Annotated in this window: 48 protein-coding genes, 1 tRNA gene and 5 pseudogenes (1 of these 54 cut by a window edge); 22 read left to right on the forward strand and 32 right to left on the reverse strand. The window is 68.2% G+C overall.

Going from position 1 to position 57,333, the window contains the following annotated elements:
* Positions 1–66: 66 nt before the first annotated feature.
* Positions 67–768: a transketolase gene (locus tag OHA98_RS14725; RefSeq protein WP_266925955.1), complete on the reverse strand. Its 702-nt coding sequence runs from the start codon at positions 766–768 to the stop codon at positions 67–69.
* Between the two features lie 127 nt (positions 769–895).
* On the opposite strand from OHA98_RS14725, the gene OHA98_RS14730 reads away from it, so the two are divergent.
* Positions 896–969 (forward strand) — tRNA-Pro (locus tag OHA98_RS14730).
* 111 nt (positions 970–1,080) lie between these two features.
* On the opposite strand, the gene OHA98_RS14735 is transcribed toward OHA98_RS14730, so the two are convergent.
* Positions 1,081–1,281, reverse strand: coding sequence for a hypothetical protein (locus OHA98_RS14735; RefSeq protein WP_266925956.1), 201 nt, complete (start codon positions 1,279–1,281; stop codon positions 1,081–1,083).
* 744 nt (positions 1,282–2,025) lie between these two features.
* Here OHA98_RS14735 and OHA98_RS14745 point away from each other — a divergent pair.
* Positions 2,026–9,009, forward strand: coding sequence for an RHS repeat-associated core domain-containing protein (locus OHA98_RS14745; protein WP_353962245.1), 6,984 nt, complete (start codon positions 2,026–2,028; stop codon positions 9,007–9,009).
* A 60-nt stretch (positions 9,010–9,069) separates the two neighbouring features.
* Here the strand turns inward: OHA98_RS14745 and OHA98_RS14760 are convergent, their stop codons facing one another.
* The 7 genes from OHA98_RS14760 to OHA98_RS14790 form a co-directional block, all read right to left on the reverse strand.
* The gene (locus tag OHA98_RS14760) at positions 9,070–9,756 is read right to left on the reverse strand and encodes a hypothetical protein (RefSeq protein WP_266925958.1); all 687 of its coding nucleotides are present in this window, start codon (positions 9,754–9,756) and stop codon (positions 9,070–9,072) included.
* A 122-nt stretch (positions 9,757–9,878) separates the two neighbouring features.
* Entirely contained in the window at positions 9,879–11,186 is a 1,308-nt protein-coding gene (locus tag OHA98_RS14765; RefSeq protein ID WP_266925959.1) for a site-specific integrase, read from the reverse strand.
* Positions 11,186–11,410 (reverse strand): helix-turn-helix domain-containing protein, encoded by a 225-nt coding sequence (locus OHA98_RS14770; RefSeq protein WP_266925961.1) that lies wholly within the window; start codon positions 11,408–11,410, stop codon positions 11,186–11,188. Before OHA98_RS14770 ends, OHA98_RS14765 begins: the two co-directional genes overlap by 1 nt.
* Positions 11,410–12,855, reverse strand: a complete 1,446-nt coding sequence (locus OHA98_RS14775; protein ID WP_266925963.1) for a replication initiator — start codon at positions 12,853–12,855, stop codon at positions 11,410–11,412. Before OHA98_RS14775 ends, OHA98_RS14770 begins: the two co-directional genes overlap by 1 nt.
* Positions 12,856–13,007: 152 nt before the next feature.
* On the reverse strand, positions 13,008–13,742 hold the full coding sequence (locus tag OHA98_RS14780) for a DUF2637 domain-containing protein (protein WP_266927920.1): 735 nt from the start codon (positions 13,740–13,742) through the stop codon (positions 13,008–13,010).
* A 36-nt stretch (positions 13,743–13,778) separates the two neighbouring features.
* A complete protein-coding gene (locus tag OHA98_RS14785) occupies positions 13,779–15,182 on the reverse strand; it encodes a cell division protein FtsK (protein WP_323179554.1) in 1,404 nt (467 codons plus the stop codon).
* On the reverse strand, positions 15,179–15,532 hold the full coding sequence (locus tag OHA98_RS14790; RefSeq protein ID WP_266925965.1) for a hypothetical protein: 354 nt from the start codon (positions 15,530–15,532) through the stop codon (positions 15,179–15,181). Before OHA98_RS14790 ends, OHA98_RS14785 begins: the two co-directional genes overlap by 4 nt.
* 191 nt (positions 15,533–15,723) lie before the next feature.
* Between OHA98_RS14790 and OHA98_RS14795 the strand changes: the two genes are divergently transcribed.
* Positions 15,724–16,581: a winged helix-turn-helix domain-containing protein gene (locus OHA98_RS14795; protein WP_266925966.1), complete on the forward strand. Its 858-nt coding sequence runs from the start codon at positions 15,724–15,726 to the stop codon at positions 16,579–16,581.
* Between the two features lie 591 nt (positions 16,582–17,172).
* On the opposite strand, the gene OHA98_RS14800 is transcribed toward OHA98_RS14795, so the two are convergent.
* Both OHA98_RS14800 and OHA98_RS14805 read right to left on the reverse strand, forming a co-directional pair.
* Positions 17,173–17,418, reverse strand: a complete 246-nt coding sequence (locus OHA98_RS14800) for a hypothetical protein (protein ID WP_189954358.1) — start codon at positions 17,416–17,418, stop codon at positions 17,173–17,175.
* Positions 17,406–17,657, reverse strand: a complete 252-nt coding sequence (locus tag OHA98_RS14805) for a hypothetical protein (protein ID WP_266927922.1) — start codon at positions 17,655–17,657, stop codon at positions 17,406–17,408. The genes OHA98_RS14800 and OHA98_RS14805 overlap by 13 nt, the downstream gene beginning before the upstream one ends.
* Positions 17,658–17,930: 273 nt before the next feature.
* On the opposite strand from OHA98_RS14805, the gene OHA98_RS14810 reads away from it, so the two are divergent.
* The 5 genes from OHA98_RS14810 to OHA98_RS14830 all read left to right on the forward strand — a co-directional run bounded on the left by OHA98_RS14810 (position 17,931) and on the right by OHA98_RS14830 (position 20,938).
* A complete protein-coding gene (locus OHA98_RS14810; RefSeq protein WP_266927923.1) occupies positions 17,931–18,650 on the forward strand; it encodes an XRE family transcriptional regulator in 720 nt (239 codons plus the stop codon).
* A 2-nt stretch (positions 18,651–18,652) separates the two neighbouring features.
* Positions 18,653–19,123, forward strand: a complete 471-nt coding sequence (locus tag OHA98_RS14815) for an NUDIX domain-containing protein (RefSeq protein ID WP_266925969.1) — start codon at positions 18,653–18,655, stop codon at positions 19,121–19,123.
* 432 nt (positions 19,124–19,555) lie between these two features.
* Positions 19,556–20,005, forward strand: coding sequence for a hypothetical protein (locus tag OHA98_RS14820; protein ID WP_266925971.1), 450 nt, complete (start codon positions 19,556–19,558; stop codon positions 20,003–20,005).
* Between the two features lie 468 nt (positions 20,006–20,473).
* On the forward strand, positions 20,474–20,668 hold the full coding sequence (locus OHA98_RS14825; protein WP_266925973.1) for a hypothetical protein: 195 nt from the start codon (positions 20,474–20,476) through the stop codon (positions 20,666–20,668).
* Positions 20,669–20,671: 3 nt separating this feature from the next.
* Positions 20,672–20,938: a hypothetical protein gene (locus OHA98_RS14830; protein WP_266925975.1), complete on the forward strand. Its 267-nt coding sequence runs from the start codon at positions 20,672–20,674 to the stop codon at positions 20,936–20,938.
* Between the two features lie 116 nt (positions 20,939–21,054).
* Here the strand turns inward: OHA98_RS14830 and OHA98_RS14835 are convergent.
* Positions 21,055–21,288, reverse strand: a pseudogene (locus OHA98_RS14835) (tyrosine-type recombinase/integrase); the annotation flags it as partial.
* A 5-nt stretch (positions 21,289–21,293) separates the two neighbouring features.
* On the opposite strand from OHA98_RS14835, the pseudogene OHA98_RS14840 reads away from it, so the two are divergent.
* Positions 21,294–21,623, forward strand: a pseudogene (locus OHA98_RS14840) (transposase); the annotation flags it as partial.
* 220 nt (positions 21,624–21,843) lie between these two features.
* On the opposite strand, the gene OHA98_RS14845 reads toward OHA98_RS14840, so the two are convergent.
* Positions 21,844–22,683 carry an IS5 family transposase gene (locus OHA98_RS14845; RefSeq protein WP_266925977.1) on the reverse strand — a complete coding sequence of 280 codons (840 nt, stop codon included), beginning with the start codon at positions 22,681–22,683 and terminating at the stop codon, positions 21,844–21,846.
* A gap of 225 nt (positions 22,684–22,908) precedes the next feature.
* Here OHA98_RS14845 and OHA98_RS14850 point away from each other — a divergent pair.
* Positions 22,909–23,093 (forward strand): annotated as a pseudogene (locus OHA98_RS14850) (transposase); the annotation flags it as partial.
* Between the two features lie 523 nt (positions 23,094–23,616).
* Here the strand turns inward: OHA98_RS14850 and OHA98_RS14855 are convergent.
* The 4 genes and pseudogenes from OHA98_RS14855 to OHA98_RS14865 all read right to left on the reverse strand — a co-directional run bounded on the left by OHA98_RS14855 (position 23,617) and on the right by OHA98_RS14865 (position 27,542).
* The gene (locus OHA98_RS14855; protein WP_266925979.1) at positions 23,617–24,522 is read right to left on the reverse strand and encodes a Dyp-type peroxidase; all 906 of its coding nucleotides are present in this window, start codon (positions 24,520–24,522) and stop codon (positions 23,617–23,619) included.
* Between the two features lie 1,199 nt (positions 24,523–25,721).
* A pseudogene (locus OHA98_RS42645) lies at positions 25,722–26,014 on the reverse strand (tyrosine-type recombinase/integrase); the annotation flags it as partial.
* A 57-nt stretch (positions 26,015–26,071) separates the two neighbouring features.
* Positions 26,072–26,758, reverse strand: coding sequence for a CBS domain-containing protein (locus OHA98_RS14860; RefSeq protein ID WP_266925981.1), 687 nt, complete (start codon positions 26,756–26,758; stop codon positions 26,072–26,074).
* 106 nt (positions 26,759–26,864) lie between these two features.
* Entirely contained in the window at positions 26,865–27,542 is a 678-nt protein-coding gene (locus tag OHA98_RS14865; protein WP_266925983.1) for a CBS domain-containing protein, read from the reverse strand.
* Between the two features lie 306 nt (positions 27,543–27,848).
* Here OHA98_RS14865 and OHA98_RS14870 point away from each other — a divergent pair, with 306 nt between their 5' ends.
* Positions 27,849–28,748, forward strand: a complete 900-nt coding sequence (locus tag OHA98_RS14870) for a universal stress protein (protein ID WP_266925985.1) — start codon at positions 27,849–27,851, stop codon at positions 28,746–28,748.
* Between the two features lie 119 nt (positions 28,749–28,867).
* On the opposite strand, the gene OHA98_RS14875 is transcribed toward OHA98_RS14870, so the two are convergent.
* Together OHA98_RS14875 and OHA98_RS14880 are read right to left on the reverse strand one after the other, a co-directional pair.
* Positions 28,868–29,521: a CBS domain-containing protein gene (locus OHA98_RS14875; protein ID WP_266925986.1), complete on the reverse strand. Its 654-nt coding sequence runs from the start codon at positions 29,519–29,521 to the stop codon at positions 28,868–28,870.
* Between the two features lie 125 nt (positions 29,522–29,646).
* Positions 29,647–31,074 (reverse strand): MBL fold metallo-hydrolase RNA specificity domain-containing protein, encoded by a 1,428-nt coding sequence (locus OHA98_RS14880; protein ID WP_266925988.1) that lies wholly within the window; start codon positions 31,072–31,074, stop codon positions 29,647–29,649.
* A 175-nt stretch (positions 31,075–31,249) separates the two neighbouring features.
* Here OHA98_RS14880 and OHA98_RS14885 point away from each other — a divergent pair, with 175 nt between their 5' ends.
* The 3 genes from OHA98_RS14885 to OHA98_RS14895 are packed head-to-tail and all read left to right on the forward strand — an operon-like array spanning position 31,250 to position 34,943.
* Positions 31,250–31,756: a zinc-binding dehydrogenase gene (locus OHA98_RS14885; RefSeq protein WP_266927924.1), complete on the forward strand. Its 507-nt coding sequence runs from the start codon at positions 31,250–31,252 to the stop codon at positions 31,754–31,756.
* Positions 31,757–31,803: 47 nt separating this feature from the next.
* Positions 31,804–32,556, forward strand: a complete 753-nt coding sequence (locus tag OHA98_RS14890) for an HAD family phosphatase (RefSeq protein ID WP_266925990.1) — start codon at positions 31,804–31,806, stop codon at positions 32,554–32,556.
* On the forward strand, positions 32,553–34,943 hold the full coding sequence (locus OHA98_RS14895) for a glycoside hydrolase family 65 protein (protein WP_266925992.1): 2,391 nt from the start codon (positions 32,553–32,555) through the stop codon (positions 34,941–34,943). Before OHA98_RS14890 ends, OHA98_RS14895 begins: the two co-directional genes overlap by 4 nt.
* Before the next feature lie 13 nt (positions 34,944–34,956).
* On the opposite strand, the gene OHA98_RS14900 is transcribed toward OHA98_RS14895, so the two are convergent.
* On the reverse strand, positions 34,957–35,943 hold the full coding sequence (locus tag OHA98_RS14900; protein ID WP_266927925.1) for a nitroreductase family protein: 987 nt from the start codon (positions 35,941–35,943) through the stop codon (positions 34,957–34,959).
* Positions 35,944–36,036: 93 nt separating this feature from the next.
* Positions 36,037–37,110, reverse strand: a pseudogene (locus OHA98_RS42650) (CBS domain-containing protein); the annotation flags it as partial.
* On the opposite strand from OHA98_RS42650, the gene OHA98_RS14910 reads away from it, so the two are divergent.
* Together OHA98_RS14910 and OHA98_RS14915 are read left to right on the forward strand one after the other, a co-directional pair.
* Positions 37,048–37,908: a universal stress protein gene (locus OHA98_RS14910; RefSeq protein WP_266925994.1), complete on the forward strand. Its 861-nt coding sequence runs from the start codon at positions 37,048–37,050 to the stop codon at positions 37,906–37,908. The pseudogene OHA98_RS42650 and the gene OHA98_RS14910 sit on opposite strands and share 63 nt — an antisense overlap.
* Positions 37,909–38,033: 125 nt before the next feature.
* Entirely contained in the window at positions 38,034–39,767 is a 1,734-nt protein-coding gene (locus tag OHA98_RS14915) for a GAF domain-containing sensor histidine kinase (RefSeq protein ID WP_266925996.1), read from the forward strand.
* A gap of 7 nt (positions 39,768–39,774) precedes the next feature.
* Here OHA98_RS14915 and OHA98_RS14920 read toward each other — a convergent pair whose 3' ends face one another.
* Together OHA98_RS14920 and OHA98_RS14925 are read right to left on the reverse strand one after the other, a co-directional pair.
* Positions 39,775–40,461, reverse strand: a complete 687-nt coding sequence (locus tag OHA98_RS14920) for a response regulator transcription factor (protein ID WP_266925998.1) — start codon at positions 40,459–40,461, stop codon at positions 39,775–39,777.
* An 80-nt stretch (positions 40,462–40,541) separates the two neighbouring features.
* Positions 40,542–41,000: a Crp/Fnr family transcriptional regulator gene (locus OHA98_RS14925; RefSeq protein WP_266926000.1), complete on the reverse strand. Its 459-nt coding sequence runs from the start codon at positions 40,998–41,000 to the stop codon at positions 40,542–40,544.
* 384 nt (positions 41,001–41,384) lie between these two features.
* On the opposite strand from OHA98_RS14925, the gene ppsA reads away from it, so the two are divergent.
* Both ppsA and OHA98_RS14935 read left to right on the forward strand, forming a co-directional pair.
* On the forward strand, positions 41,385–43,772 hold the full coding sequence (gene ppsA, locus OHA98_RS14930; RefSeq protein WP_266926002.1) for a phosphoenolpyruvate synthase: 2,388 nt from the start codon (positions 41,385–41,387) through the stop codon (positions 43,770–43,772).
* Positions 43,773–43,920: 148 nt separating this feature from the next.
* Positions 43,921–44,544 (forward strand): hypothetical protein, encoded by a 624-nt coding sequence (locus OHA98_RS14935; protein WP_266926004.1) that lies wholly within the window; start codon positions 43,921–43,923, stop codon positions 44,542–44,544.
* A gap of 192 nt (positions 44,545–44,736) precedes the next feature.
* Here OHA98_RS14935 and OHA98_RS14940 read toward each other — a convergent pair whose 3' ends face one another.
* Both OHA98_RS14940 and OHA98_RS14945 read right to left on the reverse strand, forming a co-directional pair.
* A complete protein-coding gene (locus OHA98_RS14940) occupies positions 44,737–44,964 on the reverse strand; it encodes a hypothetical protein (RefSeq protein ID WP_266926006.1) in 228 nt (75 codons plus the stop codon).
* 373 nt (positions 44,965–45,337) lie between these two features.
* A complete protein-coding gene (locus OHA98_RS14945) occupies positions 45,338–45,493 on the reverse strand; it encodes a hypothetical protein (protein WP_266926008.1) in 156 nt (51 codons plus the stop codon).
* Between the two features lie 533 nt (positions 45,494–46,026).
* Here OHA98_RS14945 and OHA98_RS14950 point away from each other — a divergent pair.
* A complete protein-coding gene (locus OHA98_RS14950) occupies positions 46,027–46,929 on the forward strand; it encodes a universal stress protein (protein ID WP_266926010.1) in 903 nt (300 codons plus the stop codon).
* 71 nt (positions 46,930–47,000) lie between these two features.
* On the opposite strand, the gene OHA98_RS14955 is transcribed toward OHA98_RS14950, so the two are convergent.
* From OHA98_RS14955 to OHA98_RS14975, 6 genes are all read right to left on the reverse strand, one after another.
* Entirely contained in the window at positions 47,001–47,465 is a 465-nt protein-coding gene (locus OHA98_RS14955) for a universal stress protein (protein ID WP_266926012.1), read from the reverse strand.
* A 358-nt stretch (positions 47,466–47,823) separates the two neighbouring features.
* On the reverse strand, positions 47,824–49,296 hold the full coding sequence (locus tag OHA98_RS14960; RefSeq protein WP_266927926.1) for a bifunctional aminoglycoside phosphotransferase/ATP-binding protein: 1,473 nt from the start codon (positions 49,294–49,296) through the stop codon (positions 47,824–47,826).
* A gap of 991 nt (positions 49,297–50,287) precedes the next feature.
* Entirely contained in the window at positions 50,288–50,956 is a 669-nt protein-coding gene (locus OHA98_RS14965; protein WP_266926014.1) for a pyridoxamine 5'-phosphate oxidase family protein, read from the reverse strand.
* Complete coding sequence (locus tag OHA98_RS42655) at positions 50,895–51,470, reverse strand: universal stress protein (protein ID WP_323179555.1); 576 nt, start codon at positions 51,468–51,470, stop codon at positions 50,895–50,897. Before OHA98_RS42655 ends, OHA98_RS14965 begins: the two co-directional genes overlap by 62 nt.
* A gap of 181 nt (positions 51,471–51,651) precedes the next feature.
* Positions 51,652–51,801, reverse strand: coding sequence for a hypothetical protein (locus OHA98_RS42660; RefSeq protein ID WP_323179556.1), 150 nt, complete (start codon positions 51,799–51,801; stop codon positions 51,652–51,654).
* 82 nt (positions 51,802–51,883) lie between these two features.
* Positions 51,884–52,915: a zinc-dependent alcohol dehydrogenase family protein gene (locus tag OHA98_RS14975; RefSeq protein ID WP_266926016.1), complete on the reverse strand. Its 1,032-nt coding sequence runs from the start codon at positions 52,913–52,915 to the stop codon at positions 51,884–51,886.
* A 388-nt stretch (positions 52,916–53,303) separates the two neighbouring features.
* Between OHA98_RS14975 and OHA98_RS14980 the strand changes: the two genes are divergently transcribed.
* Positions 53,304–53,588: a hypothetical protein gene (locus OHA98_RS14980; protein WP_266926018.1), complete on the forward strand. Its 285-nt coding sequence runs from the start codon at positions 53,304–53,306 to the stop codon at positions 53,586–53,588.
* Positions 53,589–53,927: 339 nt separating this feature from the next.
* Positions 53,928–55,226 carry a hypothetical protein gene (locus OHA98_RS14985; RefSeq protein WP_266926020.1) on the forward strand — a complete coding sequence of 433 codons (1,299 nt, stop codon included), beginning with the start codon at positions 53,928–53,930 and terminating at the stop codon, positions 55,224–55,226.
* Positions 55,227–55,283: 57 nt separating this feature from the next.
* Here OHA98_RS14985 and OHA98_RS14990 read toward each other — a convergent pair whose 3' ends face one another.
* On the reverse strand, positions 55,284–56,702 hold the full coding sequence (locus tag OHA98_RS14990) for a DUF2252 domain-containing protein (protein WP_266926022.1): 1,419 nt from the start codon (positions 56,700–56,702) through the stop codon (positions 55,284–55,286).
* A gap of 350 nt (positions 56,703–57,052) precedes the next feature.
* Here OHA98_RS14990 and OHA98_RS14995 point away from each other — a divergent pair, with 350 nt between their 5' ends.
* Positions 57,053–57,333 carry the beginning of a phosphocholine-specific phospholipase C gene (locus tag OHA98_RS14995; RefSeq protein WP_266926024.1) on the forward strand. The gene runs 1,783 nt beyond the window's last position, so 281 of the gene's 2,064 nt are visible here — the first part of the coding sequence; the start codon lies at positions 57,053–57,055; its stop codon lies off the right edge, out of view.

Genomic DNA, 57,333 nt, shown 5'->3' on the forward strand with positions numbered 1-57,333 from the left:
CGGGTCGTGTCGGCGGTCCGGGCGGGCCGGGGCCGGCTGGGCGTCGTGCCCGTGCTGCGCGCGGTGTCAGCGCTCGGGGGCCACCCGCGCGACCACGGCCAGGGGGCGGCCCGGGTGCGGTGCGGTGCAGGCCGCGTACAGCGCCTCGTGGTCCCGTCCGTCCACGGTCACCGTGGACCATCCGGCCGCCTCGAACCGGGCGGCGATGCCGCCGGGCAGGGCATGGCTCGCGGAGGCGTTGTCGATCACCATGGTGTGCAGCTGTTCCAGCCCCGCGGGACCGGCGTAGGCGATCGCCTCGTGGTTGCTGCCCTCGTCGAGCTCCGCGTCCCCCGTCAGCACCCACACCCGCGGACCGGTGAGCCCCTGCGCCCGCAGTCCCAGCACGGTTCCCACGGCCAGCGGGAGCCCGTGGCCCAGCGAGCCGCTGCCGATCTCGGCGCCCGGGACCAGTACCCGGTCCGGGTGGTGTCCCAGCGGCGAGTCGTACGACCCGAAGCCGGGCAGCAGCTCCTCGCCGAAGAATCCGCGTGCCGCCAGAACGGCGTAGTACGCCATCGGCCCGTGCCCCTTGGAGAGGAGGAAGCGGTCCCGTCCGGGGTCGGCGACGGTCCCGGGGGTGACCCGCAGTACCCGGTCGTACAGCACCCACAGGGCGTCCAGCGTGGAATGGGCGGCCGGGCCGTGCTTCTCGTCGCCCGTCATCAGGCCGATCAGACGGTCCAGGTCCTGGTAGCCGCGTACCGGTGCGGCGGTCGTGTTCGTCATGCACACAGTGTCTAACCTCAACCAAGGTTGAGGTCAAGGAACGAAAGCCGTTCGTGAGCACCCGTTCAAGTGCGGTATTGTTCTCATGCGCGTTCGGCCAGGGGAAAAGCCCAGGTCAGACAAGCAACGGGACGTGGCGCAGCTTGGTAGCGCACTTGACTGGGGGTCAAGGGGTCGCAGGTTCAAATCCTGTCGTCCCGACTGGAGACAGTCGCAGATCAGGGCCGGTTTCGGAGAAATCCGAAACCGGCCCTTGATCGTTTTGGGGACCAGTCGGGGGCCGGTGTCCTGGACGGGCGCCCTTGGCCGGCGTCAGCGGGTCATGACGATCGGGCTCGGCGGGGAGCGCGCTGCGTCGGCGGCTGTGATCTTGTGTATGCCCGGGTGGAGGTAGCGCTGGGTGGTGGCCAGGGAATCGCGGCCGGCGATCCTGCGGAGGGTGTGGGTGTGGGTGTGGGTGTGGGCGTGGACGTGCGCGCGGGTGCGGTCTGGCGCCGCACGGTCCAGATCCACTGGGTGATGTCGATGTCTCCGACGCGGCAGCCTGAGACCTCGCCGATCCGTGCGGCGGTGCATGCGGCGGTGCATGCGGCGCAGAGGACCACGTCGCCCCACGTGCCCATCGGCCCCGAACATGCCGCCAACGACGTGCTGGGCCGCACTGGTCTTCAGCCAGATCGCCGTGGCCGCTAATCGCCACGGCTAGCGGGCACGGCTATCGGCACGACGACGAACCCCGCCGACGGGCGCAGAGGACTTTGCACACTTCGCGCCTGCCTCAACTCGGACGAATCTGACCTGGAGATGGCGAAGGTGTACGGAGGCTGTCTATGGGGAGCAGTGAATCGGCGACGCCTGATCGAGCACTCTGAGCTGAGGTTTCTGGATAGTTGATCTCCATCACGAGTGGACAGTCAACACAGCTGTGAGTGTGTCGCGTTGGCGTGATCTTGTCTTCTTCCGTCCGACGGCGACAGTTTGTGTGTACCTTGTGATCGCTCGCCTGGGGAGTGTGGGTGTCGTGGGTCATTCGTGGCTCATGAGGGGGTTCTGGGGAGGGGCGGCGTGCGCATGCGCGGCGAACGGTTCGGAACAGGTGTGTCCGCACGCTGGCGGGCACTCACGGTCGGGGTGCTGGGGCTGGCTTTGTCGGTAGGGCTGGTCTCTGCCGAGGCGGCCCCATCCGCCCCCTCATCAGGAGTGTCCTCGCAGACTCGGGGCGGCACCCTCAGCGAGTCGACGCCAGTGGGCAGCCCCATGGGGCCGACTGCGCCTGCGGCCGCCGAGCCGACCACGAACAATGCGGTGTACGCCTACGATGCGGCATCCCGCCTCGTCGGTGTCACGGACCCGGACGGCGAGACCGCCCGCTACCGCTACGACGCGGCGGGCAACCGCCTCGGCGTGGACCGTTTCGCGTCGAGCGTCCTGTCGGTTCTCTCCCTGGTTCCTGTCCGCGCTGCATCCGGCGCGAGCGTCACTCTTTCCGGCACGGGGTTCTCGGCAACGGCGGCCTCCAACACGGTCTCGTTCGGAACGAAGACGGCCACGGTTACGTCGGCTTCGGCCACCCGACTGGTGGTGACCGTTCCCTCGGGCGCGGTCAAGGGGCCGGTGTCAGTAGCAGTCGGCGCTGCCAACGCAGCGTCGGTAGAGACCTTCACGCCCGCCTTGGGCAAGCCCAGCGTCACCTCGTATGCGCCGACCAGCGGGCCGCCAGGGACAGTAGTGGTGCTCTCCGGGTCTGGTTTCGCGTCTGCGAAGACGGACAACGTCGTGCGTTTCAACGGCGGCAGGATCGCGGAGGTCGTCGAACGCACTGACACGGCTCTGACGGTGAAGGTCCCCGCAGGTGCCAAGGCAGGGCGGATCACGGTCGAGACCCCTGACGGTCAGGAGGTGGCTCCCGACTACTTCGATGTTCCTCTGGAGGGAAACGAGTTCGAGACAACTGTCGGTACGTCGCCGACCGATGAGAATCCGCCTTCGGTCGCGATCTCTGCCTCCGACAAGAGAGCCCGAGTGCTGATCGACGCCGACGCGGGCGACTTGCTGAGCTTCCACCTCTCCGGCTCGACGTTCAAGGGCGACCTGCGGTTGCGGATGGTCTCTCCCCAGGATGTCGAGCTCGATGACGTCCGGGTGAGTCCCGGCAAACTCTTCGACTGGGATCTCACCGACCTGCCGGTCTCCGGAACGTACTCCCTTGTCATCGAGCCGGCCGACTCAAGCACGGGGCCGGGGACAGTCACGGTCACCGCGTCTCTGCCGTTGGAGGCGGGCCGACTCGCACCGACCGACGCAACGCCTACCCAGGTCAGTCTGAATAGGCCGGGGCAGCTGGCGCGCACCGTCTTCGAGGCCCAGCAAGGCGACGATCTCACGATCGGTGCGCTCGACAGCACCTTCACCGGCAGGGCCACTGTCACTGTGCAGGCGCCGTCCGGTGGGACTGTCGGCGTGGGAGGGCCCCACGCTTCCGGAGTCTCCGGGACAGTCGTGTTGGGGAACCTGCCGGAGACGGGAACCTACGTCGTCACTGTCAACCCCGACCCGGGGGTCACCGGAACACTGGGGCTTCTGCTGTCGGCAGACGTCAAGATCTCCCTTTCGCCGGACGCGGCCTCCGTATCGGTGGTGGCGCGACGCGGGCAACAGGTGCAAGCGGAGTTCACCGCACCGCCCGGCAGAATCGTGGGAATCGGCGTCACCGACGTGACCATCCCGACGAATTCCTCCCTCAACGCACGGGACGCCAACGGAAATCACGTTGGAGGGTACGGAGCCGTCATCGCGAACAGCGACGGCAGTCTGCACTTGAACGACCTGATTGCTGGAGACGACTACGCAGTGGTGCTCCAGCCGAGTTCGGCCGCCGCCGGGTCGATGAAGTTCTGGCTCTCGACTCCTGTAACAGCCACGCCCCTCACCACCAGCAGCCCCAGTACACAAGCAGAACTGACACGGCCGGGTCAGCAGCTCATCGTTCCCGTCCACGCCGCGGACAGCAGCGGGATCTCGGTCGTCCTGTCCGGACCGAACGTGATGAGGGGCGGCACCGTCGCACGAGTCACCCCCGCCGGCCAGGTCGTGAACGGCGCCGGATACATCAATGCGGCATCGGGAGATGGCGGAGTGGCTCTTCCCACGCCCCTGGCCGAGGGAACACATCTGCTTCTGGTCCAGCCCACTCGGATGTCTCCGGGCACGGTGACCGCATCGAGGGTGCCCGGGGTGAATGCCGGAACACTGACGCTGGGCGGTGCCAAACGGACGGCGGTGATCTCCCAGCCGCACGTGCACTCCTATTTCACCTTCACGGTCGAGGCGCAGAACGGAGCCAAACCCGATCTCGAGATCGAGGCCCCGTCGCCGTTTGACTGGTTCGCGACGCTGATCGGTTCAGCAGGGGAGGTCCGAGGCTCCACGTACATATCCAAGACGACCGTCTCGGCGTCCCTTGCTTCCCTCACCCCGGGCACCTACACCCTGGTGATTGCGCAGATAGGCTCGTCCACCGGTCAAGTGACTCTCGGTCTCAAGGACCGGTCCGCCACCGGAGCGAACAGTGGTGGCGGCACGAGCGGTGCGGCACGGATCGTTCCCGAGGGGGCGGACGCCTGGCAGCCGGGCAAGCAGCAGAAAGCCGGTCGGGACTGGGTCACAGGCCGCGGCCACGGCCCGGAAGCTCCCCGGAAACTCCGTTCGCCCTCCGGCAGAACGGCGCTGACCGGCCACGTGCTGAAGCTGGACGGCAAGCCCCTAGCGAAGGTCACCGTCTCCGTCGGCGACAAGACGGCCAGAACCGACTCCCGCGGCAGGTTCCTGCTGGCCGGCATCAGCCCTGACGCGAAGACCCTGGTGGTCGACGGCTCGACAGCGAACACGAGGAAGCGTCAGTACGGCCGCTTCGACATCCACATCAGCCCGAAGGACGGCCAGAGCGTCGATCTCGGGTTCCCGGTGTGGATGACGCCCCTCGACACCAAGAACACGGTGAGCTTCGCCGCCCCGGCGAAGACCGACGTCATTCTGAAGACCCCGAAGATTCCCGGGCTGGAAGTCCGTATTCCCAAGGGTTCGGTGGTCCGGGACGAGAACGGCAAGCCGGTCACGGAGCTGGGAATCACGGCCATACCCATCGACCGGCCACCGTTCCCACTGCCCGAGAACAGCGTCGTGCCGGTGTACTTCACCGTGCAGCCGGGCGGTACATACGTCTTTCCCAAGGGTGCGCAGGTCATCTATCCGAACTACACACGCGAAGCCCCCGGCACTCGTGTGGAGTTCATGGACTACGACCCGAAGAAGAAGGGCTGGTACGTCTACGGGCACGGGAAGGTGTCTGCCGACGGCCGCCAGGTCGTGCCCGATGCCAAGACACGGGTCTGGGCCTTTCACGGTGCGATGTTCAACATCCCCGACTGGCTGCCCTGGGACCTGCCGTGGGTGAAGGACGTTGTCGACTGGCTGTCCGGCGACCCTGTCGACCTGTCCACCGGAATGCTCACCGACTCGCGTACCGACCTGGCCGTTTCCGACTCCCGCGGCTCGGCAGAGATCACCCGGACCTACTGGCAGGGCGACACGCGAACCCGCGCCTTCGGTATCGGACGCGACCTCTCCTACAACGTCTTCCTGCACTCGAAGAAACAGTACGAACAGGTCGACCTGTACCTGCCCGGCGGCCAGTCGGTCCCCTTCGTACGCACCTCGCCCGGCACGGGCTACTCCGACGCGGTCTTCGAACCCTCCGGAACCCCGTCCGGATACCACGGCACGAAGATTGTGTGGGGCGGCGACAGAGCGTGGCACATGAAGTTCCGTGACGGCACCACCTGGATCTTCCCCCAGTACGCGCCACTCAAGGAAATCCGGGACCGGCACGGCAACGCCGTACAGCTGACGCGCGCCGGCAACAAGGGCGAGATCACGCAGATCTCCACCCCGGGTGGTCGCTGGATCTCCCTCGCCTACGACACCAAGAAGCGCGTCTCATCAGTCCGGGACAACGCGGGCCGCACGACCGAGTACACCTACGACACCACCGGACGTCTGGAAACCGTCAAGGATCCGGCAGGCAAGATCAGCCGCTACGCGTACGACGGCACGTCCAACCGCATCAAGACAGCAGTGGACGCCCGCGGCATCACCTACATGACCAATGTCTACGAGAGCGGGCGGGTCAAGGAGCAGACGCTCACCGAAGGCGCCAAGTACACCTTCGCGTACACGCTGACCGGTGCGGGCAAGGTCACCTCCACAACGGTCACCCAGCCCGGCGGGTCTCAGAGGCGGGTCGAATTCGACGCCGACGGCTACGGGGTCAAGGACACCCAGGCCCACGGCAGCACGCTCGCCCGCATCACCCAATACCACCGGGGGCCGCGCCACCGCGTGGACGCGGTCACCGACCCGTACGGCCGCCGCACCGAACTCACCTACGACACCAACGGATACATCACCCGCACCACCGAGCTCGCGGGAACGCCACAGGCCCGCCAGTCCGGCACCGCGGTCTACGACGGTCCGTACGACCAGCCCACCGCCCTCACCGACCCATTGGACAACACCACCGTCCTCGGCTACGACGCCGACGGCGACCTGCGGACCGTCACCGACCCCGCAAACCGGAAAACCGCTCTCACCTACACCCCCGACGGGCAGGTGAAGACGGTGACCGACGCCTCCCAAGCGGTGACCGAATACACCTACCTGAACGGTGAGTTGGTGTCGGTCAAGGACGCGGAGGGCCGCACCAGCAGCCAGTTCCTGGACGCGGCAGGGCGGCCGTCCGCTCTGACCGACGCGGCAGGATCCCTCACGACTCTCACCTACGACGCTCTCAACCAGACCCGCAAGGTCACCGATCCTCTCGGCCAGGCCACAGCCCTGGACTATGACGAGAACGGCAACCTGACCACCCTCACCGACGCCCGCAACAACGCCACTTCTTGGGCGTACGACAACGCGGACCGGGCCAAGTCGGCGAAGGATCCGCTGGGAGCGCAGGCGCTGTTCGCCTATGACCCCGCGGGCCATCTGGCGAAGGTGACCAGTCGCTCGGGCCAGGTCGCCACTGCCGAGTACGACCTGCTGGGACGGGCGAAGAACGCCAAGTACGGCGTGAACATAGCCGGTACGGCCGAGTCCACCGCCACCTACGCCTACGACGCTGTCGACCTGCCGAAGACGATCACGGACACCCAGGCGGGGACACAGACCTTCGGATACGACGTGTACGACCGGCCGAAGACGGTCACCGGGCCGACCGGCGAGGTCTCCTACGTTCACGACGCGGCGGACCGACGCACGGAGATGACCGCGGCCGGGAAGACCACGCTCTACGGCTACGACGCCTCCGGCATCCTCACCTCCGTCACCTCCGGCGACCAAGCGGTCACCTTCGGCCTGGACGCGGTGGGCCGTGAGAAGACCGCCGCACTGCCGGGCGGCATCACCCGCACCACCACCCTGGACACGACGGGAACCGTCAAGAACATCGGCTATGCCAAGGGTGCGGCCGGTATCGGTGACCTCACTTACACCAGGGACGTCCGCGGACTCCAGACCGGCCTGTCCGGCAGCCTCGCCTCGGTCGCGCTGCCGGCGGCGGAGACAGGGGCGGTGTTCGGGAAGGACAACCGGGTCACCACCTTCAACGGCCGCTCCTTCACCTACGACGCCGACGGTCGGCTCAAGGACGACGGAAAACGCACCTATACCTGGAACGCCCGCGGCCAGCTGTCCGGACTCACCGCGACCGGCGGAGCATCGAGCCTGTTCACGTACGACGCACTGGGCACCCGCACCGCGAAGACCCTCGGCACCACCACGAAGAAGTACCTGACCGACGGCTCCAACCCACTGGTGGAACAGGACGCCACAGGAGCCGCGACAGCCACCGTCGCGACGTCCGGCCTGGACGAGTACCTGACCCGGACCGAGAACAACGCCACGCAGATCTACCTCACCGACGCGCTGGGCACCGTCGTCGGCCTGGCCAACACCGACGGCACAGTCGCCACCCGCTACACCTACGACCCCAACGGCCAGCCCACCACCTCGGGCGCCGCATCGTCCAACCCCTACACCTTCACCGGACGCGAGTCCGACGGAACCGGACTCCTGTACTACCGCAACCGCTACTACGACCCGGAGTCCGGCCGCTTCATCTCCCAGGACCCGATCGGCCACGCCGGCGGCACCAACCTCTACCAGTACGCGCTCAGTTCACCCACCACCTACACCGACCCCTCCGGCAACAACCCACTGCTCGCCGGCTGCGTCATCGGCGGCCTCTCCGAAGCCGGCCTCGACTGGCTCGGCCAACGCCTGTCAGGCCGCAAGGTCAACTGGGGCCAGGTCGGCTCCTCCGCGGCCATGGGCTGCGCGACCGGCATGCTCGGTGCGGCGGGCGCGGCCAAGTGGGCGTCCCTCGGCAAGTGCTTCAAGGCCGGCAACAGCTTCACCTCGGACACCCCCGTACTCCTGGCGGACGGCACCCGCAAACCGATCAAGGACATCCGGATCGGCGACGAGGTCCTGGCCACCGACCCCGAAACAGGCGAAAGCGGCCCCCGCCCCGTCACCGCCCTGATCAAGGGCACAGGGGACAAACAACTGGTCGACATCACCCTCGGCACAGGCACATCCCACACCCTGACCGCCACGGACGGCCACCCCTTCTGGGTCCCCGCTCTGCACCGCTGGATCGAAGCCGACCAACTCACCGCCGGCCAATGGCTCCAGGCGAGCAACGGCACCTGGGTACAGATCACCGCAGTCACCCATCGCACCACATCCACCACGGTCCACAACCTCACCGTCGCAGACCTCCACACGTACTATGTGCTGGCGGGCGAGACGCCGGTCCTCGTTCACAACAGCAACTGCGGCCCGTCCCTGAAGGATTTGCAGAAGGACTACCCCCGGCGCACTGTGGGAATTCTTGATGTCGGGGGTGATCAACTGCCGATGATCAGTGGTCCAGGCGGTCAGTCTGGACTCCTCAAGAACCTCCCAGGTCGTACGAAGGCCAACGGGGAGCACGTGGAGACTCACGCAGCAGCGTTCTTGCGTATGAACCCGGGCGTCAGAAAGGCCGTGCTCTACATCGACTACCCGACGGGAACCTGCGGAACATGCAGAAGTACATTGCCTGACATGCTGCCCGAAGGTGCTCAGCTGTGGGTGATCTCACCGCGTAGGACTGAAAAATTCACGGGACTTCCTGACTGAGTTAGGAAAGGAATCGGCGGCCGATCCAGGTGGATCGGCCGCCGATTCGTGTTTCACTGCCTACCAGGGCAGTGGTTCATCGGTTGTATAGTCCTGAGCATCGGAGTATGAGCGCCACTTGACTCCTGGCGTATTCTCCGCCCAAGAGAGATCACCTGGCACTCTTGCTGCCAGGGTGATGTCATGACCTGCGCCGGGATCGTCGCTCGGGTGGACGAGAGCCAGCCAGCTCTCGCCGAGGAGGATGCGCGAATCGTTGGCCGGCCAGTTCCACGCAGGGAAGGGGAGCTCATGGCTTCCTTCCCGAGACCAGAGCCAATCTGCCGGGACTCCTTGCGCGACTTTCGTCGCAGGAGCCCCCAGGATTGCCTCCAGGATTGTGGCGTGAATCAAGAAATACGAGAGCTGCTCGCCCGTCCGTCGCCACGGGGTCGGTTCGTCGGACGGCTCTCGCTCGTACACGGAGCGATCTTCACTTTTCGGGTCGAATGCCCAAACCCGAGTTCCTTGGTTCTCAACCCAGAACGGAATCATTCCGTCTTCTGCTACGAGTTCCGCGAGGGGGATGGCGTAGTTGTGTGAAGTGATCTCCCCGCCCCACTGGGCAGAGATTTCATGCCACTCGACAAGCTCCCTGGGTGCATCGGGCGATTCCCCCAGTCTCACATTGGGTGATTTCGGGGCGCCGTACCACCTCCGCAGAAATCGCAGCAGGTCCGGGCTGTCCGTGAGGGCGAGAGAGTTCATGTGAGACATTATGCGCTACATGCCGGGCGTCGACGGGGACTGATCGGCAAATCGCTAAAGCGAAACGGGAGCCCCATTGGTGGGGCTCCCGTGGGTCATGACGGCAGTAGTTGACGGCAACGTCAGCGGACGAGTGAGGCGCAGGGCGGCCGTTCGTCGCTGTCGGAGCGTGCCGTCTCAGTGGTCTCCCGGCCGACGAGCGCGGTGCCGAGGGCCTCGATGGCGTCGCGCTGAAGGCGGAGCCTGACGTGGGCGTAGACGGTGGCGGTGATGCCGATGTGGGCGTGGCCGAGGAGTTCCTTGATCACGACGAGTTCGACTCCCTGTTCCAGGAGCAGGGTCGCAGTCGAGTGCCTGAGGTCGTGGAAGCGGATGCGACGGAGGCCGGCCTTGCGGAGGAGCGTGGTGAAGGCGCGGGTGATGTTGGTCGGGTCGATCGGTTTGCCCTGCACCGTAGTGAACACGTGCCCGTCGTGCTGCCAGGTGGTGCCTGCGGCCTCGCGTTCGCGCTGCTGCTGCTCGCGGTGAAGCTTCAGCGAGTGGAGGCAACGGCTGGGAAGGGCGATGCGGCGCTCGGAGGCCCGCGTTTTGGTGGGCAGCGTGGTGAGCCCGCCTGCGCTGGTGCGCTGGAGGGTGCGGCGGATGGCGGCGGTGCCGGCGTCGAGGTCGAGGTCTTCCCAGTGCAGGCCGAGGAGTTCGCCCTTGCGGAGTCCGGTGTGGAGGGCGAGTTCGAACAGTGCGTGCAGCCGGTGTCCGCGCGTGGTCGAGAGGAACTGGCGGGCTTCGTCGGCGGTGAGGGGTTCGAAGCGTCGGGGCCGTGGGGTGCCGGTGCGGACGTTGCGGGCGACGTTGCGGGGGATCTCTTCCTCCCGGACGGCGTGCTCCAGGGCGGACTTGAGGACGGAGTGGAGGTAGGTGAGCGTCAGCGGGGAGAGCAGCTTGTGGCAGCACTGGCCGGCGGCGCAGCAGCGGGGCTGGTCGCGCCGGGCGTCGATGCTGCGCGTGCAGCACTGGCAGGTGGTGCGGAGCTGGTTGAGCCAGGTGCGGATGTCCTTGGCGGTGAGCTTGGTGAGCTTCTTCTTGCCCAGGCCGGGGATGAGGTACCGGTGGACGCAAGTGGCGTAGCGGGTGTGGGTGTTCTCGCGGAGGTGGTGGACGGCGACGTTCGCCAGCCAGTAGGTCAGGTATGCGCCGACGGTGCCCTGTGCGGAGGGGACGGGGAGGCCGCGGTTGCTGTTGGCGATCCTCTCGGTGAGCTTGGCCAGGGCCTCCTTCCGGGTGGTGCCGTAGACGCGAACACGGCGACGGGTATTGCCGGGGGCGAGGACGTATCCGGCGGCTTCCCAGCGGCTGTCCTTGCGCTGGTAGACGGTTCCGTCACCGTTGGCGCGGGTACGGCGGGAGGGGCTGGTGTCGCGGGGCGTGGTCATCAGGCGGCTTCCTGGTCGAGGCGGGTGCGGATGAAGTCGGCGAGGGCCTGGGCGGGGATGCGGCGGGCGCGGCCGAGGGTGAACGAGGCGAGCTGGCGGGTGCGGAGCAGGTCGTAGACGGCGGAGCGGCCGAGTTGGAGGCGGGCCATGACCTGGGGCACCGTCAGCAGGTCCAGCGCTGGCTCTGTCTTCGGGTAGAGGACAGTGGGCGGGCGCGAGGCCATCAGCAGCCCCCTTCGGCGATGAACCGGCGTTCCAGCTCCCTGCGATGCCAGACAGCGGCAGCCAGGAGCGCGGCGCCGGGGCTATAGCCCGAGCCGAGGTAGGTCCAGTGGCCGACAACGAGCGTGGTTGTCGGGTGGGACTCGGGCAGGACGGCGTGGGCGCGGGCCTGTTCGGTGCGCCAGGCGCCGCGGGCGGCGCGCAGCGCGCCGAGGGTGGTGGAGTAGCGGCGGGACTTGGTGGAGAAGTGGCCCCGGAAGCCGAGCATGTGTGCCCACTTCCAGAGCTTGAGGTGGGCGAACTCGGGCAGCTTGCCGAGTTCCCAGCAGGTGCGGATCATCTGCCGCACGTGGCGGGCGACGGCGAGGCGGGGCAGGGGCCGTGCCTGTCCGGTGCCGTCGCACGTGGTGCAGGGGAGCGGGGTTCCGTGGGGCAGAAGGGTGGCGCCGCGTCCCTGGCAGGTGCGGCAGTACAGGGCGCGGTCGAGGGAGCCGGAGGCGTCGGCGGACTTGGTGGCGTACTTGGCCACGTAGGCGGCCACGGCCCGGTCGGTGAATTCGGCGTCAGCGCCGAAGGCGGCGATCTCGCGTACGTCGAGCTGTTCGCCCCAGCCGAGTTCGCGTTCCCCGACCGCGTCGGACTCGACCGTGACGCGGACCCGTGCAGCGGCGGCGCGTACAGCGTCGGTGAGCACTGCGACGGTGGCGTACGGCGGCGGGGGCTGACTGGTGCCGTCCGGGCCGTCGAGCCGGATCACGGCGTGGAAGTGGACCAGGCCGCGCTGCTGGTACTCGGCGACCTTGGCGAAGGAGACCCGCAGGACCGCGTGGGCGGCCTTCTGGGTCATGCCGAGTCGGGCGGCGAGCTCGCGGCGCAGGTAGGTGGTGAAGCGGGCCCACAGGGCGGAGGCGTGGGCGTTGAAGAGGACCGCGCCCGTGTAGTCGTACGTCGCCGGGTTCAGAGGCGTGCCCAGCAGGCTGTCCGTGGGTTCGTGGAGCTTGCGGCAGCGGCAGGGCCTGATGTCGCCGCTGGGGGTGGTGGGGCGGTTGTGGACGGGGCCGAAGGAGGGGGCAGTGAGGGTGGCGAAGACGCGAGGGTGGGTGCGGACGGTGTCGGACACGGTCTTGCCGCCGGAGAGGCCGGCGCGGATGAGGTGGTAGGTGTCGGCGGCGTAGAGGCGGGAGCAGGCCGGGCAGCGGGAGGCACGGCGGTTGCCGCACGTGGTGAGCAGGCTGCCCGTCGGTTCGGCGGAGGAGGTGTAGGAGCGCAGGATTTCGCCGGTCGTGGTGTCGACGGTGGTGGTGTGGCCGGTCAGGCGGACGGGTTCGGTGCAGCCGCCGAGGCGTTCTATCTGTTGCTGTGCGCGGTCGAAGTCGGGGTGGTTGACCAGGTGGAGCAGGTCCCGTACGGCGGGGCTTGCCACGTGGCGCAGGTCCAAGGTGACCATTCGGGGCGTGTCCCTTCTGTTCGGGTGGGTGGCCCCGAGCAGCAACCAGCCATGCGGGAGTGCGTGTTGGTGCTGCTCGGGGCATGACGAACCAGGCCCGTCGGGTGGGCGTGGGGTTCAGCGAGGGGGATGCGGCCAGCGCGGGTCGGGGCTCAGAGCTGAGCGAGTGCGGCGGTGGCCACCGGCAGGGCGACGCCCATGCGTGTGCCCAGGTGGGCGGCGGTGATCGGTGTTCCGTGCTCGGCGCGGTGGGTGTCCGCGATGCGCCGGGCCGCGTCCAGCAGGGGAGCAGGCAGGGCCGGGCTGGAGGTGGGCCGGGCCGTCTTGGCGACGGCGACGGGAGCAGGGGCGGTCGGCGGTTCCTCGGTCGGCGAGGCAACGGTGACAGGGATGGGGGCCGAGGGTGCCGATTCGTGTGCGGGTGCTTCGTCGGGCACCGGCTTGGAGACGGGAGTGACAGCGTCCTCCAGACGCGGGGTAGGGGCGGTGGGAGTGTGGAACTGAGCGAGGAAGGCAGGGCCGACGTGGCCCCAGCCGAGGAGCAGGAGCGGGGCGACGGTGTCCAGGCAGGCCCGTCCGTAGCGTCCGGCCAGCAGCGGTTCGGCGGTGTTCAGCGCGAGGGTGAGCAGCCCGCACAGGTGCAGCAGCCGGGTACCGGCCTTCAGCTCATGCTTGGGGACGCCGCGCAGGGTCAGGAACCGCAGAGCGACCAGGAGCCCGACGACGGACAGGTCCACCATGGGGGCGATCAGCGGCGCGATCGGGTGCGGAATACCGAGACGCAGGGCGAGCGCCCAGACGTTGCCGAAGGAGAAGACGAAGGCCAGGGCCGCGATGACCGCCATGACCACGGTCACGGTGCGCCGGGTGAACCGTTCCTCCGCGATGATCTCAACCTCCTTTCCGATATGGGCTGTTCGGGATCACTTGGTAAGCGTGGGCGCGGGCGTTGCCGTCCGGCCGGTCGAGTGCAGGAGGGCGTCCAGGCACAGGTCGGGGTCGGCGGTCAGGTGCGAGGTGGCTTCGGCGACGCGGGCCGCGTCGGCGTCGGAGACGTAGGGGGTGCGGATGCGGGTGTAGCCGGGGCGGCCCTGCATCGCCATCACCGCGACGCCGACGTAGGCGGGGTCCTGCAAGGTGACCGGGCTGGCGTCGGGCCAGTTGCGGATGTCGTCACCGAGCGCGGCCACCGCGGCTTCCACGGTCTTCTGCGCGAAGGACAGCCCGATGGGGCACACGTCGCGGATGAAGGTGGGGATGGCGTCGCCGGTAGTCTTCTGGCTGATCAGGATCACCAGGATGCCGACGCTTCGGCCCTTCTTGACCAGGTCCTCCACCAGCCGGGCGTTCTCCGCCGTCAGCGCGGCCAGCCGTTTGGTGGTGGCGTCGCTGCCCTTGTACTCGCGGAAGTACGTGTGCGCCTCGTCGATGATCAGGACCGTGAGCGGCCACTGCGGCGAGGGGCCGACGTGCCACATGTTCTTCACGCCCAGCACGTCACGGATGGTCGCCGAGCGCCGCTTGCGCAGCTCCACCAGGCGCTTGAACAGCGCGTTGGCTTCATCGAGGTCGTCCCCGCAGAATGCGAACATCCGCTTGACCAGGTCGGCGTAGTCGCCCTCCGAAGCCCGCGACACCTTGCCGTCCGCCGTTACGATCTGCACGGACGGAGACGGCGCGAAGTCGCAGACGAACTTGTTGACCCCGGAGGTCTTGCCCGCACCCGGGACGCCGGCCACCGTCACCCCGGGCACGTTGGCCAGGGACACGCACACCTTCGCGGCGTACTCGTCGATGCCCAGTTCCCAGCGCGTCAGGTCCACGGGCGGGAGGCCGGAGGGCCGGTGCGTGGTCGGCGTGGTCAGCGGGTCGGAGCGCACGCCCCGGATCACCACCCTGCCGGGGCCGTCCGGCAGGACGGACACCCGCGTGCACCGCCAGGCGTCCGCCAGGAACCGCGCCGACTTCTGGTACTCCTCCACCCCGACCTGCGGCAGCGTCCGGGCCCGGACGATCACACCGAACCGGTCCGGCTTCACCTTGATCTTCGGCGTCAGGACCCGGGGCGCGGGGGCGGGGCCGTCCTTGGGCCCGGTGATCTGTGCGAGCAGGCCGGGGGTCTTGTCGGTGACCGTCAGCCCGGCCATCCGCGCGAGCCGTACCCAGCCCCAGCGCACCCGCACGGCCTGCCGCATGCTAACCCTCGTGCCCCGGTCGGCCCGCACGTAGCGCACCACCGTCACCAGCAGCCACACGCCGACCAGGACGCCCACGGCCAACAGCGCGTCCGGCGCGTACTCCGGCACGGAACTTTCGAAGCGGATCACTGGGTTGCCTCCACCGTCACCAGCTCCAGGCGGGCGGCGCGGTAGGCGACGCCGTCGGAGAGCTGCCCGTTGAAGATCCGCGCCCACGGGGTCGCGAACAGCTCCACGGGTCGCACCATCACACCCGGCTTGAGCCCGGCGGCCAGCCCGGTCTCAGGGACGGTGATCTTCAGGACCTCGGCCCGGCCGTCCTCCATGAGCATCACGGTCACCGTGTACAGCGACGCCCCGGTCTCCCGGTCGGTGGCGACCTCCCCGGTCTGCTGGTCCTTGATCTTCAGCGCCGGGTCGGTGCCCGCGATGCACACCGCCGACGGCAGCAGGGCAACACGGATTCGAGTCATGGCCATGCCATCACACCCTTTGTTCGATGGAGCCGTTCGATCGGCTCGACATGGAGCATAAGGAGATAATCGCTTAACTTGCAAGGTCGATTAGGTTGTGACTTCGATCAGGTTGGTAGGTGGTCAAGTGGGGAACCCGGGGATGTGCCTGTATCGCTACGGCCTGCTGGCGATACCGTGGGGGCATGACCCTGCCCTTGGACGAGGACTCCCGGCCGCCGTACCTACAGGCCGCTGAGGCCCTGCGGGACGCGATTTTGAACGGCGAGTTCCGCCCCGGCGAGCGTCTGCCCTCGGCCAACGTGCTGCGCGATCGGTTCGGGGTCTCCAGCTCCACCGTCCAGAACGCCCTGCGCGTGCTCAAGCAGGAAGGCTTGGTCTACTCGCAGCTCGGCCGGGGCAGTTATGTCAGCACCTCCGTCGGCGGGAGCGCCGAAAAGGCCGACGGTGATCACGAGGGCGCCGACACCGAAGGGCCGGACTGGCCGGTCGACGTCATCCGCAACGAAGATGCCCGACCGCCGTACGCCCAGGTCGCCGACATCCTCCGCCGGGAAATCGCGGAGGGCACCTACCCTCCGGGCTCCCAGCTCCCTCCCGCCCGGGAGATCCAAGAGCGGTTCAAAGTCGCCAACTCCACCGCCCAGAACGCCTATCGAAGCCTCAAGCAAGCTGGGCTGGTATACGCGGTCAAGGGGCGCGGTGTTTTCGTGCGCCAGGAACCGGAGCCGGGCAAGCACCACGGGACGATCACGAACTACCTGCTGCGCGATGAGATCGCCCGCGAGGCGCGTGCTGCCGCCACCGAGTTCGCCGACCTCAGCGACGAGGAGCTGCTGGCGCTGGAAGCAGAGCTGGACCGGCGATGGGACGTGGTTCGGGAGGAGCATCAGCGGCTTTACGGCGAGCGCCGGAAGGTCAAGCGGGAGAAGAGCCGACGCGGCCTGTTCCTGCCACCCCTGCATGACGACGACGCCGAGCCGGACATGTCGCCGAGCGAGAAGCTGAACACCGCGCTGGCCGAATCGAAGAAGCGCCGGCAACAGCGGCCCTGACCATCGGCGGGGCAGCTTGACCAGCGGGTGAGCTGTTCAGAGTTTCTTTACTTGATCAAGGGCGTCCCGCTGACGCGGGCCGCCGCGCGCCGGCGGTCGGTGACCGCCGCCCGCTCCTGTCTGCCGCCCCGCTGGCGACGGCCGCCGACCACTCGGCGCGCAGGGCCCAGAGGCACAGGCCGGACTGTCAATCGGAAGCCCCGCTGTCCGACCGCTCAGCAGCAGACCGGCCGGGTCCCCGAGAGGCCGTCCGGCTATCTCGTACCGTGCGGCGTCGGCACCCCGGCGGAGCTGTCGTCCGGAACGCGGCCATTGTGCTTGGCTGGGGCCGTGACGATGGAGATAACTGGGCTGATGCCAGTGCGGGGTTGAGCGAGACACACGTGGCGGGTGATCCGTTGGCGCGCCCGCCGTCGTGGCTGACTTTCTGGGGCTGAGGCCAGAACCTCACGGTCATGGGCGCGGCGCACACGTGAAGGCCCGTCCCTGCCGGGGCTGACGAGGACAGGGGAGCCTCGATTGGCCGCGCCCGGCAGGGACGGGAGTCGGGTGGGTCAGCGCGGTGCGGCGCCTGGGCAAGAACGAGGCAGGTCACATCTGGCGCCAGGTCCGCCAGGGGCGGGTGATGATCTCCCGGTAGGTGTGGTGGGACGGGTTCTGGCCGCAGTGCCGCAGCACCCATTCCTGTGGTTCGGCGAAGTCCTCACTCGTCGGCGAGGTCTCTCCGTCCACGGCGCACTGCATCGCGTACAGGACCGGCTCCGCATCCGGCTCGCGGTCGGGCTGGAGCGTCCAGGTCTCGTAGCGCAGGACCGAGCGAGGAGTCACCGTCCCCACCTCCGGTTGGCCACGGCCACCTTCGCGCTCAACTCCTCCGTCGGAGTCGGCATACGTACGTCCCCTGGCGGCACGTCCCACTCCCGGCCACCGCGCGGCGGCCGAAGCTGCACGTACGTCCCCACATGCCCCATCACCACGCCCACCTTGCCGCTCCGCCGGTCGACCACCAGGGCACCGGCATCGGGCGAGACGGTGTGCTCGTCGGCATCAGGGGTGGGGGACGTCATCGTGACCACCCCGGCGAGGCGGCGCGCGACCAGGCGTCCAGTCGCAGGGCGGGAACACATGGGGTGGCGCTCATTCGCACGGTGACGCTCCTCGGCGGCGTTGATGCGTGCCCCTGGGCCTGTTGGTGCCGCAGGGTCGGCACCGATCCTCACGCCGGTCACCGGGACGAAGGAACCTCCACCAAACCCCACTTCGGGACGTCCTGCACCGTGTAGAACGTCCCTAGTGTCGTCCTGAGACAAGGGGGGAGACTCGTGCCGAACGAGAGACTACGAGCCGTCATGGCGGCGGGAGGCTGGACGTACGCCGCACTCGCTCAGCAGGTCGAGGTCGACCCCAAGTCGGTCGAGCGCTGGGTGAACCTCGGGCGAATCCCACGCCGTGCCACCGCCCTCCAGGCGGCCAAGGCCCTGGGAGAAGACGTGCACGCACTCTGGCCGGCGCTCCGCCAAGCCCGCCCCGCCCGCGCCATCAGCCCCGAACTGGTCGCGCTCTACGAGCAGCGGGCAGACATCCCCGCCTCGACGTTCACCGACCTGATGGCCCAGGCCCGGGAACGGATCGACATCCTCGTCTACGCGGCAGTCTTCCTCCACGAGGCGTACCCGCGACTGAACGAACTCCTCACCGAACGCGCCGCCGAAGGCTGCACCGTCCGCATTGCGATCGGGGACCCCGACAGCGACAACGTCCAAGCCCGCGGCCAAGAGGAGCGGTTCGGCCACGGCATCGAATCCCGCTGCCGCCTCGCGCTCATGCACTACAGGCCCCTCGCCGGCACCCCCGGCATCGAAGTCCGCACCCACAGCACCACGCTCTACAACTCCCTCTACCGCGCCGACGACCAGCAACTCGTCAACGCACACGTCTGGGGTGTCAACGCCTACGCCGCCCCCGTATGGCATCTTCGCCGACACGAGGCAGGCGGCATGTTCGACACCTACGCCGAGAGCTTCGACGCCGTGTGGACGACAGCAACCCCCGTACGAGAGGAAGGCTGACCGTGGCCCGCACCGAGTACTACGACGACCCGAACGCGCCCAAGCCGAACAGCATGGTCGTCGCCGCATCCGCCGTCGTCACCGACGACCACGGCCGCATCCTCCTCCAGCGCCGCCGCGACAACGACCTATGGGCCCTGCCCGGAGGCGGAATGGACCTCACCGACTCCCTGCCAGGCACGGCCGTCCGCGAAGTCAAGGAAGAAACCGGCCTCGACGTCGAGATCACCGGCCTGGTCGGCACCTACACCGACCCGAAACACATCATCACCTACACCGACGGCGAGGTCCGCCGCCAGTTCAACGTCTGCTTCACCGCCCGCATCACCGGCGGTCAGTTGGCTATCTCCGACGAGTCCACCGAACTCCGGTTCGTGCCGCCGGAAGAGATCGAGCAGTTGCCGATGCACCACACCCAACGGCTCAGGATCCAGCACTTCCTGGAACACCGCGAGAAGCCGTACCTGGGCTGAACTGTCTGACGGCAGTAGCTGACGGCAACAACCCCGCACAACCACGGACACCCACGCACGTCGCCGGACCAGCAAACTGGGTTTGACCTGCGGAAAAGCAGGTGGAGGGGTCCGCGTAGCACACGTACTATGTGCTGGCGGGCGAGACCCCGGTCCTGGTTCATAACTCGAATTGCCCGGGTGTCGGTCCTGGATGGTTCCCGTATGGGAGCGGAAAAATTCCGAGCGGCTGGTCTGGCCCCAGTATGACTAGCAAGTTCAGGAAGAACGCCAACAAGGAGGGCTTCGTGTGGCGCGCCCCGAAGGGGCAAGACAGCGTTCGTATTGACAGGGGGGACCTCAACTCTCAGTGGGGCACTCAGCAAGTTGATCACGTGGTGATTAACTCCGGGGGAAGGGTTGTGGGGCGCGGCGGAGAGCTTCTGCCTCCCAATGCGCGAATACAAGATTATCCGGTGGAGGCTCATATTCCACTCAGTGAGTGGCAGGCGTGGAGGAACTGGAATGCCCCCTAAGGGTCACGACCTCCAGACGCCCTGGGTGCGGACCCAATTGGTCGACTGGCTGGTCAAGCTTGGAGACAGGGATTGGCAAGAGGAATATTGGGTGAGCCAAGACCCGCGTGCCTCTGGCCTCGATGAGGCGCTAGATTTCTTCGATGACTCAGGTCTCTTGGTCGAGCCGAGCGGAAGGCTAGGGTACGTCCTTGTTGACGACGAAGAAGTTTCAGCAATGGTTGCATTGAACTCTGCGCTTGATTCCGTTCTGTCCTCTCCCGCATCAAGCGACGAGGAGATAGTTCATTCCCAAGCGTGGGGCGATGTCGTTGCAGCGGCGCGTGAAGCGTTGAAGGTGATGAGTGACTCTCCCGGACAGAGGTGACGATGCTAAGCCGTTCTTGTAAGTGAGATCGGCGGGGTTTCTCGGCGGGAGATTTCCATCTGCGAACGAGAAGATGGAGAGAGGGCTTGCGCTGGATGACGGGTGACAAATAACTGGTCGGCATCACCCTCGACACGGGCACATCCCACACACTGACGGCCATGGACGCCCCCCTTCTGGGTCCCTGCTCTGAACCGCTGGGTCGAAGCCGATCAACTCATTCCGGCCAATGGCTCCGGACGAGCAACGGCACCTGGGTAAAGATCACCGCCGTCACCTAACGCCACAACCACCACTGTCTGCAACCTCACCGTCGCAGACCTCCACACGTACTATGTGCTCGCTGGTGCCACCCGGGTCCTCGTCCACAATTCCGGTGGAATGGGCGGGTGTTCCGACGCTGCCTATCAAGGTGTTCTGCATATTGGTGACGGAGTCGCCAAGGGAAATGTGAGTCACCGTCTGGGAATGGTTGACGACGAGCTCGCAGATTATCTTGACATGTATGCAAATAGTGGCACGGGGAAGGCGATTAAGGGTGGAGGAATGGGATGGTATGATTCAGGCCGTGGAGTCATGATTATTCAGCGCGGCGCATACTCGATGACAGCCTTCAAGGCGTCGGCCGAAATCTTTCTGTCCCGACTCGACCCGAACGGGTGATGTATGCAGCTCAAGCGCGATAAAAACAGCTTCATGCTCACCTTGACGGAGGTTGAGCTTGGTCGACTCCTCGCCTGTGTAATCGAATCAGCAGAAGCATTGTCTCGTAGTGAATTCTTCATCCGCACTGGATGGGTTCGCGATGATGTGCGATCCGCAATCTCCTCCTTCGACAGAGTGTCGAAGGGGGAACTCGGCGAGATTTCGATCGATATTCCAGAACCGCAAGAAGAGATTGAAAATCCGAGGCGCCCTAGGGATCGGCAATAGGTCGTCGCCTTCGCTCGCGGATTTTTTGTTCATACCAATGAATGAACACAGAGGCCACGCCGGAATGCGCTCCGGTGGGTCCTCTGGGGGTCTGACGGCAGTAATTGACGGCAACGTCAGCGATGGGCGCTGCACAAAGTGGCGGTTCGTCGCTGTCGTCGGGCCGCAGGGTCGCGCAGGGCGTTGCCAAGGGTATCGATGGCTTGGCGCTGGAGGCGAAGTCGGACATGAGCGTAGATGCTGGCGGTGACGCCGATGTGGGCGTGGCCGAAGAGTTCCTTGATCACGACAAGGTCGCCACCCTGCTCCAGGAGCGGGGTGGCGGTCGAGTGCCGGAGGCCGTGAAAGCGTTGTGAGGGAAGTCGAGGGCCGGGATGCCGAGCCGACCGCCTACATCCTTGACGCCCAGAGCATCAAGACCTCGGCAAACGTGCCCGCGTCAGGCTAGGGCATCGACGCGGGCAAGAAGATCGCAAGCCGCAAGCGCCACATCGGCGTCGACACACTCGGCCTCCTCCTGGCCGTGCTGGTCACGGCCGCTGGAGTCTCCGACAACGTCGCCGGCATCCACGTGCTTTCGAACATCGCTACGGACCACCCCCGCGTCACCAAAGCCTGGGCCGACACCGGCTACCGCACCAAGGTCATCGAGCACGGCGCCCGCCTCGCCATCGACGTCGAAGTCACCCGCCGAGACCCTGCCTAAGGGCTGTCCCGTAATCCCTGGCGGGCGCACGACGACAGCTACGGCACCTCGCCGCGTTGTCGGCACGCCCGCATACATCCAGTATGTGGGCGTCCCTCCGCCTTGCGATGCACCGCATCTGACGCCGCGCGCTGATCCACCAGGGATTACGGGACAGCCCTTAGAGGGCGTTTAGTGTGGGCGGATTGCCTCTTATGCCCTAGTACGTTCCTCGCCAGGTTGGTGTGGTCTCGTCCGTTATGCGCTTGGCGAGGTTGTCGATCGACGCGACGTGGATCATGGCTTCGGAGCTGGCGGTGAGGGTCTCGTAGTCGCGGGCTAGACGTCGGTGCATCATGATCCAACCGATACTCCGCTCTACTACCCAGCGCCTTTTCACGACATGGAAGCCGCGAACTCCGGGGTTTCTGTTGACGACTTCGACGTCGATTCCGAGCTGCGCGCCGTGTTCGACAACGGCGTTCTTGAAGCCGGTGTCTACCCAGCTCTTGGCGATGGTCGGGTACGTCTTCTTGGCCTGGTCGAGGAGGCGTATTCCCAGGGCGTTTTCGGAGAGGCTCTCGGCGGTGACGGTCACTGCGAGGAGCAGGCCGATCGTGTCGGTGAGGATGCCCCGCTTCCGGCCCACGATCTTCTTCGCGGCGTCCGTTCCCTGGCTGGTCAGGGGCACGTTGGTGGAGGTCTTCACACTCTGGGTGTCGATGACGGAGCCTGTGGGTTCGGGCTTGCGGCCTTCCTTCACGCGGGCCAGGCCGGTGAGGTCGTAGTTGAGCTGGGCGAAGATTCCCTCGTCGCGCCAGGCGGCGTAGTAGGCGTAGACAGTGCCGTGGTTCGGGAAGTCGTGCGGGAGGTATTTCCAGGGGATTCCGGTGCGGTTCACGTAGACGACCGCGTTGAACACGTCGCGGAGGTCGACTTTGGCCGGCTGGCCGGTGGGCCTGCGGTCGAGCCTGGCTTTTCTCCATTCCGTCAGGGTCGGCTCGATCAGGGCCCATCGGGCGTCGGACAGGTCGCTGGGGTACGGCTTCCGCTGGCTCACACCGTAGCGTTGGCACGGGAGGACCGGAAGGTGCCGTTCCGCTGATCACCGGAGGTTCTACCGCATCCTCAAACCAGACGGACTTCCAGCGGTAGAAGCGAGCGAAACGGATGGCAGACGCCGAGCGGCGGGAGGTCACGAAACTCGTATGCCGCCTGAACCACCACAAAGCAGGTCAGTCATGAAAGCCGCCTTTCGGAACAAACCTAGGTAAACGCCCTCTTAGAGGGGATTCAAGGTGTTCCGCGGCGTTGGGTCGTCGAGCGGACCTTCGACTGGCTCGTGCACTACCGCCGCCTCGCCGCGACTACGAAACCCACCCGCACCGCTCCGAGGCCATGATCCACCTCGCGCTGATCGACCTGATGAGCCGCAGGTTCACCCGAGAAGCGAACCTGGAGTATTCATAGTCGCCGGGCCACGCTGACCGGCGCGTCCTCGCCCCTCATCGCCTGCGGCCAGCGGTCATTGATGACACCCGCCGCTTTCCCGCACGCGCCACAGGCTGCCTCCCTTTCCGGCAGCTACCAGTGGTCAGGCGGTGACATGCCGAATTCCTGGATCCCGCAAAGCGTCATATCAAAGATGCCAAAAGCGTGGGAGGCGCCGACGGCAGGGCCATCCGCGACAGCCGTCTCCCCGCGCAACTCCATCGACAGATACGGAGGTCGCGAGATCTCGAACCACTCGCCGCCCACCTGCGTGGCGGCATAACACCACGAACAGGTCCAGATCTCTTCCTCCCAGACCGTCGGGCGCACCGGCTACCGCCACATCGCCAGTCCGCACACATCACACTCGCGGGCGGATCCTCACACGTCGGCAGGGTCCGCCCCAAGCAGCTGACATCACGCCAGCTATCAAACACCCCCGCCAGGACAGAACGTTCTCTTGCAACCGTCCAACTGCACTCGGAGACGGGCGGGACGCGGCTCAGTGCGTGAGTGTGTCCATCCAGCCGTCGCCGTGCGGAGGAACGAAGAAGTACCCACCGCCGGTGGTCAGCAGGTACTTCGCCATGGATTCCCCTTCCAGTCGTTTCTGGGTTGTTTCGAATCCTTGCGTCAGGTCTCGCTGGAAACAGGAGAATATGATCCCAGTGTCACCGTTGCCCTGGTCGTAGCTGTAGCTGCGCCTCACGATCGGTGGTGAGTTGCGGCGGTCAGGAGCTGCGAGACGTACATGTGAATCAAGCGGCGTAAGCCTGCCCGTCGGATCGGCCGCATAGTTTGGCCGCTCGTCGACGGGTGTGCCGTCAAGCCATCCACCGTCGCGTCGGCGGCCGATGATCCGTTCCTGTTCATGTGCTGAGTCTTTGTCCCATAGGTCCGTCGCGAACCGGATGATGCGCACAACTTGATAGCTGCCGCCCACAGCCCACTGAGGCTCGTCCTGATCGGCGGTGGTGAGCGCGCGGGCGAGGGATTCCCTCTCGGTGCCGGGATTGCCGAAGCCCTCAGTGAAGTGGAACGGGTTTCGGGCCAGGCCACTGCCGCCCTCGACTCGGTTGGCGGGACGAGAGCCATCGATGTGCCACCGAATTTTCCAGTGAGAGGGGGTCGTGCTTCTGATGCCTTCGACGGACTTCCGTATCGCCGAGGCCTTGTCGCCCGCGATGTGCACAAGAATGTCTCCGTGCGACATGGCGGGCTCGAGGAGATCGCCCGCGAAGTGCGGCATCGCCTTGAGCTGGCGAGGAAGTGAATCCGCGGGCCCGAAAAGTGTCGCCCCAAGGGCGAAGCCCACAGACGTACCCGGCTCGGCGGCCGCGTGAACCCGTTTCACTATTTCTCTCAGCCCACTTCGAGGCCGTTCGATATCGAGCGCGACCAACGCCACATATCGCTCCGGCAAGAGTCCGCGCAACTGGACGGGGCTGGCAGCCAAGTCGCCAGAAGTGGCCCTGGCCCCTGCGGCGCCCCTGCCTGCCAAGCCGTAGGCAGCCGCACCTCCGCCTGCCAGAGCAACCGCCATGCCCGAAGCCATCAGGTTTCTACGCCGTACCACTTCGACCTCACTTACTCCGATGAGCCCGTTGCCTCATCAACTTCACACCTTCTCAACCGAAGCCCGCCCGCAACAGTGCCTTTACAGACGGCTCTCTGGAACACATGCTCATGCTGGAACCGTTCAGCAGGGCAGGTCGGATGAAAAGGGCTTGCCGAACTGCGCCAGTTCGCACTTCGCAATGGCGTCGCCGCAGTTCTCGGTCACCCACCTGGGCATCTCAATGGTCGTTGACAAGGGAGTTCCTGCCGGTCCGTACACCTGACAAGCCTGTGCACGGGAAGGATTTCGACGGTCATGACGATGAGGATGTGGAAGGCGGCACATCGCTGCGGGAGGATGCCCAGACTCTGCGGGGATCTTCTCCCCTTGGCTCGGCGCGGGACGGAGCCTGTTTCAGGCACAGACTCTGCTCGCTCGCTTTCCCTGGCTGGGGGAGTGGGCGAAGCCGTCACTGGGGGCCAAGGCGCGGTACCTGGAGACGCTTCGGGCCCAGGCGGCCCGGTTCGTAGACCTGGAGGAGCTCGTCGTAGCTGCCGCAAATGACTCTTCCCATGCCCGAGTTTCCGCGCGGACCCGGCCTTCGCGGTGCTCGGCGGCAACGGCCGGGTGTCCGGGGCACTCGTGGACCTGTTGCGTCGGTGGCAGGGCGCGGCAGGGCGGCTCTGGGAAGGGCCGGGCGCGCGTGCGTACCTCTCGTACGAGATCGTGCGAGGCATCCGCAGCAGTCGGAAGGATCACGACGCTGCCCTGGCGCGCGGCGCAAACGACCTGCGGAGCCTGGATGTCAAGTGGTCTGGCGGACTGCCGGTGGCGGTATGGCACGGCCTGCTCACGGGAGACCGCCTCAACCTCGCGCTGGGACAGGCCCTACTTCTGGGGGTCAAGGGGTCGCAGATTCAATCCTGTCGTCCCGACTGGAGACAGTCGCAGATCAAGGGCCGGTTTCGGAGAAATCCGAAACCGGCCCTTGATCGTTTTGGGGACCAGTCGGGGGGACCGGTGTCCTGGTCGGGCGCCCTTGACCGGCGTCAGCGGGTCATGACGATCGGGCTCGGCAGGGAGCGCGCTGCGTCGGCGGCTGTGATCTTGTGTATGTCCCGGTGGAGGTAGCGCTGGGTGGTGGTCAGGGAATCGTGGCCGACGACCCTCCGGAGTACGTGGACCAGACGTGGACCTGGACTCCTGCGTCGGCGAACCAGGTGAGTCCGGTGAGCCGGAGGTCATGGCGGCGCAGGTGTTCGTAGCCGAGCTCGGTGACCGCGTCGACCCAATGCGTGGCGTGGCGCAGGACGGCGGTGGAGATGCGTCCACCGCGCGGACCGGCGAGGGTTTCCCGGTCGGGCAGGGCCGGCGCGCGCGGGTCGAGAAGCTCGTGAGGTCATTGTCGTTCACCTCGCGGCGTGAACGCCGCGCTGTCGTCCGTGTCGTACGTGAAGCGGGCGGAAACCGACACCACACCGTCGACCGTTGCGCACATGCGCTCGATCGCGGGGATCATGCCCCGGAAGGGCAGCCGGCCGCCAAGCTCCACGCACCCGTTCCGCACCTCGACGGCGAGAGCGTCCGGATCGAGGTGCAGCGTCCCGGCGAGGACGTCCTCGACGATCTCCCGGCGGATCTCGTCGTCCCCTCGCAGGAAGATCCCCAGCAGGTCGCGGCGGCTGACGATGCCCAGCAGCCGGTCCTCCTCATCCACGACAGCGAGGCGTTTCACGTCCTGTGCCTCCATCAGCCGGGCCGTCTCGGCCACGGTCCACTCCGGGCGGACGCAGACGGGCGGCGCGGACATCAGCTCCTCGGCCCGTATTCCTTCGGCTTTGGCCCGCTCCCACGTCTGAAGCCCCACGCCGGCCGGGAGGTCGTCCGGCGCGGTGACACGGTCGGCGGTCTTGCGCAGCAGATCCCCCTCCGAGACCACCCCGAGCACCCGATTCCCTTCGTCCACCACTGGCACCGCGGTGATCTGGTGCTGAGACAGCGTCCGCGCGATCTCCTTGAACGGGGTGCCGCCGCGGACACTTATCACCTGACGAGTCATCAGTTCGCTGATCCTGCGATGACGCATCATTCGCTCCTTCCTGCGCGGGCGTACCCGGCCAGGCCGCCCGGAGTCATCGGGCGAGAGACACAGGGCGGGGGGTGATCGTGGATGACATGTGTCCGCCGGGGGCTCATCGTGGCGGCTCCACGTCGAGAGCGACGTTGTCGTAGGCGTAGTCGATCGACTCGTGCAAGGCCACCACTCCGTCCACCCAGCGGCAGAGCCGTACGATCACAGGGATGTCGGCGCGCTCGTCGACACGGCCGGTCAGGGTCACGACTCCGTCCGTGACAGCAACACGGATCGCGCCGGCGGGCAGGCGCAGAGTGCCGACCAGGACATCGTGCTCAATCTCGCCACGGATTGCGGAGTCATGGCGGAGGAAGGGTTTGAGTAGATCGCTGCGGCTGACGATCCCGACGAGTCGTCCGGTCTCGTCGGTCACGGGCAGCCGTTTCACGCCTTTGCGGTGCATCGTCCGGGCCGTCTCGACGAGATTCCAGCTCGCCTGTGCCGTGATGGCCGGGGAGGTCATCAGGCCGGCGGCCGTCTCCGCGTCGGGCAGCCCGCGCTCCTGGGACAGCGGCCGGACTCCCGCCCAGCGGCCTTCCAGGTCAGGGAGTTCCGCGGTGGCGCGCAGCATGTCGGCCTCCGAGACCACGCCGAGCGGGTGCCGGCCGTCGTCGATGACCGGCACCGCTGAGATGTCGTGCTCGGAGAGGAGACGGGCGACCTCTTTGAACGGAGTCCCGGGAGCCGCGGTGACCACGTCATGCGTCATGACTTCGAAGACCGTTCGGTGCTGCATGACGCTCCTCCTTCACAGGCCGTGCCGCTGCCGGCACGGTCCACTCTGGTGCGCGGACCTTGCCTTCGGGCAGTGCCGAACGGTCCCCTTCCGGGACGGTTGGCCCCCTTCCTCGCACGGGGTGAACGGGGGTGCCGGGTGCATGGGCAGCCCTGCCGAGAGCCGGCTCAGCCGTGTTCTGCGTGCCGCCTGAGCCCAGCAGGGTCCGGGTAGGGCCGCTTCCGGGACCGACTGGCCCTACCCCGCCGTCCGGCCCGGTGTCAGCGTGGCAGCGAGCCACCTCGGAATCGGAAGGCGGTGCGGACGATGGAATCGCCCGTGGTCGTAGGAGTGGACGGTTCCGATGCCGGTTTCACGGCTGTGGACTGGGCGGTCGACGAGGCGGTGAGGCACGGGCTTCCGCTGCGTATCGTGCACGCCTCGCTGTGGGAGCGGTACGAAGGGTTCGTCCCGGGCTGGAGCAGGGACAGGCCTGCGGGCCAGGTTCTCGCCGAGAACATCGTCGCCGTGGCGGAAGAACGGGCCCGGCGTCGTGCACCCGGTCTCACCGTCGCGGCGGAAGTCCTGGCCGAGGATGCGTCCGCCGTGCTGCTCAGGTGGGGGACGGTGGCCACGATGGTGGTCGTCGGGTCACGCGGGCGTGGAGAGCTGGGTGACCTTCTGCTCGGGTCCGTCAGCCTCGTCGTGGCGGCCCGCTCCCACTGTCCGGTTGTCGTGGTCCGCGGAGACCAGCACGCTCTGGAGGCACGGCACCAGAGAATCCTGCTGGGCCTCGGCGACCACGACGAGGCTTCGCCGGCCGTGCGTTTCGCGTTCCGCGAAGCGGAGGTCCGGCATGCGGAGCTGGAAGTCGTCCGCACCTGGCGACGGCCCGCCCATGAACCGGTCCGTCATCCGCTTCTGACCGGTGAGGCGGGAGAGTACGCGCAGGCGGCGTCTGAGCTGCTCGACAAGGCCCTTGCCGCGATGGGCCGGGAACATCCACAGGTACACCTGCGCAGGAGCGCCATCGAGGGGCCCGCTCACAAGGTGCTGACGGACCGCGCGGCTGCAGCGGACCTGCTGGTCGTCGGGGCACTTCGGCGGGACCGCATCGTAGGTCTGGAGCTCGGCAGAGTCGCTCACCGTGCCCTGCACCATGCCTCGTGCCCGGTCGCCGTCGTCCCTCAGCCGCACCGGGTACCCACGGAAGGGGAACCGCGATGAGCACCGCGGCCCGGTACCCCGTCAGTGACACCGGCCGCCGTATCGCCGCCCGGCGTGGAGACCGGCCTGTCCAGTGAGGAGGCCCCACACGCGGCCGTCGGCCCCCTTCTGCCGCGCCATTACGGCCTCTCCTCCGCGGTGAGATCGCACCGCACGTCCACCACGCCTTCGACGGCCAGGGTCAGCCGCGCCGCGAGCGGGACGAGTGCGCTGTCGTGGACCTCGCCGGACAGGGTCACGACCCCCGCCTCGACGCTGATGACGACCTGGCCGTGAGAGACGGGAAACAGGTGCTCAACGACTTCGCGGCGCACCTCGGCCGCGAGGTCCTCGTCCCGGCGGAGGAATACCTTGAGGAGGTCGGACCGGCTCACGATGCCTTGGACGGTGCCGTCGGCGTCGACCACGGGCAGCCGCTTGACGTGATGGGCGGCCATGTGGCGTGCGGCCTGGGACAGGGACGCATCGGGAGCGACCGTGACGGCGGGCGACGTCATGAGGTCCGCTGCCCGACTCGAGCCTGCTTTGGCCGTGGCGTTCAGCCGCCGCATCTGCTCGAGGAGGCCGAGACGGTGGTCGTGGAACTCCTCCTTGAGCAGCAGATCCGCCTCGGAGACCACCCCGACGACACGGCCCTCGCCCTCGACGACAGGGACAGCGGTCACCTTCCACCGGTCCATCGTCTCGATGATTTCCTTGAAATCCGCACCGGGCCGGACGGCGACGACCTTCTTCGTCATCACGTCGGCAACAGTGAATGGTTGTCGGGTCATGGCTCTCTCCTACATGCGTGTACCACCGGTTCCGTACCGACGCGCGGTTCAGCAGTGGGGTGCGGGCTGTTGGAAGGGGAGCCCGCACCCCTGGTCTCGCCACGCCTCCGGCCCGGAGATCCAGGTCAGCGGACCAGTACGGCTTCGCCGGAGCGGGGTACGACGGCCGTCCAGCCCAGTTCGCGGTCGATGCGCTCGCGCAGGGCGGCGGAGGCGGTCGGTTCCCCATGGACGAGGTAGGTGGTGTGCGGGGGAGGGGCACCGCGAAGCCAGTCCAGGATCTGTGCGGCGTCGGCGTGCGCGGAGAAGTGGGGTACGTCGGCGACCTCGGCCCGTACGGGCACGTACTCGCCGAACATCTTCAGCGACCGGGCCCCTTCCACCAGGTCCCGGGCCCGGGTGCCCGCCGCGGCGAAGCCCACGACGACTACGGCGTTGCGCGGGTCGGGGAGCAGCCGATGCAGATGATGGAGGACTCGACCACCGGTGGCCATCCCGGAGGAGGAGACGATGACGGCGGGGCCGTGAACGCTGTTGATGTCGATGGATTCCTGGACGGTTCGGGCGGCGAGGAACGGTTCGGGGCTCAGCGCGCCCTCACCTTGGGCGAGGATGTCCGGCCGAAGCTCGGCGGCTTGCTCGCGTACGGCGTCCCGGTACACGTCGAGGGCGGCCAGGGCCATGGGGCTGTCGACATAGACGGGCACGGAGTTGGGCAGGGCACCCTGTTGGCGCAGGCGTACCAGTTCGTGCAGGACGACCTCTGTCCGGTCGATCGCGAAGGCGGGGATCACCATTGTGCCGCCGCGGGCGAGGGTCCGCGCGATGACGGAGGCGAATTCCGAGCGGGCGTTTTCCTGGTCGTGACGGCGGTCGCCGTAGGTGGATTCCATCAGCAGGACGTCGGCTCCCGAGAACGGTTCCGGCGGTAGCAGCAGAGGGTGCCCCGGCCGTCCGAGGTCTCCCGAGACGGCCAGGGTGTGGCCATCCTCCAGCGTGAGGTGGGCCCACGCCGAGCCGAGTATGTGCCCGCCGTGGTGGAGCAGGAGCCGGGTGCCGGCCACGACTTCCACGGTGTCACCGATCGGGACCGGGTCGAAGAAGGAGATTGCCTTCTCGGCGTCGGAGTCGTCGTAGAGCGGCTCGGCCGGGCGGTGCTTGGACCAGCCGTGCTCGTTGGCGTGCCGGGCCGCCTCCATCTGGAGCCGGGCGCTGTCGCGCAGCACTATCCCGGCGAGCCGCGCGGTGCGTGCGCTGGTGAGGATCGGGCCGCGGAAGCCCTGACGGACCAGGCGGGGCAGATACCCGCAATGGTCCAGATGGGCATGCGTGACAACCACGGCGTGGATGTCGGAGGCATTGCGGGCGAACCGCTCCCAGTTGCGCCGGCGCAGGTCCGCGAATCCCTGGAAGAGGCCGCAGTCGACGAGGATCCGGGCGTGGTCGCTCTCCACGAGGAACTTGCTTCCGGTGACGGTTCCCACGCCTCCCAGGAAACTGAGCAGAGCCGGGCGCGGAGCGGCGGGAGCGGGATTCAGGGCGGCCTCGGACATGGTCAGCCCTCCTTGGGAGTGTGGCCGCTGTCCACCCTCCCATCAGGAGCGGGCCGGCCGCTGGGGCCCGAGAGGGTCCTCCTGGGGGCCGACCGGCTCATGTGCTGCCGCGACCGACAAGGTCAGTATCGGTCGCGAATGCGCCAGAACGTGCCACAGGAAGTGGGTGGGCGAGATGAAGGCACTCGTGTTCCGGGGGCCGGGAAATTGTGCCTGGCAGGACGTACCGGACCCGGGTATCGACGACCCCGCAGAGGCGATCGTCCGAGTCGACGTCGTCACCGTCTGCGGCACGGATCTGCACATCCTGAAGAGTGACGTGCCGGATCCGACGGACGGACTCGGAGCAGACGTCGTCATGGAGGCTGTCGGAGTTCCGGAGGCATTCGAGATGTGCACCCGAATGGTCCGGCCAGGCGGCCGGGTCGCCAGCATCGGTGTCCACGGAAACCTTGCGGTCCTCCACCTCGAAGACCTCTGGATCAAGGACACCACGATCACCACCGGGCTCGTGGACACCTCGTCCATTCCCGTGCTGCTGAGCACGATGGAGATGGGCCGCCTGCCGTCGTCGTCTTTGATCACTCACCGATACGAACTGGGACGGATGGAGGAGGCGTACGACGTCTTCGGCCGGGCCGCGGACACGGGCGCGCTCAAGGTCGCGCTGGGCGCCCAGTAACCCGCGACGGTGAGCATCGACGGCCTTCCGCCAGGCAAGGAGTGAGGATGATCGCCCTCCCGCCCCATGGTGTTGTCCTGGACACAGACGGCGTGCTACTCGATTCGGCCGGTCTCCACGCGGCGGCCTGGAAGACTGCCTTCGACGCCTGCCTGAAGGCCGTAGCGGGCGAGCCGCAGCCGCCCTTCGACACCGGCTCCGAATACCGTCGCTACGTCGATGGAAAGTCCCGCTTCGACGGAGCGGACGCATTCCTCACGGCGCGGGGGCTCGGCCTTCCCGCGGGAGAGCCCGGCGATCCGCCCGGTTGCGGCACCGTCTGGTCGGTTGCCGCGCGCAAGGAACAGGTATTCGTCGACATGCTCGGCACCCGCGGCGCCGCGGCCTTCGAAGACGCTGTGCCTGCCCTCGGCGCCCTGCGTGCGGCCGGTGCGTCCTGTGCGGCCGTCTCGGCCTCCCGGCATGCCCGGGCGCTGCTCACAGCGTCCGGTCTCGACCGGTTCCTTGCCGCAGTGGTGGATGGCGAGGATGCCGCCAGGCTCGGGCTCCCCGGAAAGCCGGATCCGGCCCTCTTCCTGCGTGCGGCGGCCCTGCTCCGTACCCGTCCGGGAGACACCGCGGTCGTCGAAGACGCGCTCGCGGGAGTCCGGGCGGCGTGCCGAGGGGACTTCGGCCTCGTGGTCGGACTCGACCGGACCCCCGACCGGCGCATGTCCGCCCTGCTGCGTGAACAGGGCGCTGACCTGACGGTTCCCGATCTCGGGGCGCTGGTCGCCCGGGTATGGGGTGAACCGGGATGACCTCGCGCTGGAGCTGGACCTACGACCGCTACGACCCGGGAAGCGAGTCCCTGGTGGAAGCACTCTGCGCGCTCGGCAACGGCCGCTTCGCCACCCGCGGGGCCGCGCCGGAGTGCACCGCAGGACCGGCGCACTACCCAGGCACGTACCTGGCGGGCTGCTACGACCGGCGGACCTCGACCGTGATGGGCGGACAGATCGAGAACGAAGACCTCGTCAATCTCCCGAACTGGACGCTTCTGCGCTACCGCTGCCTGCCGGACGACGGACCGCCCGGTGACTGGCTGACGCCGGACTCCGAGGAAATGCGCCACTATGACGTGCACCTGGACCTGCGCGCGGGAGTACTCACCCGGAACCTGTTCTTCGAGGACAGCCGTGGGCACGGCCTGCGCGTCAGCCACACCAGGATCGTTCATATGGGAGACCCCCGCCTGGCCGCCCAGCGCACCGTGTTCCGCCCCTACGGCTGGAAAGGTGCCGTCGAGGTGGACTCCGTTCTCGACGGCGCCGTCACCAACACCGGTGTCGCGCGCTACCGGCACCTCGAAGGGCGGCATCTCAGGGGACACCGCTCCGGCTTCGAGCCCGACGGGGTTGCCTGGCTCTCCTGCCGCACGGTCGATCCGGGCGTCCGGATCGCGCTGGCCGTCCGCACGGTCACCCGGCCCCAGTGCCCCGCCCAGGAGACGGTCACGACCACCGGCAGTGTCCAGACGTACCACCTGCCGGTCTCTCCCCGCCGCTCGTCGACGGCCGTGAAGACCCTCGCGTTGCACACCTCGTCGGACCGCCCCGCCGCCGACCCCCTTGCCGCTGTCTGCGATGCCGTCACCCGTGCTGCCGGCTTTCCCCGGCTCCTCGCCACGCACAAGGCAGCCTGGAAACGTCTCTGGGAACAGGGCGAGTTGGACGTTCCGGGGGAGGCGGGCCGCATCCTGCACCTGCACCTGTTCCACCTGCTGCAGACGGTCTCACCGAACACCGCGGAACTCGACGTGGGTGTCCCCGCCCGAGGTCTGCACGGAGAGGCGTACCGGGGACATGTCTTCTGGGACGAGCTGTTCGTCCTGCCCTACCTCAGCCTTCATTTCCCCGATGTGGCCCGAGCCGTGCTCATGTACCGGCACCGCCGCCTCCCCGCCGCACGTGCGGCGGCGCGAGAAGCCGGCAGGCAAGGGGCCATGTACCCCTGGCAGAGCGCGAGTTCCGGCCGGGAGGAGACCCAGGAGATGCACCTCAACCCGCGCTCGGGGCGCTGGCTTCCCGACCATTCGCATCTGCAGCGGCATGTGGGGTCGGCCGTCGCGTTCAACGTGTGGAGATATGCGCAGGCCACCGGAGACCGGGGATTCCTCCACGCGGCCGGAGCGGAGATCCTGCTGGAGGTCGCCCGCTACTGGGCCGGCGCCGCCACCTTCGACACGGCACGGAACCGCTACCGGATCCGCGGCGTCGTCGGTCCGGACGAATACCACGATGCCTACCCCGACGCCGCGCGGCCCGGCATCGACGACAACGCCTACACCAACGTCACCGCCGCCTGGGTGCTCGACCGCGGCCTGGCCCTGCTCGCTGAACTGCCCGCTGCCCGGCGGGCGGAACTGTGCGAGCGGCTCTCGCTCGACGATGAGGAGCTTGCCCGCTGGGCAGAGGTCTCCCACCGCCTGTACGTGCCGTTCCACCAGGGAGTGGTGAGCCAGTTCGCGGGCTACGGAGACCTGGTCGAACTCGACTGGGAACGCTACCGGGCCCAGTACGGAGACATCCACAGACTCGACCGGATCCTTGAGGCAGAGGGCGACACGGTCAACCGCTACAAGGCGTCGAAGCAGGCCGACACCCTCATGCTCGGTTACCTCTTCCGTCCGACCGAGCTGTACGGCCTGTTCTCCGGACTCGGCTACGCCTTTGACGACGAGACCTGGCGGGCCACCGTCTCGTACTACCTGGGGCGCTCCAGCCATGGTTCGACGCTCAGCAGTCTGGTCCACGGATGGGTGCTGACCCGCGCGAAGGGGGCCGGGGCCTGGGCGTACTGCGAGGAGGCGCTGCTGAGCGACGTGGCCGACGTTCAGGGGGGAACGACCGGAGAGGGCATCCATCTCGGTGCGATGGCAGGCACCGTCGACCTGGTGGAGCGTGGGATCACCGGCCTGGAGGCCGGACCGGACGGGCTGCGCGTGGCTCCTGTGGAGCTGTCGGAGATCCCCCGGTTCACGTTCACCCTGTGTGTCCGCGGTCATCAAGGGGTGCGTGTGCGGATGCTTCCAGGGCGCCTGTCCATCCGTGTTCCGGCCGCGCCCAGAGGCCCACTCGCTGTCGTGCTTCCGGGCGATCGTCGGTTCACCGTCGCCCCCGGGGAAGAACGCTGGTTCCGGTTGTGAGCTGAGCGGAGGATCAGCCGAAGGTGAGCACCTCGGAGGCGGGGCGGCGGGGTGTGGGCCGGCCTTTCGGCCCGTAGCCCAGACGGATCAGTATGTGGACGAAGCCCATCGTGGAACCCGGCTCTCTCGCGACGGACCGGAGCTCGGGCCACTCCAGGGGCTGAGACATGAGAGACGTCGAAAGACCGTCGGCGGTTGCCTGGAGCAGCACCCGCTGCATGGCCTGACCAGCCCTCAGCCAGTTCTCCGGATCGTCTTCGGCTGTGCCGAGAAGCGCGAGCTGAGGCCGCTTCTCGAAGGGCGCCGAGGAGCGTGCCGGGACGCGGCGGGAGGAGTCGAAGTCCCGGACGGGAGCGGTCACGTCGTACTGCCGGGGGCCGAGAGCGTACGTCGGGATGCCCTCCGTCTCGGGCCCTTCCCCGACCGCGCCCGTGCGGGTCCAGGCGGCGATCTCCGCACGTACCGCCTCATCCGCAGCCTCGAACATCTGGGCGTCGTGAACAAGTTCGAGGACGGTGTCGGTGTGCCAGGCACCCGGTACGACAAGTCGGCAGCCCTCCAGAAGGGCGGCGGCGCAGAGCCCGTCGACGACCTCTGAGGGGATCTGTTCCTCGGAGAAGGGGAAGCGGCTGGTGTGCCGCTGCCGCAGTACGGGATGGAGGACGGCAAGGCCGTCCTCCACGGCGGGTCCCTGAAGACGTACATCGGCCAGATGCCAGGGATCTGCGGAAGAGGGCAGCAGGGTGACAGCGGCGTTCAGGCCATGGTGTGCGCTGGCTACCCGCAGATTGAACAGAGCGGCACCGCACCCGAGGTGGAGTGCACGGTGCTCGGGATCCTGATGCTGCATGCCCCGTGCGGGATCGCCGTGCATTCCGATCATGTCGGTGCCTGTCCTGTGGACGAACTTCCAGGGCTGTGCGTTGTGCATCGAGGGGGCGGTGACGGCGTCCTCGATCAGTGATGTCACCAGGGAGCGGGTCGGATCGGTGGTGGACACGATGCGTCCTGTCTGTGTTGAAGTAGCCAGGGGGTGTCGTTCACGGGCAGGGCGGGCTGCCCGGGAGGGGGTGTCGTCCTCGTGGACCGACAGCCTGTCCAGGACCGTGACGACGCCGTCCACCTGCTCAGCGAGTCTCAGCAGGGTTCGGGCCTGGCTGCGGCTCCGGATGCGGCCGCCGAGTGTGACCACACCATCCAGCACCTGCACGGCGACGGCATCCTCGGGCAGGCGCATGGCATCCGCCAGGACGTCCTCCCGTATGCGGCGTCGTACCTCGGCGTCCGGGCGGAGGAATACACCGAGAAGGTCACGCCGGGTAACGATTCCGACCAGCCGCTCTTCTTCGTCGACGACGGGAAGGCGCTCCACGCCGCGGCGTACCATCAGCCGAGCCGCGTCCGCGACGGTCTCCTCGGCGTGGACGGTGACGGCCGGGGCGGTCATCAGGCCACGTGCGGTCAGCTCTCGTCGTGCCAGAAGATCGCTTTCGGAGACGACTCCGAGGACGCGATCGTCCTCGTCGAGGACGGGGACTCCGCTGATATCGCGCTCGGCGAGCAGCTTCGCCACGTCCCGGAACGGTGTCGCGGGAACGGCGGAGGCGACGTCGTCCGACATCAGGACGCCGACCTTCAGGTGTCTCATGGCCGCGCCTCCAGTTCGGGCATGCGGATGGTGAGCCCTACCACGCCACCACGGTCCATCACACCGGCGCGGACCGGGAGGGGCCGAACGGTCCTCGGCCGGGGCCGACCGGTCGTATCCCGCTCTGGCCCCTGCCCCGTACACGTCCGGTCCCGATCCCGTGGGACCTTCGGTCCCGCCGTTGCCCCGAGCGGCCCTCCAGCGGGTCCGCCCCGGGTGCCAGGGTGAGAACCATCGCGCCACACGGACCGGAGCAGGAATCGCGCCACACGGTCCGGACCAGGAGCAGGCCTGGACGGCACCACAGCCGGTCCCGCTTCGCCCGGAGGCCGAGGCCCGGCCGGCGACCGCCGGGCATTCCGACCGGCTCCCGGACGGGATCAGCTCAGCCTGTGGCGGCGCGCCCATGGTGCTGTGGAGCACCCACTGATACGGGCCTGGACATGGGAGTACATCATGACTGGCACCACGGACCGGCGCGACATCGTCATCGGTATCGACCCCGTCAAGAACTGGCATCTGGCGCTCGCCTGGGCAGCCGACGAGGCCGACCGCCGGCAGTCGAGGCTACGGCTCGTGGTCGCTGTACCACCGCCCCACCACACGCAGCACGTCGACAACTCCCCCCGGCACACGACTCAGCTCGACGCCGGAACGGAGACCCTTCGGACCGCAGCGGCCTGGGTGTACGCCCGGCAGCCGGGTGTACACACCATTTCCTCCCTCCTCGAAGGAACCCCGGCAGGGGTGCTGGCCGGCCTGTCACGTGATGCCGGCATGGTCGTGCTCGGCTCCCGGCGCCTCAGCCGCACCGAGGAGTTCCTGAGCGCCGGTTCCCTCGTCATTCCGGTCACCGCACAGGCGCACTGCCCGGTCGCCGTCGTGGGCGACGCGGAGCACGCCACCCAGAAGCCGCCCTACCTCGTCGTCGGTGTCGACGGCAGCAGAGCCTCCCGCGCCGCCCTGGCACTGGCCTTCGAGGAAGCGGAACTCCGCCACTGCGCGCTGCGGGCCATCGCCGTCTGGCAGCCACCCGTCTTCACCCTGCACACCGGCGACACACTGTTCCACGCCGAACGGCGGCTCCTCTCGGAAGCCACGGCCGGATGGTCGCAGAAGTACCCCGATGTCCGCCTCACCCACGAGGTACCCATCGGCTCGCCCGTCGAACTGCTGGCGGACGCCGCCGAACACGCCTTGGCGCTCGTCGTCGGCCGCCGTGGCCACGGCGGCTACACCGGGATGCGCGTCGGCTCAGTCGTCCACGGACTGCTGCACCGTGCCCACTGTCCTGTGATCACCGTTCCTGAGGCGTGAGCTCCGGTGACGACGCCGGCAGCGGACCGGGCGCGCCGAAGAACCCGGCAGGAATGCGGCGCCGAACCGGACTACGGTGAAGGCGTACGCGACATCGCGTCCGTCCGATGCGTCCGGAGGGCTGGATGGCCACGGAGGAACCCGAGCCTGCGGGTACCAGGATCCCGCGGCTCAGACTCGACGAGCTGCTCGACGAGCTCCAGATGCGCATCGACGACGTACGGGGCACCCGGGATCACCTCCAGGGGCTGCTCGAGGCGGTCATGTCCGTCGGCAGGGAACTCGACCTCCCCCAGGTGCTACGCGGCATCGTCGAGGCAGCCGTGACCCTGGTGGACGCCCGCTACGGAGCGCTCGGCGTCATCGGCGACGACCAGAAGCTTGCCGAGTTCCTCCCCATCGGCATCGGGGACGACCTCCGCGAGCAGATCGGAGACCTGCCCTCGGGCCACGGCCTTCTCGGTGAGCTGATCCACGACCCGCGGCCCCTGCGGCTCTCCGAGCTGTCCGAGCACCCCGCCTCGTACGGATTCCCGCCCCACCATCCGCCGATGCACTCCTTCCTCGGCGTCCCGATCCGGGTTCGTGAGGAGGTCTTCGGCAACCTCTACCTCACCGAGAAGCGCGGAGCGGCGGACTTCGACGCCGAGGACGAGGCCGTTGTCACGACCCTGGCCGTCGCGGCCGGCATCGCCATCGAGAATGCCCGTCTCTACGAGGAGGGCACGATCAGACAGCGGTGGCTGGCCGCGAATTCCGAACTCACCAGCGCATTGCTCTCGGGCGCGGACGAGACCGAGGGCCTTGGCCGGATGCTGGAGCAGGCCGTGGACATCGCATGCGCCGACCTCGGGGTCTTCTACCTGGTGGGGACGGACGGCGAGCTGCGGGGATCGCTGGCCCGCGGAGAGGGTGCCGATGCCCACCGCGGCGTGGTCCTCCCGAGCGTTGAGGGCACTCTGTCCTCGGCCGCCCTCGCCCAGGACGGACTGGTCACGGTGGAGGACCTCGCGAGCGACGAACGGGTCACGGTGCAGCCGGAGCGCTGGGCGGGCTTCGGACCCGCGGTGGCGGTCACGGTCGGCACGAAGGAGCGGCTCAGTGGTGTGCTGGTCCTCACCCGGAGGCAAGGGCAGCCCGCCTTCGAGGCTGTCGAAACCGCTGCGCTCCCCGGATTCGCGGGACAGGCGGCGCTGGCACTCGAACTGGCGGCCCGGCGCCGTGACACCGAGCAGGTGAGCCTTCTGGAGGACCGGGACCGGATCGCGCGAGATCTGCATGATCTGGCGATCCAGCGCCTTTTCGCCACCGGGATGACCCTCCAGAGTGCCCGGCGCTTCGTCGAGCACCCGGAGGCGGCGGACCGGCTGAACAGAGCCATCGATGACCTGGACGCCACCATCAAGATCATCCGGTCGACCATCTTCGGACTCCGCGAACACGAGACCGCCAAAGCCACTCCGAAGCTCAGATACCGCGTGGTCGAGACCGTCGACTCGGCGACGGCCACCCTCGGATTCACCCCGGCGCTGCGTATGGAGGGCCTGCTCGACACCGATGTGCCGCCGGTGGCGGCCGATGCCGCCACCGCGGTCATCGGGGAGGCGCTGACGAACGTCGCTCGACACGCGAAGGCTCACCGGGCCGAGGTCGCCGTCGTCGTCGAGGACGGCATACTCACGGTGAAGGTCACCGACGACGGCGTGGGGATCACGCCCGACGCCGCCCGCGGCGGACTGCGGAATCTGGCCGAGCGTGCTGAGAACCTGGAGGGCGGCCTCTCCGTCTGGGCCCACGGTGAACCGGGCCGGGGCACGGTGCTGGAGTGGCGGATTCCTCTTCGTGCCGATCCGGAGTGAGCGCGCCCTATTCCTTCTTGGCATCGTGCTCATGGACCTGCGCGGCGATGACGGCGGCCTGGACCCGGCGCTCCACCCCCAGCTTGCCGAGCAGCCGGGAGATATGGTTCTTGACCGTCTTCTCCGACAGGTACAGCCGCTTGGCGATCTGCCGGTTGGTGAGCCCCTCCCCGATGAGTTCGAGCACGGAAAGCTCCCGCGCGGACAGCGCTGTGAGCCGATCGTCCTCCGGCGGTTTCGCCGACTCCGGGTCCCGCAGCGAACTCATCAGCCGGGCGGTGGTGGCGGGATCGAGCATCGACTCGCCGGCTGCCACGGTCCGCACGGCCGACACCAGGTCGGAACCCTTGATCTGCTTGAGGACATACCCCGAGGCTCCCGCCATGATCGCGTCGAGCAGGGCGTCCTCGTCGTCGAAGGAGGTCAGCATCAGGCACGCCAGACCGGGCATCCGCGAACGCAGCTCCCGGCACACGGAGATCCCGTCGCCGTCGGGCAGCCGTACGTCGAGGACCGCCACGTCCGGGCGGAGCGCCGGCCCCCTGGCCAGAGCATGGTCGGCCGTCGACGCCTCCCCGACCACTGTCATATCCGGTTCGTCGTCCACAAGATCGCGAAGGCCCCGGCGGACTACCTCATGATCGTCCACGAGGAAGACCCGGATGGGCACGGCGGCTGTCGGCAGATCGGACATGGTGACCCCTGAAGTCCGTCGGGTGTGTATCCGCCCCTCGTAGGGATTGTGCGTGATGTTCTCCCGGAATGGGCGAAGGTCTACAGGCCGCTGCCGTGCGCGGCGTACAGATCGAGCAGTCGCACCCGGGCGGATACGAGACGCTGTGCAAGCACCTGCCCCACGACATGCCCCAGGGCGGAGCCGAGCCGCGGGTCTGCGTCCATCATCATGCGCACGGTCGCCGCGTCGAACTCGTACGCCCGTACGCGCGTCATGGCCTCGGCACCGAAGTGCCAGTGGTACGGGGCGAACAGCCATGACCATCCGAGCAGCTCACCGGCATTCACGGTATCGATCACGGTCGGCCGTCTGCCGGGCACCCGGATGTCCAATGTGACGGTTCCGGTCCGGATGAACCAGAACCGCTCGGCGAGACCGTCTTCCTCGAACAGCCGGGTGCCCTCAGGGAAGTCCACCCGGCGGGCACACTGCATGAGGCGGTCACGGTGGTCGACGGACAGCTCTGAGGCGAGCCGCGGGGAGGTGGGAGTGCTCATCGGAGTGCCTCCTCATCGGTAACCGTCCCAGTCTCCGCTCACGCGATCACCGGAGGGAGGGCCGGATGGTCCCTTTCCTCCGGGCGGACTCCATCGCAGCCGCCCTGCCCCGGACCCGTGGGCCGGTAGGCCCCTCCTGGGCACGGCCCACCCGGCCCCACCTCCCGGCCCGCTCGGCACTGCGACCCAGGACCGTACGGCGTGATCGTGGAATCCGGACGCCGCACAAGGCCCATTCCCGAAAGGGCGAGGACGATGCAGCGCTTTCGGATCCAGACCAGACCGCCCCAGCCCCGCAAGCCCGTGCCGCCGGACCTGCGCACCCCGTCACGGCGCCCACTGCCCGGCTGAGCCCGCGAACGCCTTACCCGGATGGAGGACGTCATGGCCTCTACTCGACGCGTCATACCGCTCGCGGAACTCGGCCGGCAGGACGTCGGCCGCGTCGGGGGCAAGAATGCCTCCCTGGGAGAGATGACCGCCCATCTGGCCTCTGCCGGTGTGCGCGTGCCTCCCGGCTACGCCACGACGGCGGACGCGTACGAAGAGCTGCTGGACGCGCGCGGGCTGCGTGGAAGCATCGAGGAACAGCTCGGCCGGCTGCAGGAGGGAACACCGTCGGACCAGGTGGGAGCGGCGATCCGGTCGATGATCCTGGCCGAGCCACTGCCGGACGGGCTGCGCGCCGAGATCATCTCCGCCTATGCGCAGCTCGCGGCCGAGCAGGGCCGAGAGGCCCCCGAAGTCGCCGTACGCAGCAGCGCCACGGCCGAGGACCTGCCGGAGGCCAGCTTCGCCGGGCAGCAGGAGAGCTACCTGAACGTCCGCGGGGCCGCCCAGCTGCTGGAATCCGTCCACCGTTGCTACGCGTCCCTTTTCACCGACCGTGCGCTCGACTACCGGGAGCGGATGGGCTTCGATCACCTCTCCGTCGCGCTGTCCGTCGGTATCCAGGTGATGGTCCGCTCCGACCGGGCCGGAGCAGGCGTGATGTTCACCCTCGACCCCGAGAGCGGCTTTCCCGAGGTCATCGTCGTGAGCGCGGCCTGGGGGCTGGGGGAGACCGTCGTCAGTGGTCAGGTCGACCCCGACGAGTACACGATCTTCAAGCCGAGCCTGAAGGACCCGGTGCTGACCCCGGTGATCGATGTACGAATCGGCGCGAAGAGGCAGAAGGCCGTCTACGCGGAACACGGGCTGACCCGGACCGTCGACACGACCGGCGAGGAGCGTTCGCGTCGCGTCCTGACCGACGCGGAAGTCCGGCTCCTGGCGGATTGGGCGCTGACCGTGGAGGAGCACTACGGCTGCCCCATGGACCTGGAGTGGGCCAAGGACGGCCTGACCGGAGACCTGTGGATCGTGCAGGCCCGTCCCGAGACCGTACAGTCCCGGAGACTCCCCTCGACCCTGCGCCGCTGCCGGCTGACCGCCCCGCCGGGCGAAGCCCTGATCGACGGCATCGCGGTCGGCGAGGCGATCGGCCGCGGAGCCGTCGTCGCCCTGGAATCGCCCGTCGACCTCGACCGCTTCCCCTCCGGCGGAGTACTCGTCACCGGCATCACCGACCCGGACTGGGAACCGATCATGAAGCGCGCCTCCGCGATCGTCACCGACCACGGCGGACGCACATCGCATGCCGCCATCGTCAGCCGGGAGCTCGGGGTTCCCGCCGTCGTCGGCACCGGCCGGGCCACCGGGACACTGCGCGACGGCCAGGACGTGACCGTCTCCTGCGCCGAGGGCGGGAGCGGCAGGGTGTACGCGGGCCTGCTCGCGTACGACGAGACCGAGACCGACCTCGCCGGCCTGCCGGCCACCCGGACCCGCATCATGCTGAACCTCGCCGACCCGTCCGCGGCCTTCCGCTGGTGGCGGCTGCCGGCCGACGGCGTGGGGCTCGCCCGGCTGGAGTTCGTCGTCGCGCACCAGGTCAAGGCCCACCCGATGGCTCTTCTGCACCCGGAACGACTGGACCACCACGACCGCCGCCTGATCGACCAGCTCACCGAGGGCTACCTCGACCGGGGCCAGTACTTCGTCGACCGCCTTGCCCAAGGAGTCGCTCGCATCGCCGCATCCCGCTGGCCCGCCCCCGTCGTGGTACGCACCAGTGACTTCAAGACCAACGAGTACGCACGTCTGCTCGGCGGCCGCCCCTTCGAGCCGGTCGAAGCCAACCCGATGATCGGCTGGCGCGGCGCGAGCCGCTACTACAGCGACGGATACAGGGAGGGCTTCGCCCTGGAATGCCGTGCGCTGCGCCGGGTCCGGGACGAGATGGGCCTGGCGAACGTCATCGTCATGATCCCGTTCTGCCGCACCCTCGAAGAAGCGGACCTGGTCCTGGAAGTCATGGCCGAACAGGGCCTGCGCCGCGGTGAGAACGGGCTCAAGGTGTATGTCATGGCGGAGATTCCCGCCAACATCATCCTGGCCCAGGAGTTCGCCGAGCGCTTCGACGGCTTCTCCATCGGCAGCAACGACCTCACTCAACTCACCCTGGGGGTCGACCGCGACTCCGAAGCCCTCGCCCATGTCTTCGACGAGAACGATCCCGCAGTCACCCGCAGTATCGAACTCCTTGTCCATCGCGCCCGGTCCGTCGGTCGAACGGTAGGCCTGTGCGGCCAACGCCCCAGCGACGACCCCGCGTTCACCGAACTGCTGGTCGTGGCCGGCATCGACTCGATCTCCGTGGCGCCGGACAGTTTCGCGGCGGTCAAGCAGCACGTGGCCGCCGCCGAACTCAAGCGGTACGGGCCGCGCTGAGCTGTCCCCACCGAGCCCCATGCCGTCCCATGGATGAGAGGGAGGCCATGTCGGATACGTAGCCACAACGGGGAGGAACAGCCGCAGCCCTGTCCGAGGTCACCCAGGTCGGGCACGCGGGGTGTGCCGAACAGGGCGGAGGGACGACATGCTCAGGGCTCACCTGGAGAAGGGCCCGCTACGACGATTGTTCGGCCGCCGTTCGAATGAACTGTGGCGTGCAGCCGACCGCATGCGGAGCCGCTGGATCATTGCCTTCGCGCTCGCTCCGATCCTCGCCGTGCTCTGCGCGGTGGCCATCGGGATGGCTGTATGGAACACCGAAATCACTGGCGCCCACGCGGAATCCCTGCATCGGCACAGGGTCTCGGCGACGACGGTCGGTGAGACCGTCCGGGCGCCCCCTGAGCCGTCCAACGGCGTCCGGACGGCAACGGCCCAGACCGTCTGGGAGTACCCCTCTTCCCACCGGCACAGGGACAGGGTCCCGGTCCCGGCCGACACCCCTGTGGGCGGGACCGTCGTGGTCTGGGTGGATGACGCGGGCCGGGAGACGGCGGCTCCTCCCTCCGGCAGCGAACTCGCCTCCACTGCCGTTGCCGCGGGGGTCGCTGCCTTCGCGGTATTCGCCCTCTCCGCAGGGGGAGTTGTCCGGCTCGGGCTCCGTCGCGTCGATGCGCGCAGCCTGGCCGAGTGGGGCCGGGAATGGGAGCTCGTCGAGCCCCACTGGTCCGGCCGGGAGCGCCGGGGACCGGGAGCCGAAGAAGACTGAAGCCCCGGTCCCGTCCTGGAGGCGGACACCACCACCAGCACGCTCGCCGGCCACGGCACCGCCGCTGCGGCACCCCCACAGGGACATGCCGGACACCGGCGACGAAATCCCGACGCGCACCGTGGAGGACCTGGGCGGACGCGTGAAGCGAACGGCCTACAAGGACAAGCAGGCCGCCGGGGGCATGTACGGCTAGGGGTGTGCGATCGCGGCATCGCGCAGGAACGCCTCTGCACACCCGGAGCGCATCTCGGCACTGGTGACGGGCGCGAGGTCACGGGCGGAGGACCACTCCTCGGCGTGGACGAGATGGAGCTGAACCTCGCGCAGGAGCGCTTCCTGAGCGGCCCCGTGGGCTGCCGCCATACTCTCCGCCGAGCTGTCGAGGCCGACAGCGACGAGTCCGTTCAGCTTGGTCATTCTCATGCCTCTCCGACGGGGTCCGGCCTGTGATCGGGAATACTTGGCCGCCATGTCGCGGCGGCACGGCGGGGATGCATCGGTCATGGGACGGGAGCGGACCAGCGCGACGACTGCGAGCAGCGCGGGCCCGCCGCCACCTCGTCGCACGCCCTTCACCGCACCGATCGAGAAGCCGGTCACGAGGTAGCCGGCGTACCGGGCTCCGCTCGACGTCGGCTGCGAACACGAACGAGAAGAATGCGTTCACGCTCCACGCGACCAGCCTGAGCCACCGTGTCCCGGCGGTGTCTTCGAAGGCGGCGTTCTGAGGGACGGCGATGGCCTCTCGGGTCATCAACGCGTTTGCTTCTCGATGCCTCACCGCCTTCTCCTACCGCCCGGTGGCCTTCGATGAGCTGATCGACATGTCGTTGTGCCCGTGGTTGAGCCGATTGACCGCGTCCACCACTCCGTCGGGGCTCCCGCACAGCTGCGTCACGACGGGCACCAGGCCGTGCCGTTCCACTGTGCCGATGACGGACACCACACCCGTCGATGACCTCGACGGCCGGAGCCGAAGGCCTGAGCCGCAGTGCGCGGGTCGGCACGTCTTCCCGGATCGCTTGCGCTATTTCGACATCACGTCTGTGGAGCAGGTCCGCTTCCGACGCGATGCCCACAGGCCGTTCGATGATCCGCCCAATCCCACGAGCGCGACCGGGGGAGATGAGCAGAGCGGCCGTCGACGCACGATAATCAGACGTGGACGAGAAGAACACTTCCCGGCCGATCGCCGGGCGTCCCTCGCTGAACGCGGAGAAGACGGCCTTGTCGGCGAGCAGGGTCTCGACATCGAGGAGCCCCATGTGGCATCCACACCTGGCATCCGACGCTGTCACAGCGTTCCACACGGAGGTGAAGGACCCGGGACCGACCTGACCTGCCCCGAACGTGTGGATGCCTTTCTCCGCCATGAACCGGGAACTACCGCCCTTCGGAGCCTGAGCGGTCCATAAGGGCGGGGGAACCGAAGCGCCAGCCTGAGTGCACGGACTCTTGGTGGCGCTTCGAGGAGGAATTATGGAAGGCACCACGAACAACACGGGGCCGGGCTTCGTCGTAGTCGGCGTCGACGGATCTGACCCGGCATGCCGGGCTGCGCTGTGGGCGGCTGCCGAGGCCTCGCGCCGTGATCGCCCGCTGCACATCGTGTACGGGTCCGACACGGATGGCCGAGCCCTCTACGTCTCGGCAGAGAGCATCGAACACGTCCGCCAGGCAGGCCGGGAGCTGCTGGGCGCCACCGCCGACGTGGTATCGGGCCGGTTCCCCGGCCTGAGTGTCGACACCGAGTACAGCCGCAGCGCACCCGTCCCGACCCTCCACAGGTCCGCAGGCCTCCACGGCACTATCGTGGTGGGTAACCGCGGCGCGGGCGGGTTCGGCTCGCTCCTGCTCGGTTCGGTCGGGCTGAAGGTCGCAGCGGGCGCGCGGACGCCCGTCATCGTGGTGAGAGGTGCCGACAACCGAACGGAGACGGGCGCGGTGCTGGCGGCCGTCCGCGATGAACACGACCTGGAATCCGCCCTGTATGCCGCACGTGAGGCCGAACTCCGCAACGGCTCTCTGCGGCTGCTCCACGTGTGGAACATCCTGCAGTCCGTCGGCAACGTCGTGACGCTTCTCGACGACGTGGACCAGATCGCCGGCCTGCACGTCCATCACCTGAATGCCGTCGGGGAGCAGGTCCGGCAGGAATTCCCGGACCTCACCGTGCGGGTGGACGCGGAGAAGAGCGTCTCCGTGGCCGGTGTCCTGGTCGAGGCCTCGCGCCACGTGGACCTGCTGGTCATGGGCGGCCGACGGTCCCCCAGTTACCTCGGATCCACTCTCGGGCGCACAACACACAGCCTGATCCACCATGCCCAATGCCCAGTGCAGCTCATTCCGCGCACCAATCACGAGCATGGGAGCCGGTCGTGACGGAGGTGGCCGACCATGACGGCGTCGGGACTCGCTCCGTTCACGAGGGAGACGGGACGAAAGGAACAGGATCAGCCAGGGACGACGAGTACCGGTCGGTGGCTGTACTTGACCATCCGGTGACTGACCGAGCCGGTGAGTAGCTTGTGTGCGACTCCGGCCAGGCCGGTGCTGGGTGACCCGATGACGGTCCAGCAGGCGTCGTACCGGTCGCCCACCGCATCGATCCGGGCCACCGGGTCGCCGGTCTCGTTGGTGTATGTCCACTCGCCGGTGAAGGGCTCCATGAGTTCGTCCACCGAGGCGTGTTCCCTGTCGAGTTCCTCCTGGACCGATTGCAGTTCCGAGCCGTCGAGGTCCGGGTCCACGGGGTAGTCGGCCAGCGAAATCACATGCACGATGTGCAACCGCGCGCCGAAGTGTTCGGCCAGGTGCAGGGCATACTTCAGTGCCCTGTCGCTGTAGGGAGAGCGGTCGTAGGCGAGAACCAGTTCTTCGTAGTCGCCTTGGACGGCCTTCGTCGCAGATGAGGTCATGACCGGGACCTCCCGGCTCTCGTGCAGGCTGAAAACAGCCTCCCTCCAGCGTCTCTCCACTGCGCAGGTTTCCGCAAACCGGCTCCGCATGCGTACCCAGGACTCGGGGCCGGCTCGCAACCGACCGTGCTGCGCGAAGGAATCAGCGGCAGCGCGTACTCTTCCGCCCGAACGAACGACACTTTCGGGAGGCGCTCTCCAGGTCTGTCCGTAAGGCCTGGCGGGCGCACGACGCCGGCTACGGCACTCGCCGCGTTGTCGGAACGCCCGCACAGGCCCAGTATGCGTATGTGCATCTGCCTTGCGATGCGCCGCATCTGACGCCGCGCGCTGATCCGTCACGGTCACGGGACAGCCCTTAGCCGGGCTCCATGTAGGGCCGGCGGTAGACCGGAGCCCGGCCGGAGGCGGGCGGATGCACGGCCCTCAGAGCCTGGGCGACCGCGGCATCCAGGGAGCCGCTGCTGTCGACCCTGACGGCCTCGGTCCACGGTGGTTCCGTCTCCGCCATGGCGGTGGCCACGTCGAGGCCGGCGTCCGATGCCCCAGGGGCGCGGTTGTCCAGACGGGAGGCCGAAATGTCGTCCGGTACCTGGCAGTGCAGGGCCACGAGGTCGGCACTCGTGCGTTCCGCGGTGAGCCGGGCGGCTTCGCGCTGTTCCTCGTGTGACCAGGTTGCGTCCAGGACGACGGACTCGCCGCAGGACAGGAGGCCGGAGGCGCGGTCGAGCAGTGCGGCATACGTCCTCGCGGTCCACTCGGGTGAGTACAGGCCTTCGCCGTACGGGGCGGCGGCGGGCCGGTCCACCGGGATGCCCGCGAGTTCTTTGCGGAGGCGGTCGCTGCTGAGAAGCGTGATGCCGAGACGGTCGGCAAGCGCGCCGGAGAGTGTGGACTTACCGCTGCCGGGGAGCCCGCCGACGAGGGTGAGCCCGACAGCAGCGGTGCGCAGATGGCGCAGGGCTGTCGCGATCAGCCGCCGCGCGGCGGCGTCTGCACCCGGCGCGCCTTGGTGGGCCTGGATCAGGGAGACCTTGGCGCGGACGAATGCGCGGTACGCGACGTAGTGGTGGCGAAGGGAGGGCGGCGCGGAGTCGCCGGAGTACTCACTGTACTGGGCGAGGAAGAACCCGGCGGCCTCCGGGGCGTCGAGCTGTTCCAAGTCCATGGCGAGGAAAGCGGCGTCGTCGAGGCCGTCGACGTAGCGGAGGTGGTCATCGAACTCCAGACAGTCCAGGACACGCGGGCCGTCATCGAGGCAGAAGATGTCGTCGGCGAGCAGGTCTCCGTGGCCGTCCACCATCCGGCCCCGGTCGACACGCATGGCGAACAGCTGCTCTCGGCCGGCGAGATATCGGCGTACCAGCCGTTCGATCTCCTCCACGCCCTCGGGCGCGGGGCCGCTGTCGGTCAGAGCCCGGACCTGGGCGAAACTCGCTTCCCATCGTGCCGACAGCGCGTCCCGCGTGCCCTGGGCATCCACGTCCGGACTCCGCGGCGCGTCCGCGTGGTGGGCGGCGAGCAGCCGGGCTACATCCCTCAGGGCATCGTTGACGGCCGCGCCTTCCCGTACGAGCCGGGACAGGCGGCGTTCCGCCGGCATCCGGCGCATCGCGACGAGAGGTTCGGGTGCTGCGTGTGGGACGCGGATTTCGCCCACGCCCAGGTAGACATCGGGGGCGAAGCGACGGTTGAGCGCGACTTCCCGCTCGCATGCGGTCAGACGTGCTTCCACGGTGGTGTAGTCCAGGAACCTGAGGTCGACCGGCTTCTTCAGTTTGTAGGCGCGGTCGCCGACGAAGAACACGATGGCTGTGTGGGTTTCGCACACCTCGGCCCGCGGGAGCGACCGTATGCCGGGGTCCGTGCCGCTCCGCAGGGCGGACGCATCGGCCTGATGCGCCGACGTGGTCTGCTCCCCGGCGTGGCTGGGCTCAGTCATGGGGGATGAGGGAGACAGGGCACCGCGCGTGGTGCAAGGTGGCGTGGGCTACCGGGCAACCCATACGAGGGTCCGGGGCGGGACGGCGCCTGCGCCGGCCGACGACCGGCCGCGCGGTTGCCGCGGCGGCCCGCGCGACAGCCTCGGCCGGGCTTTCGAGACGTGCAGTCTCCACCTGCACGTCCGGGCCGGTCCGGAGGCAAGGGCCCCGCCCGGATGCTTCTGCGTCTCCTGAACGGTCTCGTCGGTGATGGCGCGGTTCACGTACAGGGGAACACAGGCATGCAGCGGCGTGCTTCGGCCAAGCACAGTCCGGAGGAACACGCCGCGCGCCGCGGTGGCCTCGGAGGCGAAAGAGAGGTGGCCGCCACCGGGACCGTTGAGTGTCAAGTCCTTCTGCGCGTTCCCCAGCCCGTGCCGGCGCCAATGGTCGCTCGACCCATGCCACGACAGGCAGAGTGCTGTCGCTCAGGAGGTAGCTCGCGACAACCTCCAGCCCCCGCCAACCACGTACGAGCGTTTCGGACGCCGATGCCGCCTCCAGCAGAGCCTCCTGGGCGTCGTCGACGCCCGGGCCACCGATCACGGAGAGGCCGCAGTGCCGTGCCTGGAGCTGGGCCGGCACCGGCATGGGCCACGCGGGCAGCGGGCGCACCGTGGCTGTGCGGCGCTCATCTTCGTCGGCGGCCCGATGAGCTGCGGCCAGGCTCTCGGGTGACCCGCCGCGCCCCACTGTGACGACTGACTCCATGACGCCCGCCTCCGTCTCGTACGAAGCTGGTGAGATGTCTGTATCTGCGCGCTGAGGCGCGACTACCTCACTCGAGGAGTACCGCAAAGCGCCCCGCGGGGCAGGTCACAGCGTCAAACGGGTGTGTCGTCAGGAGGGGCCGAGATCATTGATGATCCGTCGCCCCGTGATCCGATGGGGAGTGATCGCCAACCAGATCGGACGGTCCTCTCCCGCCCACGCCAGCCCCGGTGCCGCGGCCTCCAGCGCCCGTACCTCTGCCGCGTCCGTGACAAAGCGGCCCTGGCCAACGACCAGGACGCTCCATCCCCGGCGGAAGGCGTCGTCGATGCGGTCTACCTCGAAACAGACCTCCCGCACCCCGGCGGACGAGGGTGCGGCGCCGAGCGCGGTCCGGTAGAAGATCTCACCGTTGGAAACGATGTAGTTCACGGGTGCGATCACTGGGCCGTCGGGGGTGTCGGTGGCAACCCGCCCCACTCCGCCCTGGGACAGCAGCGCGCGGGATTCGTCCTCGTCGAGTACGCGCAGGGCGGCGCCGGTGGGCGCGGAGCCACGGCCAGGTGGCTCGTCCGCTGTCCTCCCGGTCAGTTCGTCGACGGTGGTATCCAGCGCCTCGGCGAGGCGGAGTGTCACACCGATCCCGGGGGAGCCGCCCTGTTCCTCCAGGTACTCGATGTAGTTCTCCACAGCTCCGCTCCGATCCGCCACCTCCGCGCGGGTGAGTCCCAGTTCCTCACGCCGCGTGTACAGCCGTCTGCCGAAATCGTTCCGATGCCGGGGCGCTGGCCTCTCCATGGCGGTTCTCTTTCTGTTCAGGTCGGCACGACGGCGTCGTGCGAACTGTCGTCGAGAACCACTGTGAGGGCGTCGGGTGTCGGTGGCACCTGAACACGTCGTGCGTCTCCTCCATCCGGCCCACGGCATGGGTGACCGGTCCGATAGGGCCGACGAGCGATGAGTGCCGGATACGCCGGCCGACCACCAGCAGGGAAGCGTCACGAGCCGCTTCCACAAGGTGGTTCACCGCGCTGCCGTGTTGGGATTCCTCTACGACAGCAGCCCCGTCGAAGGCGAAGGCGATCAGCTTGTCGTCGGGGGAGTTCGCGGCGAGGCCGAGGAGCACGGGCCGGTACCGCGTTCCGTTCGGGTCCTGTGGCAGCCCATCGCCGTCCGGCTCCGGCCCCCGGACCAGGACAACAGGGAGCTCTGCTCGGGCGACCACCGTCAGCCCCACGGAGCCGGCCCAGAAGCCACCGAATCTGCTCAGCCCCCGCGAACCAAGAACCAGAAGGGCAGCGCCTTCCGCCACTTGAAGAAGCACCTCCCCGGGCCGACCGGTGAGCTGTTCCTCGACGACTTCGAGCTCAGGGGGGCTCTGCCACAGTTCCCGGCCGCGTCCCGCGGGACACGCTCCGACCACTGACGCCGGGTTTCGTCACCCCTGAGCGGAACCTGGCCGAGGCGGACCGGTTCCCAGACGCTCACCAGCTTCAGTGGCAGACGGCGCAGGCTCGCCCCCTGGCCGCCCAGTGGGCAGCCGCGAGGCTCTCTTCGGCCTGTCCATGGCCGAACTCCTGAGCCGGGTCGTCCGACCGTACGACGCCGTCGATGGCCCCGTGGCCGGCCTGCCCGCCGTGCACGCGGCAAGCCTCTCGGACGGCGAAACCGGGGTGAGCCCGGACGGAAACCGGGGGCGGCCCTGAGTTCCGGCGCCGACGGACGTCAGTCGGGCACCAGTACGGCGGCACCGTTCACCCGGTCGGCCGCCAGATCGGCGAGCGCCCGGTCGGCCCGGCTCAAGGGGTAGGGGCTCACGGTGACCCGGATACCGATACGCTCGGCCAGCGTCAGGAAGTCCCGCCCGTCCTGGCGGGTGTTGGAGGTGACGCTGCGCAGATTTCGCTCCTGGAACAGATGGCGCTGATAGTTCAGCACCGGGATGTCGGAAAGGTGGATGCCTGCGACAGCGAGGGTGCCCGACCGGTCCAGGGCCTCCAGCGCCACCGGGACGAGTTCACCCACCGGGGCGAAGAGGATCGCCGAGTCCAATGGCTCAGGCGGCTGGTCGTCGGCGCCACCCGCCGAAGCCGCTCCGAGTTCCAGGGCGAGCGTTCGTGCCGGCGCCGACCGGGTCAGCACATGAACCGTGGCGCCCTCGGCGAGGGCCACCTGGGCCGCCAGATGGGCCGACGCGCCGAAGCCGTAGATACCCAGCCGCCCGCCCTCGGGCAATGCGCTGCGCCGAAGTGCCCGGAAGCCGATGATGCCTGCGCACAGGAGAGGCGCGAGCAGCTCCGGGTCCCGGTCCTTCGGCAGCCGGTAGGCGAACGCCTCCGGAACCACGGCCGTCTCGGCGAAGCCGCCGTCCGAGTCCCATCCCGTATAGAGGGACCGCGGGCAGAGGTTTTCCTGACCGGCCCGGCAGTACCGGCAACTCCCGCAGGTGCCGCGCAGCCATGCTCCTCCTGCCCGGTCCCCGACGCGGAACAGGCCAACCCCTTCGCCCACGGCCTCGACCCGGCCCACGATCTCATGACCGGGAATCGTGGACGGGTGGTGTGGCGTGAGGTCCCCCTCGGCGAGGTGCAGATCCGTACGGCACACCCCGCACGCTTCCACCCGCAGCAGCAGCTCACCCTGGCCAGGTGCCGACGTCCCCCGCCGGACACGTTCCAATGGCCCGGCATCGATCGGCCCCGGTGTCCTCACGGCCCAGCCACTGTGCGTGACAGGCGCGGATGCGGAAACAGTCATGTTTCAAGCCTGCGGCGAATGAGTGGACAGGGCAAACCGCCCGGTCGTATGTCCGGAGGGCTGAATCGCAGAGAGTCCCCCGGGCCGGGAATTCACCTGGCTCATCGCGCCGCTCCGTGGCATTTGATTCTCTGCAAACCCCTTGGCCAGAGCTCCTGAAACGATCTTTGTCGATGTTTGGGGTCGAGTTTCACGGTCTGACCATTCGGCCGTTCGCGGGGTGCGGATGATCGGCCATGGGTGGTGAACGCCGACTTGTGGCGATGGTCGAGCCGTTCTTGCCTCAAGTCCTGCCGTCGTCAACCCGGTTGGGTCAGTCGAACAAGGCATGGTCACAAGAACGTGAGTGCGTGTAAGCGAAAGTCTCGAATCGGAGAAAGCGGGAACTGTGTCTGAGGTATCTGAACGCCCCAGCATCAATGTGGGTAACAGTGAAGATTTTTGGTGGGGGCAGGTCGAGGTGGTACGGGCGGGTGTCACGTTCGACGGCAAGGCGTGCTTCTGGCTGCGCGGAGAGTCGGGGGGAATCAAAGTCGGTGCATGGTTCTACGGTGACTGCCCTGACATGGCGCAGGTGGGCTTGGAAGCCATCGCCGGCGGCAAGAAAGCGGAGGTCGGACTCGAGGACCACAAGGCAAACTCCAAAGTCAACGTGATCCTCCTCGTTCCTTGACTTCTCAAAGCCGTCAGGTCTCACGCCGTGAGGCCCCGGCGAGCCATCCTCTTGACCCGGCGGTGGTCCTTGGACGTGCGGGTCGCAGGTTCACATCCTGTCGTCCCGACAGCGGATGTCGCATGTCGGAGGCCGTTCTCTCACTGAGTGGGAGGGCGGTCTTTTCCGTGTCCGGGGGCGAAGGCCGCGGTCCCCGCTCCGCGCGCCCCCACGGAGCCGGTTCACGGCGGGCCCGCGGTCCCTTCCCCGGTGAGCCCAACTGAACGCGCCCGTGCCGGGGAGACGTGTATCCAATGGGTGGGGGAGCGGTCCTTCTCCGCAGCCGCCCCTGGGAGCGCCATGAGTCTGCCGTACGAGCCGCCGGACGACGCCCGCGGGACGCTGCCGCGCCGGGCGGGCGGTTTCCGTGCCGGACGGGCCGCGCGGAGTGCCGTCACGGCCGTACTGATCACGCTCGCGTGCCTGCTCGTGCCGGTCTCGCTGCTCACGGTCTGGGTGCACGGCATCGTTCTCGACAGCGACCGGTACGTGTCCATGGTCTCCCCGCTCGCGACGGACCCGGCGATCGAGGAGGCCGCCGTGCGCCGGATCACCGCGGCCGCCGACGTGCGCGTGGACGGGGCACGGGTGACGGCGGACCTGGGGGCCTGGCTGGAGGCCCAGGGGCTGCCGCCCCGTGTCGCCACGGCGGTCGAGGCGCTGGGACCCCAGCTGGACGAGGCCGTGGACCGGGCGGTCGCCAAGGTGGCGACCCGCTTCGTCCGGAGCGACAGGTTCGAGGCGATCTGGACCGGGGCGAACCGTGCCGCGCACTCCTCCGTGGTCCATGCGCTGACGGGGGAGGGCCGCGGTGCCGTGGAGGTCGAGGGCGGGACCGTCACCCTGGACATCGGCGCCGCCGTCGAGCGGGTCAAACAGGACCTCGTTCACGCGGGTCTCTCCCCGGCCGAGAGGATTCCCGAGGTCGACAAGCGGATGGTCCTGTTCCAGTCCGACGAACTGGAGAAGACCAGAAACGCCGTCCGCCTGCTCGACGCCGTCGGCAACTGGCTGCCCGTGCTGACGGTGATCCTGGGCGCGGGCGGAGTGCTGCTGGCCCGTCGCCGTCGCCGTGCGCTGGTGACCACGGCGCTGTGCGCGGCGGCGGCCTGCCTTGTCCTCGCCGTCGCTCTGGCCGTCGCGCGCCGCTACTACCTCGACCACCTTCCGGCACAGGTCCAGTCACGGGAGGCCGCGGCGGCCGTCTTCGACACGCTGGTGCGCTTCCTGAAGGACAGCGTCGGCACCGCCCTCGTTCTCGCGGTCGTCGTGGCGCTCGGCGCCTATCTGTCCGGCACCGGCCGCCTGCCGCGCGGCGTGCGGGGAACGGTGGAACGCGCGGCCGACTCCGTGGCCGGCCTGTGTGCCGCCCACGACATCCGTACCGGCCGTGCCGGAACATGGGTCCTGGCCCATCGCCGCGAGGTCACTCTCGGTGTGCTGGCCGTCATCGCGCTCGTGTTCGCGCTGTGGAACCGCCCGACCGTCCTGACCGTCCTGTCGTTCACCCTGATCCTGCTGGCCGTGCTGGCCCTCATCACCCTGCTGGCGGCCGGCGGCAGGGTGGAGGCCCGCCGGGAGCCCGTGGGCGGACCGTGACGGAGAGCGGGGTGCGGTCGCCCCGTGTCCCTCGGCCGGAGCGGCGCCCCGCGTTCCTCAGCCGGAGCGCGCGGGGACCCGGCCGCTCCTGACCGCCTTGAGGAGCGCGCGGTGATCGCGTTCGTTCTGGTCGGCGTAGCTCTCGGCGAACAAGGCCAGGGCGCGGTCGAAGACATCGCCCCCGCCGAGATACGCGGCGATGGCGATCCTGTCGCCCGACCTGGCATGGGCGCGGGCGAGCGTGGAACCGCAGAGTTCACCGAACAGGCGCATGTCCCGCGGAGACATCAGCGAGGGTTCCGCGACGAACTTCCAGTCACGCAGCTGACGGATGTAGAAGTCGCGTTCCGTGCCGTCCATGCCCAGCGTCCGCTCCCAGCCGAGGAAGATGTCGCTCGCCGCCTGCATCAGACGCTGTCCGGCGACCACCCGCTCGCCCTGAGTGGCGAAATCGCTGCTGCCGAGGTGCGGTGAGAGGACGGAGGCACCGGCTTCCTTGGCCTGGAGGAACAGGGGGTCGTCGCCGTCGCGCCCGAGCAGGAGGACGATCCAGCACCGGGTGCCCACGCTGCCGACACCCACCACCTTGCGTGCCATGTCCACCGGGGTGAACTCCGCGCACAGATGCTGCCGGTCGGTGGGAAGGCTCTGCCGGTACCGGTGCAGCAGGCCGCGGATTTCCTCCTCCATCCGCGCGCCCTCCGCCTCCGGGAGCAGATCGGCGAGCGGGGTGATGACGGGCGGAGCCGCCGTGATGCGCCGTTCACCGTCGGCCAGGGACGTGAGTTTCCCGAAGGCCTGGAGGCTGTCGCGGGTCCTGGCCTTGGCCAGGGAACGGGCCAGCCGCTTGCGTCCGCTGCCGCGCAGGTGCTTCGAGGCGAGAGCGGTGAGCGAGGCGGCGTCGGCGCGCGAATACCAGACGTCGAGCGTGCGCATGCTGGCGAAGCGGCGCATGTGCTCGCGGTACGACTTCACGGTGGAGCGGACGATCATGCGCCGTTGGGCGGCGGAGAAGCCGTTCTCGCGGCCCGCGATGGCGAGGCTGGCTGCCAGGCGCTTCACGTCCCACTCCCACGGACCGGGGAGGGTTTCGTCGAAGTCGTTGATGTCGAAGAGGAGTTGGCGCTCCGGCGAGGCCAGCAGCCGGAAGTTCAGCATGTGCGCGTCGCCGCAGAGCTGGGCACGGATGCCCGAGTCCGACGTCGAGGCGAGATCTCCTGCCATGATCGCCGCCGCTCCCCGGTAGAAGCGGAAAGGGGACTCCGACATGCGGCCGTATCGCAGCGGGACCAGTTCCGGCAGCCTGGTCGCGGACTGCCGCTCGATGACGTCGACCGGGTCGGGCCGGTGGCGGGAGGGGGAGTAGTCGCCGTGCGAGGACCTCGGCGCCCGCCTGCGGGCCGCCCGGCCACGGGCCGCCCGTTCCCGAGGTGAACTCTGTACCCGTCGGGTCGCTGACATGGGTTCGCGCTTCATTCGCCGTCTCCTGACGCGCGCCTGCCCGCGTGCGGCCGCGTCTTCGGCTGTGGCGTACGCACCGGATGCGCGCTTCCCATCCAGCAAACCGCAGATCACGGCGCACGGCATGTCGGGCCGAAGCCGTCGGGGGAGGATCGCGGCCCGTCGCGACGGGCGCGAGCCGGGGCACGGCCGGAGGGCGGGGTGCCACTCGCGGGACCGGGGCCGGCGGTCCAGGCGCGCGAGGAGGGCTTTGACGATGTGTACGGCCGTTGTTCACGACGTCGTCGCGGCCTCTTCCCTTCTGCCCGGTCCTCTTGGAACATTCTGCTCGCTTCTGTTCCCTCACCCCAAGAGGCCCCACACTCATGGCTGATCTCAATCGCCGTCGCTTCCTCCAACTCGCGGGTGCCACAGCGGGATTCGCCGCGCTGTCGAGCAGCATCGACCGGGCCGCCGCGATCCCCGCACACCGCGGCTCCGGCACGATCCAGGACGTCGAGCACATCGTCGTGCTGATGCAGGAGAACCGGTCCTTCGATCACTACTTCGGCGCGCTGAAGGGCGTACGGGGGTTCGGGGACCCGCGCCCGGTGACGCTCCCCGGCGGTTCGTCGGTCTGGCACCAGGCGGACGGGGCCGGCAAGGA

The organism is Streptomyces sp. NBC_00654 (genome assembly GCF_026341775.1).
In the GTDB taxonomy this organism is placed as follows: Bacteria; Actinomycetota; Actinomycetes; order Streptomycetales; family Streptomycetaceae; genus Streptomyces.

What these genes read in the sequence shown, in the direction of transcription:
- OHA98_RS14985 (WP_266926020.1), top strand. Translation starts at nt 53,928, where the DNA reads ATGAGTCTGCCGTACGAGCCGCCGGACGACGCCCGCGGGACGCTGCCG.
- OHA98_RS14940 (WP_266926006.1), bottom strand. Translation starts at nt 44,964, where the DNA reads ATGACCAAGCTGAACGGACTCGTCGCTGTCGGCCTCGACAGCTCGGCG.
- OHA98_RS14745 (WP_353962245.1), top strand. Translation starts at nt 2,026, where the DNA reads ATGGGGCCGACTGCGCCTGCGGCCGCCGAGCCGACCACGAACAATGCG.
- OHA98_RS14950 (WP_266926010.1), top strand. Translation starts at nt 46,027, where the DNA reads ATGGAAGGCACCACGAACAACACGGGGCCGGGCTTCGTCGTAGTCGGC.
- OHA98_RS14915 (WP_266925996.1), top strand. Translation starts at nt 38,034, where the DNA reads ATGGCCACGGAGGAACCCGAGCCTGCGGGTACCAGGATCCCGCGGCTC.
- OHA98_RS14865 (WP_266925983.1), bottom strand. Translation starts at nt 27,542, where the DNA reads ATGCAGCACCGAACGGTCTTCGAAGTCATGACGCATGACGTGGTCACC.
- OHA98_RS14830 (WP_266925975.1), top strand. Translation starts at nt 20,672, where the DNA reads ATGCAGCTCAAGCGCGATAAAAACAGCTTCATGCTCACCTTGACGGAG.
- OHA98_RS14760 (WP_266925958.1), bottom strand. Translation starts at nt 9,756, where the DNA reads ATGAACTCTCTCGCCCTCACGGACAGCCCGGACCTGCTGCGATTTCTG.
- OHA98_RS14790 (WP_266925965.1), bottom strand. Translation starts at nt 15,532, where the DNA reads ATGGCCATGACTCGAATCCGTGTTGCCCTGCTGCCGTCGGCGGTGTGC.
- OHA98_RS14880 (WP_266925988.1), bottom strand. Translation starts at nt 31,074, where the DNA reads ATGTCCGAGGCCGCCCTGAATCCCGCTCCCGCCGCTCCGCGCCCGGCT.
- OHA98_RS14890 (WP_266925990.1), top strand. Translation starts at nt 31,804, where the DNA reads ATGATCGCCCTCCCGCCCCATGGTGTTGTCCTGGACACAGACGGCGTG.
- OHA98_RS14955 (WP_266926012.1), bottom strand. Translation starts at nt 47,465, where the DNA reads ATGACCTCATCTGCGACGAAGGCCGTCCAAGGCGACTACGAAGAACTG.
- OHA98_RS14925 (WP_266926000.1), bottom strand. Translation starts at nt 41,000, where the DNA reads ATGAGCACTCCCACCTCCCCGCGGCTCGCCTCAGAGCTGTCCGTCGAC.
- OHA98_RS14975 (WP_266926016.1), bottom strand. Translation starts at nt 52,915, where the DNA reads ATGACTGTTTCCGCATCCGCGCCTGTCACGCACAGTGGCTGGGCCGTG.
- OHA98_RS14765 (WP_266925959.1), bottom strand. Translation starts at nt 11,186, where the DNA reads ATGACCACGCCCCGCGACACCAGCCCCTCCCGCCGTACCCGCGCCAAC.
- OHA98_RS14810 (WP_266927923.1), top strand. Translation starts at nt 17,931, where the DNA reads ATGGCGGCGGGAGGCTGGACGTACGCCGCACTCGCTCAGCAGGTCGAG.
- OHA98_RS14920 (WP_266925998.1), bottom strand. Translation starts at nt 40,461, where the DNA reads ATGTCCGATCTGCCGACAGCCGCCGTGCCCATCCGGGTCTTCCTCGTG.
- OHA98_RS14875 (WP_266925986.1), bottom strand. Translation starts at nt 29,521, where the DNA reads ATGACCCGACAACCATTCACTGTTGCCGACGTGATGACGAAGAAGGTC.
- OHA98_RS14965 (WP_266926014.1), bottom strand. Translation starts at nt 50,956, where the DNA reads ATGGAGAGGCCAGCGCCCCGGCATCGGAACGATTTCGGCAGACGGCTG.
- OHA98_RS14775 (WP_266925963.1), bottom strand. Translation starts at nt 12,855, where the DNA reads ATGGTCACCTTGGACCTGCGCCACGTGGCAAGCCCCGCCGTACGGGAC.
- OHA98_RS14990 (WP_266926022.1), bottom strand. Translation starts at nt 56,702, where the DNA reads ATGAAGCGCGAACCCATGTCAGCGACCCGACGGGTACAGAGTTCACCT.
- OHA98_RS14825 (WP_266925973.1), top strand. Translation starts at nt 20,474, where the DNA reads ATGGTTGACGACGAGCTCGCAGATTATCTTGACATGTATGCAAATAGT.
- OHA98_RS14870 (WP_266925985.1), top strand. Translation starts at nt 27,849, where the DNA reads ATGGAATCGCCCGTGGTCGTAGGAGTGGACGGTTCCGATGCCGGTTTC.
- OHA98_RS14770 (WP_266925961.1), bottom strand. Translation starts at nt 11,410, where the DNA reads ATGGCCTCGCGCCCGCCCACTGTCCTCTACCCGAAGACAGAGCCAGCG.
- OHA98_RS14935 (WP_266926004.1), top strand. Translation starts at nt 43,921, where the DNA reads ATGCTCAGGGCTCACCTGGAGAAGGGCCCGCTACGACGATTGTTCGGC.
- OHA98_RS14885 (WP_266927924.1), top strand. Translation starts at nt 31,250, where the DNA reads ATGAAGGCACTCGTGTTCCGGGGGCCGGGAAATTGTGCCTGGCAGGAC.
- OHA98_RS14910 (WP_266925994.1), top strand. Translation starts at nt 37,048, where the DNA reads ATGACTGGCACCACGGACCGGCGCGACATCGTCATCGGTATCGACCCC.
- OHA98_RS14860 (WP_266925981.1), bottom strand. Translation starts at nt 26,758, where the DNA reads ATGCGTCATCGCAGGATCAGCGAACTGATGACTCGTCAGGTGATAAGT.
- OHA98_RS14895 (WP_266925992.1), top strand. Translation starts at nt 32,553, where the DNA reads ATGACCTCGCGCTGGAGCTGGACCTACGACCGCTACGACCCGGGAAGC.
- OHA98_RS14820 (WP_266925971.1), top strand. Translation starts at nt 19,556, where the DNA reads ATGCGCGAATACAAGATTATCCGGTGGAGGCTCATATTCCACTCAGTG.
- ppsA (WP_266926002.1), top strand. Translation starts at nt 41,385, where the DNA reads ATGGCCTCTACTCGACGCGTCATACCGCTCGCGGAACTCGGCCGGCAG.
- OHA98_RS14725 (WP_266925955.1), bottom strand. Translation starts at nt 768, where the DNA reads ATGACGAACACGACCGCCGCACCGGTACGCGGCTACCAGGACCTGGAC.